We start from the raw sequence: 55,985 nt of genomic DNA, 5'->3' as shown, positions 1-55,985 counted from the left end.
ATCTGTCAATTGACTCCTCTAGTGCTGCCGGTAAATATGCCTCAGAAATCATGGCCTTTCCAACAACTATACTTGTTGACAGAAATGGCAATATTGTAGGCGAACCAATGCTCGGCGGAATTGATAACAAGGACAACTATGATGCCCTTATGAAGCAGATTCAGTCTGTAATTGATGCAGACAGCACAAATAAATAGAGGTCTACATATAAAAAGCTCCTGTGCATTGCACAGAGAGCTTTTTTTGAACATTACTATAATGTCAAGGAATGGTGCAAGTGCGAAATATAGAGAGGTTAGTGTAAAGAATCGTAAGCGCATAGTTTCAGGGTGTCCTCAAAAATCCTTATCAGACTGACCTCATTTTTTCTAGCCAATCACTCGGTTATATAAACTATTGTACAAATAGATTAAGAGAGGTACGGCTTAAGCCAGGAAAAGCACCTCAGAGGAGATGCTTTTCTTGGACTTTTATTCTGAAATCAACCAGTCGATCAAGTTGACGGATTTAATGCCATCATAGGAAGTATCCATTCCTGTATTCAGGGAAAGAATTATTTTTTCATAGTTATCGTTGATTCCCTATCCTTTTTTATAAGCTGTTAATTACTTTTCTTTAATGTTTGGAGATATTTACCGTTAGCATAAACAAATGGTCCGGCTTCCTCCTCGTCTCCGAAATATTCCGGTCGCAATGATAAAATATGAAGCAATTCATCTATCGTACGAACTTTTGTTGCCTGATATGGCTGTTCAAAGGCAATTTTTTCTACAAATAAATAGTAGTCGCTATACTTTATCAGTATTCCTGTATGACCTACAAAAACGACATCAGAATCAGGATCGGATATTACAATGCTGAGAAGAGATATTCTGTCGCTGTCTATATGAAATCCGTGATCCTTCCAATTGTTAGAAAATGTAGTTTCAGGATGTTTGTTGTCTGTTACTTTTTTTTCGCCATAGAGGGTAGTAAACATATCCTTTTTCTTTTTTATGATTTCGTATCTGTCTACATTATCTATCGCATCTGTATCAAACATTAAATAAGTACCCTTATACTTTTTTTCTGTTGATTCAGCCGTCAGCATCCCGTCTAACAGAAGAAATGCGGTCATTCTGCAGTCGGTATCCGAATAGTCATGATTTTGTTCCCAACCATCCATACATTTACCTGTATCTGCTTTCAGTTTCCGGGGATCTGACCAATTGTCTTCCAATTTTGCATTTTTTCCGGCGGAATCTGCAAAATCAGTCACCCAGTCCTGAAATACATCTACATGCGAAGCTCCCGCATCCTTTAACGCTTTGCAGACCTCGGCAGAAGTATTATCCCCTCCCACATAAGTTGCAGCAGGTATCTTTTGCTCCTGCGCTGTCTGAGTATCCGCAGGTATTTTCTGTTCCTGCGTCATCTGAGTATCCGCACAGGCACTCAGCACCATAGATGAAAGCAAAATGACAGCACATATTTTAGCGGATAAAGTGGTATTATTTTGTCTTTTCAACAGATATCACCTCGCCATCGAACGGATCTACCTCTGAAATTGTACCTGTATATTTTACGGTTACAGTATCTCCGTTACTGATATTTTCCAATCCCTTCGGTTTTTTGTCGAAAGTAAAACTATATGGTGTGTCATCGTCGTCTGTAATGATAAACATAAAATCTTTTATCTCATCAATGGTTCCAACCAATTCTTTTTCTTCGGTTGTTTCCTTATTTTGATCCCCGCTGTTACTGGTTGCAGTATTATTTTGCTTTGTCTCTTTCTGTCCACAGCCTCCTAATATGCTCATACAAAGCATTACACCAAGTACAATTGTGATTAATTTCTTCTTCATAATCATTTACCTCTTTTCTTGTTTCTACTCTCCGATTATTGCTGAAACAGGTTACCATATTATTTTATATATGGCAATAGTATGGTTCGCAAATTTAAGAAATATTATGGGCACACATCAATTGAGGTATGGGAAGTCTTAGCAAAAAAGTAATAGGAAGATTCCTTCACTTCACGAAAAGTAAGAAAAGAATGCTAAGTAAAAAATGTATTTGATAAAATACATTGGCTAGCCGGTGTGAAAACTGATTGTATATAAGAAATGAGTAAGTTATAATATAAATGTGGTGAGGTGCTTTTGGGAGATAATGGGTCGGTGGTGTATTGCCTCTGGTTTTGTCACAGCAGGAAAATGATTATCCCGGTAACAGCAGGGGGATAGAACAAGAGGTACGAGCTTTTGAATCTGACAGAAAAGAGGAAGATATGAAAATATATTGTATGAGCGACATTCACGGATGTCTGCCGGAATTTGAAGAGGCTTTGTCGTTGGTCGAAGATTATCTGAAGGAACCGGACACAAAGCTGTGTCTGCTTGGCGATTATATTCATGGCGGAGCGGACAGCTATGGAGTTCTGGATAAGATCATGAGACTGCAGGATCAGTATGGAACGGAGAAGGTAATTGCTCTGATGGGAAATCATGAGGAGCATGTGCTGTCCGGAATCGCAACGATCAACCAGATGACAAGAACTCTGGAGGAAGAGGACGATGAGGGCGACGAGAAATACATTTATTGGATAGAGAATCTTCCGAGATATTATACAGAAGGAAATACAATCTTTGTTCACGCCGGCATTGATGAGGAAGCGGGAGATCTCTGGGAGTGGGGAACGAGTGACGACATACTTGTCTGGAAATATCCCGCGTCAACCGGCAGGATCGAGGGCATAGACATGAAGGTTGTGGCTGGTCATGTCGGGACGGCAGAAATCGCCGGAGATCCGGGCTTTCACGGTATCTATTATGACGGAGAAAGTCATTATTATATTGATGGAACTGTTTTTGAGAGCAGTTGCATTCCGATTTTGATGGTTGATACGGACGAAGATAAATATTATGAGATCACGGAGGGGGGCAAAAGGCTGGTTCTCCCTTACGATGAGGAAATGGAGGAATAGAATGAGAAAAATCAAAAAATTATTAAGCACATTATTGGTTCTCGCTGTGGTTGTGACTGGCTATCCGTCTGTCTGCACCGCTGCGGATACGACGACACAAACGGATGTGGATACGACGGTCGATTACGGAAGGAAGCCGGATGACTCGTATATCCATCGTTCGACAGGCGGAAAGAAATCCCAGACCATGTCGAGCAACGACTACAGCAAAGAGGCATGGGGACAGGGATGGCACGCACAGCCAAGTAATGACTTTCTTGAGGAAAATGAAGACGGAACGTTTCTTCGCATCTCTTTCTTTGATGATGAAGGCGTATTTCTGGAAATCTACGATGCTGATTTTAACTTCGTATCCTCCAGACAGCTCACCAAAGGTATTTGGACAGCCAGAGGATATTTTAAGGGAAAGGATGCCCGTTACATTGTATATAAGCAGGTGAACTCCAAACAGTCCGATGAAAAAGAAGTCGTGCGGGTTGTAAAGTATGATGACGATTGGAATATTCTCGGACGCTGCAGTATTTCCGCGATAAACACATATTCTGCTTTCACATCCGGCAGTGTAAGTATGCTGGAAAGTGACGGCATTCTGTATATTCATGCAGCTCATACCATGTATGATGAAGGTACACTTTTGGAGAGCCCACACCACCAGGCGAATATGACACTTGAGATTGATGAGGCAACCATGACAAAGGTAGCTGATATGTCTGCCGTGAGCAATGAAAAGACAGGATATGTCAGTCATTCCTGGAATCAGTTTATCCAGGCGGACGATAATTACATCTACCGGCTGGATCAGGGAGATTCCTACCCACGGGCGGTCACTCTTTCCAAACAGAAGAAATATTATGAAGGCATTGACATGTATCATATAGAGGATCGAAGGGAGATCTTTCCTATTTGTGGCACTGGGCAGGTTTATACAGGCGTTTCAATCGGCAGTTTTGATCTGGTCGGCAATACATTGATCACTGCCGGAAATTCGATCGATCCGGATACGACCGATCTGATGTTAAATATGGTTAAGTGGAGAAATGTTTTTGTTGACGTGACCGACAAAGATACCTTCGACACGAAAACAATATGGCTTACCAATTATACAGATGCTGATAAGATCATTGTCTACACTCCACATACCGTTGTTACAGGTGACGGCATGTATGTTCTGTGGGAAGAGGGATACCAGGATCAGGAGGACGGAGATTATAACATCCTTACGAGGATCGCCAAGATTAAAAATGATGGCACACTCGATGGAAAAATATACAGAATATGTGCCCGCCAGACCGACTGCAAACCGATCCTGACCTCAAAAGGACATATCGTCTGGTTCATGACCAATGACAGTTCTCCGGTATTCTACGATGTGGATCCTGCCAGACTCGATGATATCTGCTTTGAGGGACCGGGATATATCCAGTTATCTACGACAACGATGAAGCTGTCTCAGGATACATATACAGAGATAGAAGACAGCAGCCATACACATTCCTACAGACCGGATGTTGAAGTTTACTATAAGGGAGAGAAACTGACACAGGACAGGGATTATACGGTTTCCTATGAAGATAATTATACACAGGGTACCGCTTATGCTGTTGTCATGGGAAAAGGAGTGTTTACCGGATGGAATAAAGCGGCCTTTACTATTCTACCGGCAGAAGAAGACAATACATGGGATGTGCCGGACTGGTGGGGGACAGCAAAACCAAGTCAGACGCCGGCAGCAGATCCGAACGGCAACCGGAAGGATACGCCGTCTGCAACAGCTACGGCAAAACCAAGTCAGACGCCGAAACCAACCAAAGCACCGGCGAATAGCTCGAAAGCAACATCATCTGCGAGTCCATCACGGAAAACAGATGCAGCTGCCAAGCTGAAGTTAACGAAACCCAAAACAGGCAAGCTTTCCGGAAACAAGCTGTATGTATGCTGGACAGAGCTGACGGCAGCAAAAGGATATCAGCTTCAGTATGCACAAAGTAAAAATTTCAAAAAGAAATTAAAAACCGTAAATAAAAATGTTTCGACACAGTCTTATACAACATTAAAGAAACTGCAGAAAAAAAAGACTTACTATATCCGTGTCCGTGCGTATACACAGATTAGCGGAAAAAAGATATATGGCAAATGGAGTCCTGTGAAGAAGGTGAAGTATTGACAGAGGGAGTATCTCACAAATTACCGCAATAATTTCAACCTGAAGAGGGTAGAGAAAAGAATTTCATTATGATAAAATAGAAAAGCAGTGTATGACTGATAAATTATTTAGAAAAGGACAGAGGTATTATGTTATTAGAAGAAATCAGACAGAAAATCGTAGATTATGGTAATCAGCTTATTTCATCCGGTCTGACGATCGGAACAGCAGGCAATATCAGTATGTATGATCCGGAGACAGGATATATGGCAATCAGCCCATCCGGTATCCCGTATGCACAGACAACGGCAGAGGATGTGGTAGTTATGGATCTGCAGGGCAATATTGTAGACGGAAAGCGCAAGCCTTCCAGCGAGAACGGACTTCATGCAGCATTTTATCTGGAGAAGCCGGAGGCACGCGCCGTTGTACATGCGCATTCAATGTACTGCACGACACTTGCCTGTGCCGGTGTTGATCTGAAGGCAACACACTATGCGATCGCTGATACCGGTGTGGCAACGGTTCCGACCGTTCCATATTTCACCTATGGTACACCGGAGCTTGCCGACGCCGTGCGCGAATGCCTGCGTCATACAGACAGCAAGGCACTTCTCATGGCAAATCATGGTATGGTTGCCTATGGTGATTCACTGGAAAAGGCATTTGCGGTAGCCATGACATGTGAGTGGTGTGCGCAGGTTGAGTGGCGTGCAATGGCAATCTCTACACCGAATGTATTGTCTGATGAGCAGATGGCAGAGGTGATCGAGCATTACAAGACCTATGGTCAGGCGAAGGAAAGCGGCGAGAAGTCACAGGGTTATTTCGGATAATGCGTAAGCAATTTGCCACAGATAAAAGTTATTTATCTGTGGCAAATTGTACAAATATATAAAAAATAACGAGAAAAAGTTGACAAAATATAACATAAGCGATACAATGTTTATATAAATGAGGTGTGCAACTTTGATACATTTGTTGATGCATTTGAGCGAACACCGTGAAAAATCATAAATCATAGGAGGACGATACAATGAGAAAGTCAATTAAGAGAGTATTATCAGTAGCATTGGCTGCAACAGTAGCTGTTTCAGGCGTTGCTTACACAGGAACTAAGGCTAGTGCAGCTAGCAGCTATAAGGCAGTTATGGGTTATGCAGATACCAAATGGAACTGGGATGGTGGTAATGATTCTTCTAAGGATACCAACAAGACTGCAGTTTCTGTAAAGAATAAGAAAGGTACTGCTACATACACAGTAACTCTCAAGAACAAGAAATCCAAGAATCAGCCGGCACAGGTATTCTATGTTGATATCAAGAATATCTTAAAGGATCACAGTGCTAAGAAGATTAAAATTTCCGGCGTTTCCGTAAAGTGCGACGGTAAGACTGTTTCCGGTATGAAGGCAGTTGCAGCTGGTCAGCTTGAGAAGAAGGAAGATCCTAACAAGTATCGTATTTCTATCTACAACAGAGTAGGTAACAAGCAGAACGGAGATAAGACTGCAGGTTATGCTGCAAGCTACGGCAAGAAGTTCAAGTTCAAGAAGAGCATCTCTGTAACTTTCAAGATTACAATCAAATAATGGCAGATAGGAATAACATGTAACGCAGATTTGATTTTGCTTACTCTTTTCTCTATTATATATGGGGAGCCGTTGTATTATTACAGTGGCTCCTCTATTTTGTTGACCATCATATTTATTTTGTGATACAATAGCAAGAAGAATGTTTGGAAAGGAGAAGTCCATGGCAGAGGCAGAGAAGAAGACGGCGCGGGCAAAGAAAACTGCTTCGTCCGCCAAAGGCAGGAAAAGTGCCGCAACAGGTGTGAATATTGCAGCCATTGTTAAGAAGCTGACGGAACCACTTGTGTTCGGTCTTGACATTGGCACCAGAAGCATCGTGGGAACGGTCGGCTATCGCACACCGGACGGTGGTTTTGTTGTGGTTGCGCAGGAGTCTGTGGAACACGAGACGAGAGCGATGCTTGATGGACAGATCCATGATATACAGGCGGTTGCAGATACAATTCTTGTTGTGAAGCGCAGGCTTGAGAAGCTCACAGGAAGGAAGCTTTCCGATGTGTGTATTGCTGCGGCCGGTCGTGTTTTGAAGACAGTTGTTGCATCTGCAACGGTGGACTTTAATTATGAGACAGTCATTACGAATGAGCATATTTATTCTCTGGACATGCTTGGTGTGGAGAAGGCGTATGAACTGCTTCGCAAGGAACAGCAGACGGATGATATGAAGTTCTACTGTGTCGGCTATTCGGTGATCCGTTATTATCAGAATGATTATCCGATCACGAATCTGGAAGGTCATAAGGCCAATTCGATCCGGACGGAGCTGATCGCCACTTTCCTGCCGGATGAGGTTGTCGATGGACTTTATGCAGCGGTGGAAAAGGCAGGTCTTTATGTGGCAAATCTGACACTGGAGCCGATTGCCGCCATGAATGTGGCGATCCCGGAGAGATTTCGTTTATTAAATATTGCGTTGGTGGATGTGGGCGCCGGAACGTCTGATATCTCGATCACCAACGATGGAAGTATTATCGCTTACGGCATGATTCCGGCAGCCGGTGATGAGATCACAGAGACGTTAGCAAGACATTATCTGCTGGATTTTGCGGAGGCAGAGAAGATGAAATGCCAGAGTACCAGCCGTAAGCAGGTGACGGTACACGATATTATGGGACTTTCTCATAAGATACCCTCGGAGGAGATTACGGAGGTAACGGAGCCTGTGGTGAGGGAGATCACAGAGAAGGTTGCAGACCGGATCAAGGAGCTCAATGGCGGCAAGTCCGTCAGTGCGGTGTTTGTCGTCGGAGGAGGCGGCAAGATCCGTGGCTTTGAGGAGACGCTTGCACAGGCACTTGATCTGCCGGAGGAGCGTGTGGCACTGCGAGGCTCTGAAGTGATGGGACAGATCACCTTTTTACAGAAGAATATCAAGAAGGACTCGCTTCTGGTGACACCGGTTGGAATCTGTCTTAATTATTACGAACAGAAAAACAACTTCATATTCGTGACAATCAATGAGGAACGGATCAAGCTTTATGACAACAGCAAGCTGACCGTGGTGGATGCAGCAATACAGTGCGGTTATCCGAATGAGGATCTGTTCCCGAAGAGAGGAAAGACACTGAATTACACCGTGAACGGTGAGGCGCGCATGCGGCGCGGAGAACCGGGAGATTCTGCGGTGATTCGGTTAAATGGCAGGGAAAGCGCACTGAGCGAAGGTCTGTCGCAGAATGACCGGATCGAGATCGTTGCATCCACAGCAGGAAAGGATGCGGTGATGTCAGTTGGGGATATTCCGGAGTATCATTCGGACATCCGTTTCCGTTTCAATAATAAGACGATCACCTGTCCGCGTTTTGTGACGGTCAACGGACAGCTTGTGTCCCGGTATTATGAAATACAGGAGGGGGATCGGATCGAGATATTGGAATATTATACGCTGGAGCAGGTTCTGGAGTTTATGGATATTGTCTGTAGGGGCAGAGTTTATGTCAATAATGCCATTGCCGGAATGGATACAAAGGTATATGACAATTTTTCAATCGCCTGTGAGATACGGAAGGAAGAGCCGAACTATCAGAAGCTGATGGAGGAGTACGGCGAGGGGCAGGTTCCCGAGGCTGTTTTAAACGGAGAGACGAAGGAAGCTGTTGAGGGTGAGCAGAGTCTGCCGGCACAGCCGCAGGAGAGCAAAGCTGACATAGCACCGGAAGTCGGAAATGTGACCGCGGAAGCTGCAACACAGTCTGCGACCCCTGCAGGCGATGCCGGGGAGAATGCTTTTGACATGCCGGTTACGGTCAATGGCGAGACGGTGATCCTGCGCAATAAGAAATCATATATTCTGGTGGATATACTTGATTTTTATCCGTTTGATCTGTCCGTGGCGGGAGGAACCCGTCTGGAAACGCTGATCAATGGAGTTTCTTCGGATTTCACCGCACCGGTACATGAGGGCGATGAGATTCAGATATACTGGGTATAGAAAGGAAGTTACAGGAGCATGCAGATATGTAGTATTGCCAGTGGCAGCAGCGGCAATTGCATTTATATAGGAGATGGAGATTCCAGGATTCTGATCGACGCGGGAGTCAGCCGGAAGCGGATTGTAGACGGGCTGCGTTCAATCCATGTTGCACCGGAAAGTCTTGATGCGATCTTAGTGACACATGAGCATACAGACCACATTCAGGGAATCCCGATGATGACAAAGTATTTTCATGTGCCGGTTTACGGCACGGCAGGGACGCTGAATGGAATCCGCCAGAAGGACAGCAAGGGGCTTGTTACGATGGAGCATCTGTATCAGGTCTATGCGGACCGCCCGGTCAAGATCGGCAGTCTTGAGGTAATGCCGTTTCATATGTCGCACGATGCGGCAGATCCGGTCTGTTATACCGTGGAGGCATCCGGTCACAAAGTGGGAATGGCGACGGATCTTGGTGTTTATGATGATTATACAGTGTCCCATCTGGAGGGCTGTGAGGTGATCATGCTGGAAGCCAATCACGATATCAGTATGCTGGAGGCAGGACCGTATCCTTACTCGTTGAAATGTCGTATCCTTGGAGAACGCGGTCATTTATCCAATGAAGATTCCGGACGGCTGTTGTGTCGTCTTCTTCACGATAATTTGAAGCATATATTTCTGGCACATTTATCCAAGGAGAACAATTACCCGGAGCTTGCCTACGAGACAGTCAAATGCCGTTTATGGGAGGAGCTGGGGATGAACTCCCTGCCGTTTGATCTTTCGGTTGCACGAAGGGACAAGCCGTCTAAGCTTGTTTTGACCGGCAGCGGACAGGATATGGAGTCCGGACAGCTATCGCTTGATCTGTTGGAATCCGCCTTATAATAAGCAGCACAAAACGAATTATCATTCCGTGGAATATATGCGGAATATAAGAAAATAAATCAGCCGTTAGCAGCGTGAGCCGCAGGCAGAAATGAGGGAATCATGAGAAAGATAGTAATTACTGTAGTTGGAAAAGACAGCGTTGGAATTATTGCGAGAGTATGTACATATCTTGCAGACAATCAGGTAAATATCCTTGACATTTCACAGACGATCGTTGATGGTTTCTTTAACATGATGATGATTGTAGATACCGCAGCATGCAGCATCAATTTCGATACATTTGCGGAAGATCTTGAGAAGATCGGTACGGAGCTTGGCTGTATCATTCATGCACAGCGTGAGGATATATTTGATCAGATGCACAGAATTTAAGTTACGGAGGAATCATTCAAAATGATAAACATAAATGAAGTATTAGAGACCAATAATATGATTGAGAAGGAAAATCTCGATGTGCGTACCATTACGATCGGAATCAGCCTTCTGGAATGTATTGACAGCGATCTGGATGCCTTAAATGAGAAGATCTATAATCGTATCACAACAGTGGCAAAGGAGCTTGTTCCGACCGGACAGGCAATTGAGAGGGAGTATGGAATCCCGATCGTTAACAAGAGAATTTCCGTGACTCCGATCGCACTGGTCGGTGGTGCAGCCTGCAAGACGCCGGAGGACTTTGTGACGATTGCAAAGACGCTGGACCGCGCTGCCAAGACATTAGGTATTAATTTTATCGGTGGATACAGTGCACTTGTCTCCAAGGGAATGACAGAGGCGGATGAGCTTTTGATCCGTTCGATCCCACAGGCTCTGGCAGAGACAGATTTTGTCTGCAGTTCCGTAAATCTTGGATCAACAAAGACAGGACTTAACATGGATGCTGTTAAGCTGATGGGTGAGATCATCCTGCAGGCGGCAGAATATACGAAGGAGAACGACAGCATCGGTTGTGCCAAGCTGGTTGTATTTTGTAATGCACCGGACGATAATCCGTTCATGGCGGGGGCGTTCCATGGTGTGACAGAGGCAGATGCCATTATCAATGTCGGTGTCAGCGGACCGGGTGTTATGAGAAAGGCTCTGGAGGCCGAGCATGGCACAGACTTTGGTTCTCTTTGTGAGACCGTGAAAAAGACAGCATTTAAGATTACCCGTGTTGGTCAGCTTGTGGCAAGAGAAGCATCCCGAAGACTGGATATTCCATTTGGTATTATTGATCTTTCTCTGGCGCCGACGCCGGCGATCGGAGACAGTATCGCAGATATTTTCGAGGAGATGGGTCTTGAGAGAGCCGGTGCACCCGGCACAACAGCTGCACTTGCCCTGTTAAACGATCAGGTGAAGAAGGGCGGCGTTATGGCTTCCTCTTATGTCGGTGGCTTGAGTGGCGCATTTATTCCGGTCAGTGAGGATCAGGGTATGATCAATGCCGTTGTAGACGGGGCACTCACGCTGGAGAAGTTAGAGGCTATGACCTGTGTATGCTCGGTAGGTCTTGATATGATCGCAATTCCGGGTGATACAAAGGCGACAACGATTTCCGGTATCATTGCAGATGAGATGGCGATCGGTATGGTTAACCAGAAGACGACAGCAGTCCGTCTGATCCCAGTGATCGGCAAAAAGGTAGGCGATACCGTAGAGTTTGGCGGATTGTTAGGTTATGCACCGGTTATGCCGGTCAATTCCTTTGACTGCAGTGCATTTATTAACCGTGGCGGGCGTATTCCGGCACCGATCCACAGTTTCAAGAACTAGAACCTTTTGCTGAAGCGTTGCAGATATATGATTTTGCGGGGACAGGGCGCAGGCTCTGTCCTGTTGTATATTGCCGGAAACATATAAAATGAACCGAAATGGAGATTCATATGAAAGAAAAGGACAATAAAGAGTTAGAAGAGCTTACAGCAGATATGCCAAAGAAAAAGCTGCCTGTCTGGAGCAAGATCGTGATAGGAGTTGTCATTGCACTGCTGGCGATTTTAGGTATTGCTTACGGTGTATTTAGCTACAATTATGGAAAGATTTATGTAAAGGACAATGATAACGAGAAAGCACAGGAAGAGTATTTTGATGAGGATACTGGAATTGAAAACCTGAAAGCGATCGATCCGGATAAGATTCATCTCGACAGTGCAGACAGTGTAATGCAGTCTAAGGATGTGATCAATATCCTTGTGTGCGGCGAGGAGGCGATCGGAGGCGGTCGGGGAAGAACCGACAGCATTATGATCGCAACCGTTAACAGGAAGGACGGAGCACTTCGTCTGACCTCGATCATGCGTGATACCTATGTGCAGATACCGGGCTTTTCGGACAATAAGATCAATGCGGCATATCATAATGGTGGCATGAAGACTTTGATCAAGACGATTCATAAGAATTTTGGCGTTGATGTGGATGGATATGTGCTGGTAAACTTTGATTCGTTCCAGCAGGTGATCGAGGCTCTTGGGGGCGTTGATATCAAGCTGGCAGAGGATGAGGTGGAATATCTTAATAAGACCAACTATATCTCTGAGAAATCGAACAGGACACTTCATGTCGGAGTCAATCACATGAATGGTAATCAGGCACTTGGTTATGCCAGGATCCGTTATGTACAGAAGGACGGACAATATGGTGATTTCGCAAGAACACTGCGTCATCGTACCGTGATGTCTGCCATTTACAAAAAGCTCATGGACAAATCGGCATTGGAGTTGATCGCGATGGTGCCAAAGCTGATGCCGCTCGTCAAGACAAATATTGACAAGGCAGATCTTGTCAATTATCTGTATCAGGGTGTGGAAGTCCGCAGCAGAAATTCAAAGCTGGAAACACTCAATGTTCCGGTGGAAGGGGCTTACAAGATTACCCGTGTCCGCAGCATGTCGGTGATCCTGCCGGATCCTCTGGACAAGAATGTGAAAGCGATGCAGAAGTTTATATTCGGCAGTGCTCTTGGAAAAGAAGATAATAAGGGAGCAAATATCAGTGTGGGTCAGTAAATTGTATACAATTATACATTGACGCAACCCAGAGTTTGTGGTATAAATTTGAGAGGAGATTTTCATATTTTACCAAGTTATACCAAGGAAAGGGGCAATTATTATGTCATTAGAATTATCCAGAAAAGCAGCAGCGGTGAAGCCATCTTCTACACTGGCGATCACTGCAAAGGCAAAGGAACTGCGTGCGCAGGGAAAGGATGTTGTCGGTTTTGGCGCAGGTGAACCGGACTTTAACACACCGGAGAATATCTGCGATGCTGCAATTCAGGCAATTCATGATGGATTTACAAAATATACACCGGCTTCCGGAACCAATGAGTTAAAGGAAGCTGTTTCTAAGAAGTTTAAGTCCTTCAATGGACTTGATTATGCACCGGATCAGATCGTGATCAGCAATGGAGGAAAGCATTCTCTGACCAATATTTTCACAGCACTGATCAATCCGGGTGATGAGGTGATCATCCCGGCACCATTCTGGCTCAGCTATCCGGAGATCGTTAAGCTTGCGGGCGGTGTACCGGTGATTGTTAAGACCACAAAGGAGCAGAGCTACAAGCTTCAGGCAGAGGATCTGAAGAAGGCAATTACAGACAAGACAAAGGCTGTTGTACTTAACACACCAAACAACCCGACCGGTATGCTTTACACTGAGCAGGAGCTTCGTGCGATCGCTGACGTGGTTGTAGAGAGTGACATTTATGTTGTCGCAGATGAGATGTATGAAAATCTTGTTTACGGAGATCAGAAGCATATCAGTATTGCTTCCTTTGGCAAGGAAATCTATGACAGAACCATCACCTGCAGCGGTCTTGCAAAGAGCTATGCAATGACTGGCTGGAGAATCGGTTACACAGGATCTTCCAAGGAGATTGCAAAGATGATGAGCAGCGTTCAGTCTCATCAGACCTCCAATCCAAACTCTATTGCACAGAAAGCCGCTGTTGAGGCACTCAACGGTCCTCAGGATTCTGTGGCAGCCATGCATGCAGAGTTTGATAAGCGCCGTCAGTATATGTACAAGAGAATCTGTGAGATGCCTCATGTAAGCACGATCGAGCCAATGGGTGCATTCTATGTATTTGTTGACGTGAGTGATGTACTCGGTAAGGATTATAAGGGGCAGAAGATTGAGGATACTTCCAAGATGGCAGAAATCCTTATTGAGGAATACAATGTAGCGGTAGTTCCATGTGCGGATTTCGGATTTGCAGATCATATCCGTCTGTCCTATGCAATCTCACTGGAGCAGATTGAAAAGGGATTGGATCGTATCGAGACATTCTTAAAGGAATTAAAATAACATATGAGAGAAATTAAGAAACCGGCTTTTATGAAGGAAGCCGAGAAGACAAAATCCCACAGTATATTGGGAGAGATGATCATTTTTATTGTTCTCTATGTAATATCGATATTCGTAGAAGCCATGGCACTGGTGCCAGGGCTTCTCGTATATGGACTCATACATCCTATCAGTGCAGGTATTGAACAATATAACAGTCTTCTTCAGAACAGGTCGCAATGGGTGACGGTTTATATGCTGTTTGCGGAGATATTTTTGATCGTATTATATACAGGGTACTGTAAGTTCATTGAGAAAAGACCATTGTCGTCGATGGGATTTACGAAGCGGAACATGTCTTCGTTCTATGCGAAGGGGATTGGCTGGAGTGCGGTTTTGATCGGCGGAGCCTATCTGATCTGTGTATTGACGGGAGCCTGTCATTTTGAAGGTGTCTCCGTGCAGCTTGTACCGGGATACGTCGTTTTTTATCTGATCGGTTATATGATTCAGGGACTGGCGGAGGAAGTGATCTGCCGGGGATATTTGCTGGTATCTTTGTCGCGCCGTAATTCCGTGTGGTATTCCGTGATCCTAAGCAGTGGTGTATTTATGGCGATGCATATGAGCAATGAGCATGTCACGGTGCTGGCGTATATCAATCTCTTTTTGTGTGGACTGCTGTTTGGTCTTCTGTTTGTGGAAAGCGGCAGTATCTGGATGGTTGCTGCACTGCACAGCGGATGGAATTTCCTGCAGGGCAATATCTTCGGCATATCGGTCAGCGGTACAGCAAAGTCAAGCTCTGTGTTTGACAGCTCTTTTGCCGATGGCTGGTCGTTTATGAACGGCGGTGACTTTGGTCTGGAGGGTGGTCTTGCCGTAACGATTGTTCTGGCAGTGGGAATCTATGTGGTATACCGCCGCATGGAACGAAGCGGAATGCTTGTAAAGCGTATGCAGACAGAATCCATGAATGCGGTAAAGGAGAATGTATCCGCAGAGCAGACAGAACAGGCAGTGGGAAACAGACCCACTCAAAGCAGCGAAGAAGAGGGCGGATTCGCGCAGAAAACTGCTTTGAATCTGGATACCCTGCGGGATATCGAGAAGCAGAAGGAGGAAGCCGGGGTTATCGTCAAAGAGAAGCCGGAGACGGTTTCCTATCCGAGCAAGACGGTCTTTGATGCAGACTATTTTAAAAAATAAATATCAGACGTAACTACAAATGATAACAGCGCAGGCTTTGATTCCTGCGCTGTTTTTTTCTACATAAATTTTTGTATAAAAATACTGCCGAAACAGATCGTAGATTTGACGTATCTGCTTCGGCAGTATCTTATTGATCGTTATTTTATTTCATGTTCTTTACAGCAGTAGAGAGCATCAGCTTGATTCGGTTCAGCTGGTTTACCTCGCTGGCACCCGGATCGTAGTCGACAGCCACAACGTTGGACTCCGGATACTGACGGCGCAGCTCTTTGATAACACCTTTACCAACAACGTGGTTTGGAAGGCATCCAAACGGCTGGGTACATACGATGTTTGGCACGCCGGAATGGATCAGCTCAAGCATCTCACCGGTTAAGAACCAGCCCTCGCCGGTCTGGTTACCGCCGCTGACGATCGGATCGGCATATTCTGCCAGCTTGTTGATCCGTGTTGTAGGCTCGAAGCGATTGCTTGCTGCCAGTGCATCGTTGGCAACCTTCCGGTAATGCTCCAGATAGGAGATCAGAAAGTTGTTGATGTGTGCGGAGGATTTCTTTTTGCCAAGGTATTTTGCCTTGAAGTTTGCATTGTACAGGCTGTACATGAAGAAATCCAGAAGATCCGGACAGACTGCCTCGGCACCCTCGGCCTCCAGAAGCTCTACCAGATAGTTGTTGGCAAGCGGCAGGAACTTCACAAGGATCTCGCCGACAATACCAACGCGCGGTTTCTTGATATCTTTTAATGGCAGCTCGTCAAATTCTTTAATGATTTGACGGATATTTCGCTGGAATTCCTTTTTGTTGCCGTTTCTGACGGCGCGCTGTGCAATCGCTTTCCACTTCTCATGAAGGGCGTTCGCAGAGCCGGGAACAGCTTCGTACGGTCTCGTCTTGTACAGGACACGCATAAATACATCACCATAGATCAGTGCCTGAATGGCTTTGTGTGCCATCTGCAGATTGATCTTTAGACCAGGGTTTTTCTCGATGCCGGCACTCATGGAGATAACCGGAATCTGTCCCATGCCTGCCTTTTCGAGGGCGCGGCGGATGAAACCGATATAGTTGGTAGCACGACAGCCGCCACCGGTCTGGGTGATGATCAGGGCAACCTTATCAAGGTCATACTCGCCGGATAAAAGCGCCTCCATAAACTGACCGATAACGATCAGGGATGGATAGCAGGCGTCGTTATTAACGTATTTCAGACCGTAATCGACGGCAGCCGGTGTGCTTGGTAAGATCTTGAGCTTATAACCGCAGGAGGCGAGTGCCGGTTCCAGAATGTCAAAGTGAATCGGTGACATCTGTGGCACAAGGATCGTGTACTCCTTACGCATTTCCTCGGTGAAGATCACTCTGTGGTGTGCGGTATCAACGTTACACTGTGGCTGGATATTCTTGGCTGCACGCTCACGAACAGCGGCGAGCAGAGAACGGATACGGATTCGTGCGGCACCAAGGTTGTTGACCTCGTCGATCTTTAATACGGTATAGATCTTATTGCGCTTTGTCAGGATATCACTGACCTGATCGGTGGTAACGGCATCAAGACCGCAGCCGAAGGAGTTTAACTGGATCAGATCCAGATTAGACTGTGTGCTGACAAAGGATGCTGCCTGATACAGACGGGAATGATACATCCACTGATCCATAACGATCGTCGGACGGTCTACCCTGCCGAGATGTGAAATGCTGTCCTCGGTCAGTACGGCAACGCCGTAGGAGGTGATCAGATCGGGAATACCGTGGTTGATCTCAGGATCGGTATGGTATGGTCTTCCGGCAAGCACGATACCGCGGCGGCCGGTCTCCTTAAGGTACTGTAATACCTCCTCACCTTTCTGCTCCATCTCGGTGCGGACGGCCTGCATTTCCTTCCATGCAGCAGCGGCAGCGTGGCGGATCTCATCAGCAGCAATGCCGTTTTCCTCTGTGAAAAATTCTACCAGACGCTTTGTTGCGATCGCTTCGCTTTCCAGAGAGAGGAATGGATTCTGGTATGTGATCTTATCATCACGCAGCTCCTCGATATTGTTCTTGATATTCTCTCCGTAGGAGGTAACGATCGGACAGTTGTAATGATTATTGGCATCCTCCACCTCGACACGCTCATAAGGGATGCAAGGATAGAAAATGTAATCAATACCCTGGCGGATCAGCCATGTGACATGACCGTGTGCCAGTTTTGCCGGGTAACACTCAGACTCGCTTGGAATGGATTCGATACCAAGCTCGTAGATCTTGCGGTTGGACTCCGGAGAGAGGATAACGCGGTAACCAAGCTCCGTGAAGAAGGTAAACCAGAACGGATAGTTCTCGTACATATTCAGGACACGCGGAATACCAACGGTTCCTCTGACGGCATGCTCTTCATCCAGAGATGTGTAATGCTGGAAGAGTCGCTTGTTTTTATATTCAAACAGGTTTGGAATGTGATCCTTGTTCTTTTCCTTGCCGAGACCGCGCTCGCAACGGTTTCCGGAGATAAACTGGCGTCCGCCGGTAAAGCGGTTGATCGTCAGGAGACAGTGGTTTGTACAGCCCTTACATCTTGCCATCGAGGTCTCAAACTTCAGATCATTGATCTGGTCGATGGTCAGCATGGTTGATTCCTGTCCTTCGTAATGCTTGCGGGCGATCAGTGCGGCACCGAAGGCACCCATGATACCGGCAATGTCCGGACGTACGGCTTTACAGCCGGAGATGCGTTCGAAGCTGCGCAGTACGGCATCATTGTAGAAGGTTCCACCCTGTACAACGACCTTTTCGCCGAGATCCCTAGGGTCAGTCAGCTTGATTACCTTTAATAAGGCATTCTTAATTACTGAATAAGCAAGACCGGCAGAGATATCAGCGACGGATGCGCCCTCCTTCTGTGCCTGCTTTACTTTGGAATTCATGAATACGGTACAGCGGGAGCCGAGGTCGATCGGATTCTCTGCAAATAAAGCGATCTTTGCGAAATCAGCCACCTCGTAATTCAGCGACTTGGCAAAGGTCTCAATGAAGGAACCGCATCCGGAGGAGCATGCTTCATTGAGCTGAACCTTGTCGACCGACTGGTTCTTGATCTTGATACACTTCATGTCCTGTCCGCCGATATCGAGGATACAGTCGACATCCGGTTCAAAGAAGGCGGCTGCATTGTAGTGGGCAACCGTCTCTACCTCACCCTCATCGAGAAGGAGGGCGGATTTAAGAAGAGCCTCTCCGTAACCGGTCGAGCAGGAGCGGACGATACGTGCACCTTCCGGCATCATATCGTAGATCTCCTTGATGGACTTGATTGCAGTCTTGAGCGGGCTGCCGTTGTTGTTGCTGTAGAAGGAATACAAAAGACTTCCGTCCTCGCCGATCACGGCAACCTTTGTTGTGGTAGAACCGGCATCAATACCGAGAAACAGATCTCCTTTATAAGAGGAAAAATCACCCTTCTTCACATCATTCTCAGAGTGTTTCTTCAAGAAATCATCATACTCTGTTTCGTCCTTAAACAGAGGCTCCAGACGGGCAACCTCAAATTCCATGTCGATCTTTTTGGCTAAAATATCATCCAGTTTGCTGAGGGACGACATGCATTCATCTGTCTTTGCGTTCATGGCAGCACCGGATGCGGCAAAAAGATGAGAATGCTCCGGTGCAATGATCTCGTCTCCCTTCAGGTTCAGAGTGCGGATAAATGCCTGCTTCAGTTCGGTCAGGAAATGAAGCGGACCGCCGAGAAATGCGACATTGCCGCGGATCGGCTTTCCACAGGCAAGACCGCTGATCGTCTGGTTGACAACCGCCTGGAAAATGGAAGCGGACAGATCCTCCTTCGTAGCACCCTCATTGATCAGAGGCTGGATATCAGTCTTTGCAAATACACCGCATCTGGCTGCAATCGGGTAGATGGATTTGTAGTTCTTGGCATATTCATTAAGACCGGCTGCATCCGTCTTGAGCAGTGTCGCCATCTGGTCGATGAAGGAACCGGTACCGCCGGCACAGATTCCGTTCATTCGCTGGTCAATACCACCGGTAAAATATATAATCTTGGCATCCTCGCCACCGAGCTCGATCGCTACATCGGTGCGTGGAGCATAGTCTTTCAAGGATGTTGCAACTGCGACAACCTCCTGAACAAAGGGAACATTCATATGCTTGGAAAGAGTGAGTCCGCCGGAACCGGTGATCACAGGGGAAACAGGAAGGTCTCCCAGCTCTTTCAGCGCCTGCTTGATAATAGCCGCCAGAGTCTCCTGAATATTGGCATAATGACGCTGATAATCAGAAAATATGATCTCTCCCTCTGGGTTTAATATTGCAATCTTTACTGTAGTGGAACCGATATCGATTCCCAGAGTATGGCATGGTAATTTCATAAGATATTTCCTTTCTTCCTTAGCTGTCCTTTCTTATTAAAGGATATGCGATGATAAATATCGCCATATTTTCCTATTATATGACAAAAAAAAATTGATTGCAACAGCTGAGTCACCAATAACACAAATTGGGAATATAAATAAAAAGGAAAGGATAGAAAGAAGGGCATATTCAAGCTATGAAACATTGTAATGGAATTATGCATACGGTTCGTTCCGGAGACACGCTTTATTCGATCAGTATGGAGCATCAGGTGCCGTTAGCACTTCTGCTGCGGGCAAATCCTTATGTGGATGTCTATAATCTTCAGGTCGGGGAAACAATCTGCGTGCCGGTGCGTGCAAATGACCGGCCGGTAATGCCTCCCTACGGCAGAAACTGCAGCAAATGGGAGGTCAGGGATGCCGTGCCAATAACGGAGACGGAGAACAAATTGGCAGAGGAGATGACGCAAGAAAAGGATGAGTCCGAGATGATGCAGGAAAAGGATGAGTCTGAGATGATGCAGGAAAAGGATGAGTCTGAGATGCCGCAGGAAAAGGATCAGTCCGTCTATATTGTCAGGGATGGTGATACACTCGAAAGCATTCTTGGAGTTGACCGTATCGTACTGCAGCCGGGGACTGCTCTTTATCGACAAAAGTAGTGGCATCTTCGGCTTGACAAAGAAAACGCGTATCAATAGAATAGATGGTATTGGAATGTTATTTCCAATACCATTTTTTTGTTATCCGTGAATAAAGAGAAACGATGCCTGCGCATGCATAGATACGCAGGGATGGGGGATTTATGAACCAATTATTAAACAAGCTTGAAAAGAAATTTGGCCGTTATGCCGTACCGGATCTCATCAAGTATGTGATCGTGTTGTACTGTGCGGGAGCGGCACTCGGACTGATCAATGAGAATATTTATTACAGTTATCTGTCGCTTAATGTGGAGGCTGTCTTACATGGTCAGATATGGAGACTGTTCACATACCTGATCGAGCCATATGGCTTTAATCGGGGGATGGGCTTTATTGTGAGTATCCTGTTCTTTGCGATTCAGGTCAATCTGTTCTTCCTGTTTGGAAGATCGCTGGAGCAGGCATGGGGAACCTTCCGGTTTAACATGTACTTTATCAGCGGCTGGTTTTTAAACATTGTTGCGGCATTTATTTTGTATGGGACACTTCATTCCGTACAGTATCTGTCCGGCTTCCAGTATATTTACTGGTCTATGTTCTTTGCCTTTGCAACCATCAATCCAAACATGGAGTTTTTGTTCTGGTTTGTGATACCGATCAAGGTGAAGTGGCTGGCAATTCTGGATGCGGTATATCTCTTGTATAATGTATTCCAATATGTGACAACAGGTATTGCGTGCATAAACCGTGGAATGACGTCAGTTGGAGGACAGTATTTCAGCGTCGCCTTTGCAATCCTTGTCGCGATGGCGAACTTCTTAATATACTTTTTTGCCAGCAGGGATTATCACAGAATCTCACCGTCGGATATCAGGCGGCGCCAGCATTTCAAGAAGCAGGTCAGGGATGCGGGACGTCAGAACGGCGGGGCAAGACACCGCTGTGCAGTATGCGGCAGAACCGAGCTTGATGACGAGAATCTGGATTTCAGATTCTGTTCGAAGTGCGACGGCAATTATGAGTATTGTTCGGATCATTTGTTTACCCATCAGCATGTGAGAAAGCATGACTGATCACAATAGAAAATAAAGGAGAAAAACTATGGGGATGATTAACACAGTGGCAATCATTGGATTTCTGATCATGCTTGCCATGTACTTTCCGATCAGCGGTTATCTGAGAAACCGGATGACCGTTGTGGAACAGAGCGGGGCGGCAGTCCGCGCCAGAAACAATCAGAAAAGAAAGAATGTAGCAAGAAGCAAGGGCAGCAGGAATCAGACACAGGTGAATCTTGACAATCCGCAGGACCGCATGATCGGTCTGACGGTCTTTGTGGCTGTCATGGTCGTTGCATTTCTGCTTCGTGTGATTATTGGCGGTGTTTACCACGGTCATGAGCAGGACATGAGCTGCTTTATTGCATGGGCGGATATGGTATACAACGATGGTTTTCACAAGTTCTATACCACGATGACAGAGGGTTATCCACCCGGATATATCTATATTCTGTATGTGATCGGATGGCTGCGTCATATCTTCAGCATTCCGTGGAATTCGGCAATGAGTGATATCCTCACAAAGATGCCGAATATTCTTACCGATCTTGGTATGGGGTATCTGATCTATAAGGTTGCGTCCGAGAAGTTCCGTGAGACAGGTGCAGCATTGCTTTCAGCTGTTTATCTGTTCTGCCCGGCAATCATTCTGGACAGCGTTGTCTGGGGGCAGACGGACAGTATCTATGTGGTATTTCTTGCATGGATGTTCTATCTGATCGCCAAGAAGAAACTGATCCCATCGTATTTCCTTTTCGCACTGGCAATTCTTTTAAAGCCACAGGCGATGATGTTTGCACCGGTGCTGTTATACGGTATTATCGATCATGTATTTCTGGAGGATTTCAACTGGAAGAAGTTCGGGATCAACCTTGGAATGGGACTTGTGGCAATTCTTTGTATGGTGATCGCCGTGTTGCCGTATGGTTTGCAAAAGGTTATTTCCCTTTATACGAATACGGTAGGTTCTTTTGAGTATGCTTCCGTAAATGCATACAATTTCTGGACACTGGTTGGTAAGAACTGGATCAGTCAGGGAGACAGGGGCTTTGGTTTAAGCTATCAGACCTGGGGTACGATCTTTATCCTTCTGATCGTGATCGCAACAGCATTTGTAAATTTCCGCTGCAAAAAGACAGAGGCGAAATATACATATATCGGCGGTATGCTGATCATCGGTATTTTCATGTTCTCTGTCCGCATGCATGAGCGTTATATGTATCCGGCAATGGCGTTTATGCTTCTCGCATATGTGATGAAGCCGAGAAGAGATGTGTTTATCCTGTATTGTCTGTCGGCAATGCACTTCTTCTATAACGTAGCGCATGTATTGTTTAAATATGATGCTGCAAACTATGACTGGCACAGTCCGATCCTGTTTGCAATCTCCCTGCTTGGCATGGTTGTGTTTGCCTTCATGGTATACACAACGATCCGCCATTACACCAGATTTGAGACAGAGCAGGAGGAGAAGCAGATCATTAGCCGCGAGACAACCGTGAAGAAGGTGTCTGCGGAGGAGAAGAACAAGTCTGTGATCCGTCCATCTTCCAAGCTTGTGAAGATGACGAAGCAGGATTATATTGCCATGGGAATTATCACCCTGATATATGCAGTAATCGCATTTGTGCATCTCGGTAGCCTGAAAGCACCGGAGACGGAGTATTCTGTCGTGACGCAGGGGGCGGTTGTTGCCGATATGGGACAGGATGTCAGTCTCGGAAAGATGGCGGAATATCTTGGCTACCAGAACAATCCGAAGTATCTGGTGGACTATTCCTCAGATGGAACAAACTGGAATACCTTATACGGAGCAGACAATCCGTGGGATGCCGGTTCGGTATTCTGTTGGAATTATACGGATCTGAATGTGACAGCACGTTATGTGAGGATCTCACCGGCAGCGGATACGACAAATGACAGTATTATGGAACTGGTATTTACAGATACGGAAGGCAATGTAGTGACACCGGTCAATGCCGGAGACTACTCCACATTGTTTGATGAGCAGGATCTGTATGCGGCAAGAGCAACCAACTTAAACGGTACTTACTTCGATGAGATCTATCACGGCAGAACTGCTTATGAGATGATCCACAAGCTGTATTGCTATGAGAACACCCATCCGCCACTCGGCAAGGAGCTGATCGCGCTCGGCGTTCTGATCTTTGGTATGTGTCCGTTTGGCTGGAGATTTATGGGAACGCTGTTCGGTGTTCTGATGGTGCCGATCATCTATAATTTCTCCAAGAAGTTCTTTAAGGAGACGTGGATCAGTATAGTGACGACGATCCTGTTTACGTTTGATTTCATGCACTTTGTTCAGACGCGTATTTCCACGATCGATGTGTATGTTACGCTGTTTATCATGCTCTCGTATTTCTTTATGTACTGCTATACGAGACTCAGCTTTTTCGATACAAAGCTGTCCAAAACGCTGATTCCGCTTGGACTCTGTGGATTTGCCATGGGTCTTAGCTGGGCGTCCAAATGGACCGGTATCTATTCGGCAATCGGACTTGCGATCATCTTCTTTGCACAGATGATCCAGAGATTCCGTGAGTACATTTATGCAACGAAGAATCCAAATGGAAAGACAGGAGAGATTTCCCATCAGTTTATTATCAAGAACTTCCATAAGAAGCTGATCGTCACTCTGCTGTCATGCTGTATCTTCTTCATTGTTGTGCCGGCGGTGATCTATGTACTGTCCTATATTCCGTTTAACGACGGTACGGACCGTACGCTGATCCAGAAGGTGATCGAGGCACAGAAGACGATGTTCAATTATCACAGCACACTGAATGCAACACATCCGTATGGATCGAAATGGTATCAGTGGCCAATCATGTACCGTCCGATCTGGTATTATTCCGGCGTTGTGTCAGACACCGTCAGAGAGGGTATCAGTGCCTTTGGTAATCCGCTTGTATGGTGGGCCGGTATTCCTGCCTTTGTATATATGCTTTATCTGGTATTTGCCAAGAAGGACCGCAAGGCTGCATTTTTAAGTGTCGGTTATCTGTCACAGTATGCACCGTGGTTTAAGGTGACACGAGTTGTATTTATTTATCATTATTTCCCAAGTGTACCGTTCGTTACGGTTATGGTGGGCTACAGCATGTACCGGCTTGTAAAGAAATATCCGAAAGCGAAGAAATACGCCTATATTTATGCGGCGCTGGCAGTAGGACTGTTTGCAATGTTCTATCCGGTCTTAAGTGGTACGCCGACGACTGTGCATTATGTAAAAACTTACCTGAAATGGTTTGAGAGCTGGGTATTATTACAGACCTGGTAATAAGGAGACGACATGAGTACAAAGATACGCGAAAGTGTAAAGAAATTATCCCATGGCAAGGAGCTTGAACAGGCTCTTCCGGAGTATCTGGAGCTTGCCCTGGACATTCATGACAGTCATGCAAGACTGAAATTCATGATGGAATATTATGTGTTTTATGAGATGATCACAGAGGGGATCAATCCTTATATTAATACGGCAGAAGATATTGCACAGGCTCTTCATCAGGCGGTTCGTGTCCTGATGGATCCTGCCTCCTTCGGAGAGGAGGAACGCAGCCGGCAGAGAGAGAATCTGCTTAAGCTTCGTACGGAAGTGACAGACCGCATGCAGGTGCTTACCGCATATGTAGACCGTTTTGTTGTATACGAGTATATTCTGAACCGCATGCAGTATCGCTTTGAGGATCAGGAGGTTATCGCCGAGGACAGTGTCTTTGCGCAGGAGGTATTAAACTTTATCTTTGCAACTAAGGACAATATGGCGATCAACGATAATATTCGCATGGTGATCGGACAGCTTCCGATGCGTATGACGAGAAGCCATTATTTCGATCTGATCCGCGAGAGTATCTCTGTCTACAAGGGTTCTGACAAGAGTGCACTGGAGGGACATCTGTACATGTTCCGCACCAATGCAATGCTTTACCGGACCGATGACATGGAGAAGTATTTCACAGAGTTTGTGCCGGTCATCAAGGAGTTTGATGAACTGGATTATGAGAATATGACAGCCGAGATGTATCAGATTTATGCTGAGAAGCTTCGCACGAATGCATCAAAGCTCAATGATATTTCGGATCTGTACATGCTGATCCAGAAGCTGATCAACGGAGCATATTCCATGTATCTGGCAGATGGCGGTCAGAAGGCAGCCGATAAGATTCCGGCGGCACAGTTAGTGATCCGCGGTATCAACGAGCTGTTCCTACATGAGGAAAGTGCTATCTGGGAGAAGAATGAGGAGCATCCTCTTGAATCAGAGGAGGACAAGCTGTACTGGCTTGGCGAGCATTTTCCGGAGATCGAGGGAATGCAGGAGCGGATCTACGAATCCATGACAACGGCAGATGCCGTGCTGGAGGAGACGATCAAATCCGAGAAGGAGCAGATCACAAAGCTCGGACTGATGGAGGGCTTTACACATCTGCAACAGCTAATGCAGTTAGCTTCCGGCAGCGACTTTGTGGAACTTGAGTGGAAGGATGAGGAAGAAAAGGTAACCGCACAGGATGCAGAGAAAGCGGCAGAGCAGATCGTAACCGAGTTGAAGCAGGAGTTCAAGGGACAGTCCCGTCTGGTGAGACGTGCGATCATGGCGAATACGCTGGAAAAGATCCCTGTATTTTTCTCAACACCGCAGGAGGTGGCAGATTATATCAGCCAGTCTCTGATGCTCTGTGATGATGAAGCAGAGAAGTATGCATCCAAACAGTTGATTCAGGAAATGATGGGATAATTTGGCAGGGATTTCCGGAAAAGGAGGAGTATGCTGTACTGGAGTTCAAAAATGTATCTGGACGCGGATATTTCCGTCAAAAAGAAACGGTATCAGAAGCTTCTCGAAAAAAATAAGCCGACAAGACCGTTATATTGTATTACATTACCCGTAAATGGAGAAAATATCATGGAGATATATTCCTCCGTGGAGCTGTGGTTTCGCTGGTACCGGAAACGAAGGGTGACGGTGATAGGTCTGGCGGGAAGCCGGGAGAAAGCCGAAATGCTTGCAGCACAGATCTGTCTTGATACAGTTTGCAGAGAGGGTGACATCTCTCCCCGGATCGTGCGTGGATATTTTGAGGATATCATGTAAACAGCAACAGGATGCCGGGAGGAGGTGTGCCGATGGCAGTGATCATACTGGGTGTGTTTAAGTGGATCGGAATCATTCTGCTTTGCATTTTGGGACTGATGCTTCTGCTATGTCTGGCAGTGCTTCTGATACCGATCCGGTATCAGCTGTCTGCCGTATGGCAGGAGGAGCACAGAGTGAAGGGAAGTGTAAGCTGGCTGCTGCATCTGATCCATCTGTCTTTTGACACGGACAGAAACCAGAGAGTGTGTATCCGTATTTTTGGCATCCCGGTGAACGGCAGATTTCATACAAAGAAAAAGAAATTCCAAAAGCGAAGAAAAGTAAAGCAGAAACGGAAAGCATCCGGCAGTACTAAGGTCCAAAGGAAAGAAGGTGTTTCACCAGCGAAAGTGCAGAAGGCTGTGGAATCTTCGACAACAGCCGGTGAACCGAAAGAAGCAGGAGGGGCGAAGACGGCGGATTCATCCGATTGCACACTGCGGCGGATAACGGACAGAGTGAAAAAGTTTTTCTTGTCAATCGCCGGCTTATTCGCTAAAATAAAGGCAATTGATGAGGAAAGCATTGAGCTGCTTCAGGCAGTTTTAAAGAGCAGTGGAGGGCTGTTAAAGCATATGGCACCACGCAGCCTCAGGGGGCGACTTCATTTTGGAACCGGAGATCCGGCGCTCACCGGACAGCTTCTGGGAGTACTTAGTGTCCTTTTTGCCATGTGGGGCAAAGGGATTGCGGTTATACCGGATTTTGAACAGGAAGTGTTTGAGGGAGAGGCAGCAGTGAAGGGATATGCAAGAGGGATCATAGTGTTGATCCTGATAATCAGAGCGCATCCGTTGCGGTTAATGGAACGGTTAGACAGATCATAGGATGCTGTTGCAGCATATGGAAAGGTATGGTGATATCATGGCAGACAATAATTTCAACACGGCAGTTGGTTCTCTTCTGAAAGGTATGGAGGGTTTTCTGACAACCAAAACAGTGGTTGGCGATGCAGTACGGTTTGATGATGGAACGATCATCCTTCCGCTGGTAGATGTCAGCTTTGGTGTGGCCGCGGGCTCGTTTGCGGAGAATGGCAAGAAGAACAATGCTGGCGGCGGAATGGGAGGAAAGATTCAGCCAAGTTCCATTTTGATCATCAAGGACGGAACAACGAAGTTAGTCAATGTTAAGAATCAGGATGCAGTTACAAAGGTGCTTGACATGGTGCCGGATCTTGTCGATAAATTCAAGTCTGGCAAGGGTTCTGACGAAGAAAAAGAAAAAAATTAAATTTGTTCTTGCATTTTACATTATGATTTGGTAGAATAAGCATGTTGTGGCAAAATTAGACAGTCATAATAGTTATTGATAAATCATGACCGTTAGGGTTAAATATGCTAAGGAGGTGCTTACGATGGCAAAATGTGCAGTTTGTGGAAAGAGCGTTCACTTCGGTAACGCAGTAAGTCATTCCCACAGAAGAAGCAACAAGATGTGGAAGCCAAATATCAAGTCCGTTAAGGTTAAGGTTAATGGCGGCACAAAGAAGATGCCGGTATGTACAGGATGTTTACGTTCTGGAGCAGTAGAGCGTGCGTAGGCGCTTTTCGGTATTATATGAATACAAAGAAACCGTAATATACGGTTTCTTTTTTTGCAAAAATCACACAAAATGTCTTTGAACAGGAACTTGTCTATTGATGAGAACTGTAGTACAATGAGGCAAAATAGGCTGTTTTGGAGAAAGGAGGGGATGTGATGGCAAACGCGATGTATACCGGTGATGAAATCTGTGCTATGGGGCAGAAATATTACCATTCGCTGGCAAAGATCTGTAAGAGACTGGAGAAACAGGGCTACTGGCGGGAGGCAGAGAACATGATGAAGCAGTCTGCAGCGGAGGTGTTAGATCTGTATGTCCAGTCGGTACTGGTGGAACTGGCGGTGCGTCTGGACAATATTTCTGACGGGCAGAAAGAATACATCCGGTGCCTGACACAGACCAATCCGCTTGAGATCAGCCCGGATGCGGAGATATTGGAGCAGAGTGTAGTTCATTACGCGGAGAAGTATGCAGCGATGCCTCCGATCCTGATCCAGATCTGCGGTGTGTATGACAGGCATTTGAAAGAGGAACAGGCGGTGCTGTTTCTTGACAATGTGATCAATGTTCTTTTGTGTATGATGGAATTATCCGACCGCTTTGACCGGGCAGGTCAGGAGTATATCCGTGAATATTATGAAAGAACCGTGTTATTTGTCTGCTCCGGAGGTGTCAGCCCGGAATGGGAGGAAAGCTATATCCGTCATAAGCTTGCTGCCCGAAATATCTGCTCCGGTGTGAAATGGCTGACCGGGGAAGAAAGCAAAAAGGCTGAATGGCAGGTGAATATGCCGGCAGATAAGACGGATCAGAGAATGCTTCCTGAAACGGTTACTTCGGACGAAGTGGAGTCGGAAGGAAATATACAGGAAAGTCCGGAGGATGAGCAGAGAGAAGCCAGGAAAGAGTTTGAAAAGGTAAAGAAACGGCTGCAGGAGCGGCAGAAGGCAGAAAAGGAAGCAAAAGAGCAGCGAGTGGCTAAACTTTTGGACGAACTGAATCAGCTGGTAGGACTGGACAACGTCAAGGAGGAGGTCCGTTCTCTTGTGAATCTGATCAAGGTGCGCCGGATGCGCGAGGAATATAAGCTTCCCGCTATGGACATGTCTTATCATATGGTATTTACCGGTAATCCGGGAACCGGAAAGACCACGGTTGCCCGTCTTGTGGCAAGGATTTACAGAGAGCTCGGTATCCTGTCGGAGGGGCAGCTTATCGAGACAGACCGTTCCCGTCTGGTTGCCGGTTATGTGGGGCAGACGGCGATTAATGTCCGCGAGGTGGTGGAGCAGGCGATCGGCGGCGTATTATTTATTGATGAGGCATATGCGCTGGTCAGCCCGGATACAACGAATGATTATGGCTCTGAGGCGGTAGATACGCTGGTCAAGATGATGGAGGATCACAGGGATGATCTTGTGGTGATCGTTGCCGGTTACAGGGAGGAGATGGAGCAGTTCTTGCGAAGCAATACGGGACTCATCTCCCGCTTCAATAAATTTATTACATTTGAAGACTATTCCGAACAACAGTTGTTAGAGATTTTAACGGTTATGGCGGAACAGGCAGGGATGGTCGTTGAGGATACGGCAGTGAAGAAGCTTGGATTATATCTTGCCTCCATGAATGAACAGGAGCGCCGGGACTTTGGAAATGCCCGTGGTGTCCGCAATGTATTCGAGAGGATGATCGTGAATCAGGCGAACCGGATCGTGCTTCTTGAGGAGCCGACAAAGGAGCAGCTCATCACGCTGACGGCGCAAGATGTGTGATTGACCGCCCCGATGGAATGTGATACAATAATTAGTATCTTATATTGTGTTATAATACGAAATTTAAAGGAAATGAGGGAATGCAATGAGAGTGATTGCAGGAACGGCGAGACGTCTGAAACTGGAGACTCCGGCGGGACGCCATACCAGACCGACCTCGGATAAGATCAAAGAGACGTTATTTAATATTATACAGCAGGATCTGTATGAGGCAAGATTTCTGGATCTGTTCAGCGGCAGTGGCGGGATCGCGATCGAGGCATTGAGCAGAGGTGCGGCAGAGGCTGTGCTGGTAGACAACGACCGGGAAGCACTGCGGTGCATCCGCACGAACCTTCACCATACGCATTTTGAGGAACAGGCAAGGGTGATGGCGATGGATGTTATCCAGGCACTTCGCAGACTGGATCAGCAGAAGAAAGCATTTGATGTTATTTTTATGGATCCACCGTACAGCATGGGGCTGGAGAGAAGGATAATTCCTTATCTGATTGAGTCATCGCTGGTTCATGATGATACAAGGATCATTGTTGAGGCATCCATGGAGGACGATCCGATCGTGCTTCCTCCAACCTGTGGATGGTATGTGGAGAGAGTCAAGGAATACAAGAACAATTGTCATATATTTATCTGCCGGGATAAAACAGCCGTGGCGGGAGAGGACGAATAACGATGAGTACAGCAGTATTTCCGGGAAGCTTTGATCCGGTGACAACGGGTCATGTTGATCTGATCCGGCGTGCTTCACGGATGTTTGACCGGCTTGTGGTCGGTGTTTTAGTCAACAGTGCAAAGCAGCCATTATTTTCCAAAGAGGAGAGGGTGGCGATGCTGCGGGAGATTACAGCGGATCAGGATAATATTGAGGTGTCTTCTTTTGAGGGGCTTCTGGTAGATTTTGTGAAGGAGCAGCATGCAGATGCGATCGTGCGGGGACTGAGAACGCCGGGAGATTTTGAGTATGAGCTTCCGCTTGCACAGGCGAACCATAAACTGTCTGTTCAGGCAGATACCATATTTCTGGCATCTGCACCGGAGTATTCCTATATCAGCTCCAGTGCAGTCAGAGAGCTTTTAAGATATCAGGCAGATATTTCCGGTTATGTACCGGAGACGGTTCTTCGCTATATGAGGGAGCATGGAGTAGTATCTAATTAACATTATCATAATCATAGATTTGCAGATAGGAGAGAACGATATGCAGTCAAGCAGAATTGAGCAGGAGATTGATGATATTTTTGAATTTGTGGAAAGTTGCCGTATGCAGAGACTTTCTTCAACGAAGGTGGTAGTTCCTAAGGACGAGCTTTACGATCTACTGGATGATCTGCGCCGGGATGTGCCGGAGGAGATTAAGCGCTATCAGAAGATTCTCCGACAGAGAGAGGAGATCCTTGATAATGCAGAGCAGAAGGCGGCAGCGATTCTCTCAGATGCGCAGGAGCAGTACAAGGCTCTTGTGGAGGAGCATGCGATCATGCAGGAGGCTTACCAGCAGGCAGAGATCACGGTACGGGAAGCCAATGAGCAGGCAGAGCAGATCGTTGCCAATGCAAGAGCACAGGCAGCGGAGATCGGCAATGGTGCGATCTACTACACAAGAGATCTGTTAGAGATGTCTGAGAAGACACTGGCTGCGGCATTGGAGACCACAAGCAGCAATGCGCGGGCGTTGGAGTCAGCGCTGCAGGGATATCTGGATGTGATCAGCCAGAATAAGGCGGAGCTTGTCACAGACGAGGATGCCCAGGTGCAGGCGCAGCAGGAAGCAGCCGCACAGCAGGAAGAACTGCAATTGCCGGAGGTACAGGAAGAGCCTGTTTCATAGGCAAAGGCAGGGGAGATTCCAATACAAAGGATGCCGTCACAGAGATGGCAGAGGAAGGTGCGGGTGAGAATGAACGAGAAAACAGATGTACAGGTGATCATCAACGGGAAGCAGTATACGATATGCGGTTACGAGAGCAGTGATTATCTGCAGCATATCGCGAATCATATCAATGAGAAGTTTGATGAGTTTAAGCGGCAGGAGGCATATAACCGCCTGGATATGGATATGAAGAATATTCTTCTCGCGATCAATCTGTCCGATGATTATTTTAAGGCACAGAAGCAGGCGGACGAGAACAGACAGCAGCAGGGCGAGGTCGAGCAGGAAATGTTTCGCATGAAGCATGAGATTGTCTCACGCAATGAGGAATTAAAGTCTGTGCAGGAGCAGTTAAAGCAGGCGCAGGCGAAGACGTCAGAGCTTGAAAAGAAAACGATCCGTCTCGAAGCGGAGCTGGATCAGAAGACGCAGGAGCTTTTGAACAAAGAGAAAGAGTTGGAGAAGAAATCTCAGGATATCGCTCAGAAAGAAAAGGAATTAGAGCAGAAATCCCAGGATATCGTCCGCAAGGATAAGGAATTAGAAAGCAAGACCAAAGAGGTCGAAGAGAAGAATAAAGAGCTTCTGCGGAGAGCGGCAGCACAGGTGGCAAGACCGGAAGTGCCACAGCAGCGGCAGGCATATCCGGCAGCAGCCAATGTCGTCAGACCACAGCAGCAGGTGCAGACAGGAGCCACATCAATATCGCAGAGCAGCCAGCCGGTGAAAACGGTGGTGCCGGCAGCACACCCCACGGCTTCCGGGACACAGTCGGTCAGTCAGGCTGCAGCAGTAACGCCCAAGGATGACAGCATCATGTCAGGAATACAGCCTGTAGCAGTGGACAAGACGGACAATGCAAAGCCTGCGATCGCGTCCTTTGAGATGGAGGCGGATCCGAAGGAAGACGGCACACAGGACAGTCAGAATGGTGCGAGGGGACGAAAGAATTCCGGTTCCAGACGTTCCCAGAGTAAGAGAAAATAAAAGAACAGGATAAAGGGCAAAACACCGGTTTTGCCCTTTATTATTCGTGCGAAGGTAAAGTGAGGATGGAACAATAAATTTGTTCCATTCCGGCGCCCGCAGAGGATTTGACTTCGTGAACAAAGATCAGGAGAGCAGATAGAATGACAGACAAGATTCAGAAAAGAAAGCCCGAGATTTTAGCTCCGGCAGGCTCGATCGAGAGCGTGAGAGCCGCAGTGAATGCCGGATGTGATGCGATATATATTGGCGGGAGCCGGTTTGGGGCGAGAGCCTATGCAGATAACCCACAGGGAGACGATATGCGGGAGGTGATCCGCTACTGCCATCGGTACGGAGTAAAGGTCTATATGACCGTGAACACGCTTCTAAAACCGGAGGAGCTTGCAGACTCCTTATACGATTATATTGCGCCGTATTATCTGGAAGGACTGGATGCGGCGATAGTGCAGGACGTCGGCGTGATGCGCTTTCTTCACAGACATTTTCCGGGGCTTGATCTTCATGCCAGCACGCAGATGACGTTGACAATGGGCGAGAGTGCAAGTGTATTAAAACCGTACGGCGTGACAAGGATCGTGCCGGCAAGAGAGCTGTCCCTTCCGGAGCTTGCCGATATGCGCCGGGAGACGGGGCTGGAGCTTGAGATCTTTGTGCATGGAGCATTGTGCTACTGTTATTCCGGACAATGCCTGTTTAGCAGTATGCTGGGAGGAAGAAGCGGCAACAGAGGACGATGTGCACAGCCGTGCCGGCAGCTCTATCAGTGCGAAGACGGCAGGGGAGCGGGGTATTTATTAAGTCCGAGAGAGCACTGCAGTCTTGAACATATTGGCGACCTGATGGAGATTGGTGTGGATTCGCTGAAACTGGAGGGGCGTATGAAGCGCCCGGAGTATGTGGCGCTGACCACAGCGATGTACCGCAAATATGTTGATTTGTATGATAAGCTTGGAAGAACGGATTATGAACAATATCTGGCATGTCATCAATCGGAGTGGCAGGAGGATGTACGGAAGCTGGCGGAATTATACAACCGTCAGGGTTTCACCTCCGGTTATATGGAGGGAAGAAGCGGTGTGCCGTATGCGGTTCCGAAGGGCAAGGGAGATATGATCGCGGATCTGCGCCCAAATCATGGCGGTGTGCAGGTAGGTACGGTTACGGCGGTTGATCCGCACACTGCAACATACCGGCTGGAACGCGATGTTCATGCACAGGATGTTGTGGAATTTCGTGACGGGAAGCAACGCACATCCTATGAGTATACGATCGGAGAAGGACGCCGTAAGGGAGAGCTTGTAAAGACGAGATATCTGAAGGGCAGCCGTATCCGCAAAGGAGACAGCGTATACCGTACAAAGGATGCCGGACTTTTGGAAGAGATCAGGGAGCACTATCTTTCGGAGGATGCAAAGCTTACTGTTTCCATGCACTTTGAGGCGGCAGAGGGAGAGACGATGAAGCTTTGTGCGGCTTTTCAGGGAGAGGACAGAGAAGCTTCCTTTCTGCTTGAGGGCGATATATGCCAGAAGGCACAGAAAAGTGCGGCAGAGGAGGAGTCGATCCGGCGTATTTTATGCCAGACCGGCGGTACTGTTTTTCGCTGCAGCAATTGCCGGGTGAAGCTTACCGGCGAGCTTTTTATCCCGGTCGGGGCGGTGAAACGCCTGCGGCGGGAGGTGCTTGCAGGACTGTTAGAGAAGTTAGAGGCTTCGGAATATGACCGTCATATCGGAAAGCCTCTGACAGAGATAAATAATGGGCAGCCGGAAAGTGAGATGTACGCTGAACCGATGCATCCGGAGCATGTGGCAGGACAGTCAGGCAGTAAGGATCCGGAGCGAATCGTCGTGTCGGTATTATATGACTGGCAGGCACAGAAGGCAATCGACGATCCGGGTGTGGACGATATTTATCTGCGGACGGAGCAGATGGATGACAGTGAACTTCGCAGGCTGATCAGAAAGGGCGCAGCATCGGGAAAGAATATGTACCTGATGATGCCGTTTATTTTCAGGGAGGCAGTGTACCGGTCGGAACAGCAGAAGCTAAGCCGAGGAGACAGTATTTACCGGATGTCGGAGCTTACCGGTTATGTGATCCGTAATATGGAATCATTTGTGTTTCTTACGAAGGAAGCCGGGATCGCTGCGGAAAGGATCATTACAGATGCCAATCTTTATACCGCCAATAACGAGGCGTTGAGCTGGTGGCAGGATCAGGGTGTCAAACACTGCACCGTGCCTCTGGAACTGACCGGACAGGAATGTCAGGAGCTTTCTACATCTGTAGATATTGAGGCGGTTATTTACGGATATATTCCGCTGATGGTATCGGCGCAGTGCGTGCATCGTCATCAGAAGGAATGTCAGAAGAAAAACGGCGGCGGGCAGCTTTTGTGGATGCAGGACGCCAAAAAGCGTACCTTTGTGGTTTTAAATTGCTGTAAATATTGTTATAATATCATTTATCACGGAGAACCTCTCTGTCTTGACGAGGAGCGGCAGCAGTACAGAAAGTGCGGCATAAAGCGTTTCCGGTATGATTTTACGATCGAGACGCCGCAGGAGATGACAGACGTTTTGAAGGGAAGATTTCCGGAGGGACAGAAGGGACATTTTTATGATCCGGTCCAGTAGTGATGGATAACAAACCGGGCGGCGGAGTCATTCCGGCAGGCAGCCGGTTGACAGAAAGGTATCGATTAATATGGATAAACAGGAGGCGGCAAGAAAGCTGCAGGAGCTTCTTGGAAATAGCAATACCATCGGAGTCATGCATTCCGTGGTTGTAGAATTATCAAAATATATTATTATTTTCCTTTTTGCCGTATATACCTGGCATTGTTTTACGGTATTTATAGGCAGGGACAAGGAGCGTAAGGAGAGAGTATACAGACATCAGTTAAAGCTGATGTTCACCATCCATTTTATCTGCTCACTTGTGCTTTTCTTAAACAGTCTGCATGTGCAGATCATTATTCTGTATCTGCTGCAGGTTGTTCTGTTTGTGTTTGCGGGAAAAGCGTATCCGTATGTATATGAAGGAATGTCAAAGATCGTTCTGAATAATATGTTGATGCTGCTGATGATCGGCATGGTCATGATCGAGCGGCTGGACACGGGAAGCGCCATCCGGCAGATGATCTTTGCGGCGGCAACCTGTGTGGCAGGGCTGTTCATTCCGTATATCATAGAAAAGTTTTCCTACTTTGATATATTTGGCTGGTTTTATGCGATCGCAGGGTTGGGGCTTCTTGCACTTGTCTTTGTGATCGGAGAAGAGAGGTACGGTGCAAAAAACTGGGTGTCGATCGGCAGCTTTGCACTGCAGCCGTCTGAGTTTGTAAAGATTATTTATGTTTTTTTTGCAGCCGCATTTCTGGCAAAGGCAGAGAGATTTAAGGATCTTGTGCTTGTGACGGCAGTTGCGGCAGCGCATGTGCTGATCCTTGTATTGGAGAAGGATCTGGGTGCGGCACTGATTTTTTACATCACGTATCTGGTGATCCTGTATGTTTCCACGGAGCGGCTGAGTTATCTTCTGGCGGGATTGGCGTGTGGCTCCGGGGCGGCAGTGGTGGCATATCATCTCTTTACGCATGTACAGAATCGTGTGATCGCATGGCGTGATCCATGGAGCACGATCGCTAATCAGGGGTATCAGGTGGCACAGTCGTTATTTGCCTTTGGTACAGGAGGCTGGTTTGGCATGGGGCTTGGAGAGGGAATGCCGGACAAGATCCCGGTCGCGTCCAGTGATTTCATTATTTCAGCGATCGGCGAGGAGCTGGGTGTGTTTTTCGCAATCTGCGTTGTGCTTGTCGAGATCAGCTGCTTTGTCATGTTTGTCAATATTGCCCTGAAAATGTCACGCCGGTTTTATAAGCTGACGGCGCTGGGACTGGCAGTGGAGTTTATTTTTCAGGTGTTTCTGACTGTGGGCGGTGCGGTGAAGTTTATTCCGTCCACGGGTGTAACGCTTCCGTTAGTAAGCTACGGAGGAAGCTCGGTTATCAGCACGATCGTGCTGTTCAGTATTATTCAGGGCATGTATGTATTAAACAGAGAGGAGGCGGGAGAGATTGAGGAGAAAAGAAAACGAAAGCGCAGAGCGGAGCAGGAATGGGAAACGGAAGAGTACGAAGCGGAAGGAGCCACGCGCCGCAGAGCGAAAAGAACGCAGAGACAGGAACGCAGATAAAGATAGAAAGCGCGGAAACCGTCAGGTGATCGCAGTAGCGTACTGCGTTGTCATTGTCTTTCTGGGGATGATCGGATATCTTGTGAAGTTTATGGTGCAGGATAGTCAGGAAATCATCAACAATCCCGCCAACAAGAGGCAGGAGCTTCTGGCAGAGCGGATTGTCCGCGGAGATATCGTGTCGTCGGATGGCAGGGTGCTTGCTACGACCGAGACGGATCAGAAGGGAAATGAGACGAGAGTTTATCCCTATAAGAACGTTTTCTGTCATGTTGTGGGACGTGTGTGGAACAGTAAGACCGGTATAGAACTGGAACAGAGCTTTCCGCTTCTGACCTCACATGTCAATCCGTTAAAGCAGCTCTCCAATCAGCTGCAGGGACAGAAAAATCAGGGCGATATAGTTGTAACAACGTTAAATGCGAAGCTGCAGCAGATCGCATATGATGCGCTTGGAAACCAGAGGGGCGCTGTTGTGGCAATCGAGCCGTCCACCGGAAAGATCCTGGCAATGGTATCCAAGCCGGATTATGATCCGAATACGGTGCGCTCCGAGTGGGACTCGCTGGTGGCAGATGAGGGTGGCAACTCAGCACTTTTAAACCGCGCGACGCAGGGGCTGTATCCGCCGGGATCGACGTTTAAGATCCTGACGGCGATGGAATATATGAGAGAGAATCCGTCATTTGACAAGTACCGGTATGAATGCAGCGGAAGCGATACGTTTGGAGGCAATGTGATCCGGTGCTACAACGGGGAGCACCATGGGACGGTCGATCTGAAAAGCTCACTGGCGCATTCCTGCAACGGTTCTTTTGCACATATCGGTGTGGGTTTAAACCGCAAATCCTACCGCAAGCTCTGTGAGGCATTTGGTTTTAACAGCTCGCTCGGTGTAAAGTTTGTCAGCAGCAGGAGCCGTTTTGTGCTCGACGAGAAATCGGATACGGCAGAGGCGGCACAGACGGCGATCGGTCAGGGAAAAACAACGATCACACCATTACAGAATGCCCTGATCAGCGCAACGATCGCCAATGACGGAGTAATGATGACTCCGTATCTTGTCGATCACACGGAGAGCGTGGACGGGCATGTGGTCAAGAAATATGAGCCGCAGGAAAAGCGGACGGTCATTTCAAGGAAAAGAGCCAATCAGGTGACAAGGATGATGCGTTCAGTCGTGTCTGACGGTACGGCAGCAGCTTTAAGGAATCTGTCCTATCCGGTGGCAGGTAAGACAGGCACGGCAGAGATCGATTCGGAGGGGACCTCACATGCATGGTTTGTGGGCTTTGCGCCGGCAGCAGACCCCAAGATCGCGGTCAGTGTAATCGTGGAAGGTGCCGGAACGGGGAGTCAGTATGCGGTGCCGATCGCAGCGAAGATGCTTGAGGAATATCTTGGAAATTGATTTCTAAATTTCATTGCAATAAATAACAAAAAAGGGTATACTTAAATTTAGTGAAACAAATGCACGTATGCCACCGGGAGGGATTGCAATGATTGAGGCAACAAGTTGTGGCGGTGTGGTGATCTTTCGGGGAAAGATCTTACTATTGTACAAGAATTACAAAAACAGGTATGAAGGATGGGTGCTTCCCAAGGGCACGGTTGAGGAAGGCGAAGAGTTCAAGGAAACTGCTTTGCGGGAAGTAAAAGAAGAGACGGACGCAGATGCCAGTATTATCAAGTATGTGGGGAAAAGCCAGTATACTTTTAATACGCAGGAGGACACGGTCGTAAAGGATGTACACTGGTATTTGATGATGGGCGAGAGCTATCACAGCAAACCACAACGCGAGGAATTTTTCGTGGATTCCGGATTTTATAAATATCACGAAGCAGTTCATTTGCTCAAGTTTGCAAATGAGAAACAGATCTTGGAGAAGGCTTACAGCGAGTTCCTTGATCTGAAGAAAAGCAACCTGTGGGGAAATCGTAAATATTTCTAAAGACAGGCTTTATGTGAATGACTTTATTGACAATTTACACGAAAAAAGATATAATTACAGAAGGTTGATCATATTAGAGATATCCAGAGAATTTAAATAAGGGAGAAAAAAGTATGGGCAATAATATTTTAATTGTAGATGATGCTGCATTCATGAGAATGATGGTAAAAGATATTTTGACAAAGGGCGGATATAACGTAGTCGGCGAGGCTGAGAACGGTGCAGTGGCAGTTCAGAAGTATGCAGAGTTCAAGCCGGATCTTGTGACACTTGATATTACCATGCCGGAGATGGATGGTATTCAGGCGCTGAAGAAGATCAAGGAAGTAGACGCCGGAGCCAATGTTATCATGTGTTCCGCAATGGGGCAGCAGGCGATGGTTATCGAGGCAATCCAGAATGGTGCCAAGGACTTCATCGTAAAGCCATTTCAGGCAGATCGTGTGCTGGAAGCAGTGAAGAAGGTTATTGGCTGATCAGACAGCAGATACATACAAGGAGATGTTTTTGGCATCTCCTTTTTGTTTTCCCGGAAAGGGAAAATTGTTGACATTTGAGCTGAAAAATGGTAACATATCTTTTGTTGCGACATGCAGCGCCGGTGTGGCGGAATTGGCAGACGCACATGACTCAAAATCATGCGGGTAACACCGTGCCGGTTCGAGTCCGGCCACCGGCATTAGAAGAGAAGCCATACAGATTGGTTTCTCTTTTTTAGTATATAAGAAAATGATCGTAACGTAGTGTGAATCAAGGCAAACACAGTTTTTTTGTTTTTGATTTCCAGATATTTTCGGCGAAAGGAGTGGATCATATGACCTGTAAGGATATTCAGAAGCTGTTTATTCCGTTTATTGATGACAAGCTCAGCGTGTCCGATCTGGATGCTTTTTTGAATCATATGAACACCTGTAAGGAATGCCGGGAAGAATATGATATATACTATACAGTAATCATGGGAATGCGCTATCTGGATGAGCGCCAGAATATTTCGGAATTTAAGCTGGATTCGGCGCAGAAGCTGCGCTCGGCGGCGGATTATCTGTTTAAGTACCGCATTCTCAGACTGGAGAAATACATACTGCTTGCCGTGTTGTGTATTGGCGTAGTGCTTTTATTTTAGGAGGGCTGACGGATGAATGGAAAGATCGTATTGATTGATGGACATAGTATTTTGAACCGTGCATTTTATGGTGTGCCGGATCTGACAAACTCAGAGGGACTTCACACCAATGCAGTGTACGGTTTTTTGAATATTATGCTCAAAATCCTGGATGAGGAGAAGCCGGATTATCTGACGGTAGCGTTTGATGTGAAGCATCCGACGTTTCGTCATGAGATGTATGCCGATTACAAGGGAACCAGAAAGGGCATGCCGGACGAGTTAAAGGAGCAGGTTCCGCTGATTCAGGAAATGCTCCGCGCGATGGGAGTGCGCCTTGTGATGAAGGAAGGCTACGAGGCGGATGATATTCTCGGTACGATCGCACGGACCGCGGAGAAGGAAGGTCTTGAGGTATCTCTGGTATCCGGTGACAGGGATCTTTTACAGCTTGCCACAGACCGGATCATGATCCGTATTCCGAAGACAAAGCGTGGCGGCACAGAGATCGAGAATTATCATACGCAGGATGTCATTGACAAATACGGCATTACACCGCCGCAGATCGTTGATCTGAAGGGTCTGATGGGAGATGCTTCAGATAATATTCCGGGTGTAGCAGGTGTCGGAGAAAAGACGGCGGTCAAGATCCTTACCGCGTATCCGACGGTTGAGGATGCTTACGCACATCTGGATGAGGTAACGCCGAAGCGGACGCATGACCTTTTGGAAAAGGGACGTGATCAGGCAATGCTGAGCAAAGCGCTTGCGACGATCAAGACGGACTGTGAGCTTGATTATTCGCTGGAGGAGGCAGGGCTTCCGGAGTTGTTTAATGAGAAATCCTTTGCCATGGTTAAGCGGCTTGAGTTTAAATCGCTGCTCAAACGTTTCGATAAAAAGCAGCAGGAGCAGGCGACAAAGCATCTGCAGGTGCAGACGATCACAAGCGAGGCACAGGGAAGTGACTTTTTGAAGAAGCTGTATCAGGCAAAGCCGGAGGTCGTTGGTATCGGTTTTCTTGCGGATCACTGGGCGAGTGCCGGAGCACAGAAAAAGAAAGCGAAGAAATCAGGCGGTCAGCTCGCACTCGTATTTGATGATGGCGATGCGGCGATCACAGAGGAGGGCAGTGAATCCGAAGGAAAGGAATATGCCTTCTACGGAATGTCTGTTTCCTATCAGGAAGGGGAGCAGGTACACACGGGTTGTATGATGGCAGGAGAGTTGTTAAAGACAGAGTGGATCGTGAACAGTCTGCGTGAGCTGGTTCGTAAGATTACTCATATTGCAGTGATCGGTTGGAAGGACATGCTTCATCACACGACACCGTTATCCGGTGATAGCGGATCTGTTCCGCAGCAGGAGGGGTTTCCGGCAGAATCTGTGGAGGAGCAGGAGACATTGTTTGGAAAGCTTGCCGATCTGGAGATTGCGGCATATCTGTTAAATCCGCTCAAGGACACCTATCAGGCAGACGACATTGCCAGAGATTATCTGGACATGACGATCGCCTCCTATGCGGAGCTGTTTGACAGGAAAACGGTATCGCAGATCCTTGAAGATGATGCGATATCCGAGGAGTCGGTTCTGCAGTATCTCGGACAGCTTTCCTTTGTACCTTGTCTTGCGTTTGAGGAACTTCGTCAGGAACTTAATGATCAGAAAATGTGGCAGCTTTATCAGGAGATTGAGATCCCGACGGCATATTATCTGTATCAGATGGAACGAAGAGGCGTCTGTGCAGACGGCACGGTGCTCTCGGAGATGTCGGCACAGCTTCAGACTACGGTTGAGACACTGGAGCAGGAGATTTATGATCTGGCAGGGGAGAAATTTAATATTAATTCGCCAAAGCAGCTTGGCGTGATCCTTTTTGAGAAGATGAAGCTTCCGTTTGCCAAGAAAACAAAGACCGGATATTCGACCTCAGCAGATATTCTGGATAAGTTGCGCACGGAGGATCCGATCATTCCGAAGATCTTAGAGTACCGTCAGGTAACAAAGCTTAAGTCTACCTACGCAGATGGACTGCCGGTATATATTGAGGAGGATGGCAGGATCCATGGCAAGTTTAATCAGACGATCACGGCAACCGGACGTATCAGCAGCACGGATCCTAATCTACAGAATATTCCGATCCGTATGGAGCTTGGAAGACAGCTCCGCAAGGTATTTACGCCGAGAGAAGGATGGGTATTTCTGGATGCAGATTATTCTCAGATCGAGCTGCGTGTGTTAGCGCATCTGTCCGGAGATCAGGAGCTTATCGAAGCGTATCGGGAGAATAAGGACATTCACCGCTCGACGGCGTCCAAGGTATTCCATATTCCGTTTGATGAGGTCACAGATCTGCAGCGGAGAAATGCAAAAGCGGTCAATTTCGGAATTGTTTACGGAATCAGCTCCTTTGGTTTGGGGCAGGATCTGAATGTATCCCGTAAGGAGGCAGAGCACTTCATCAATCAGTATTTTGAGACTTACCCGGCGATCAAGACATATCTGGACGGTCTGGTTGATTTTGCGAAGACTTCCGGATATGCGAAAACCATGTTTGGCAGAAGAAGACCGGTGCCGGAGCTTTCCTCCGGCAACTTTATGCAGAGATCCTTTGGGGAGCGTGTAGCAATGAATTCACCGATTCAGGGAACGGCAGCAGATATCATTAAGATTGCGATGATCCGCGTGTCCAAACGACTTCTCACAGAGGGGCTTGAGGCGAGAGTGGTGTTACAGGTTCACGATGAGCTTCTTGTAGAGGCGCCGCCGTCAGAAGTCGAAAAGGTGGGACAGATCCTCCATGAGGAGATGGCTGGTGCGGCAGATCTTCTTGTGCCGCTCGAGGTAGAGGTAGAGCAGGGAAGCAACTGGTATGAAGCACATTGATATTTAGGGGAAGATAAGACGGTTGTAATCCGTTAGCAATATAGTGCTTGTGGCTTTCGAACCGCAGGTAAAATCAGGAAGGAAAGCAGATTTGATATGAAGGTAATTGGTCTGACCGGAGGTGTGGGAAGCGGCAAAAGTCTGGCGGCGCAGATGCTGGCGCAGGAATATCAGGCGCAGCTTCTGATCACAGATGAACTCGGACATACGGTGATGGAGCAGGGGCAGCGTGCGTATGAGGAGATCCTCGGGCATTTCGGCAGAGAACTTATGCAGGAGGACGGCACGATCGACCGGACGCTGTTGGCACAGAAGGTATTTGCGGATGAGCAGGAGAGAGAATGGTTAAACAGTGTGATCCATCCGGCTGTGATTCGTTACATTGAGGAATATATTGCGGCAAGAAAGGAAGAGCCGGGGACGATCGTTTTGGAGTCGGCACTGTTATTTGAAAGCGGCTGTGACCGGTTCTGTGATGAGGTCTGGTATGTCTGTGTTCCGGAAGCAGTCCGCAGACAGCGCCTTGCAGAAAGCCGTGGATACTCGCAGGAGAAGATCACTTCTATTTTAAAACGTCAGCTTAGCGAAGAGGAATTTCGCAGACGCAGTGATGTAGTCATCGAGAACGATGGCACGATGGAGGAGCTGCGTCAGAAGATCTTATCGGAAATAAAGGCGTAAGAGTGCCGGATTTATGTTTGCTTCCATGAGGCATCCGAGAAGTACAAGAGTTGCAGACAGCAGGAAGTACGGCAGCTCGCACAGGATGAGCCGGTGGCGTGTCAGAGTGATGCTGTGGAGCCCGCAGTGGAGATGATCACAGTGACTGATGGCAATCAGAAATGCCGGAATGAACAGAAGTGCCTGCGGAAGCAGAAAGCAGACAAAACCGAAGATGCCGGTAAAGCCGTTTAAGGTAATGCAGAAGGTGAGGAGAAGTCCATTCTGGAAGCCGATATATGCGGAGAAGAGACGGTAATAATATTTCCAGATATTGGTAAAGGCAAAGAACCACAGAAGCACAAAATATTTGCCGGCACGGCGCACCGCGAGCAGGAAGAAGTCCTGCCGGTTAATCTCCAGTGTCTGAAGCTCGGAAAGAAGTGTCTGATACAAATGAAATACAGATGCATAAATATTGCTGCGCAGCAGATATGCGGTCAGACAGCCCACAGACAGTCCGGCGGCAGCGAAAAGAAAAACGCTGATGGTAATGACAGGCAGCTTTTTTTTTGTTTTATTTTTGACAGCTCCGGTATCATTCATAAAAAATATATCTGTCCTGTTTTTGGGACAAGTACAGGACAACTCCTTGTGGATTTGATTTATTATATGATGTTGCAAATGTGAAATAGAACGGAGAAATCTGTCGAAGACTTTTCCTTGTATTTGCAGGTGGGATCCGATATCGTGAAATAAGATCAGATCGGGAGGAGCTTTGAGGTTATGGGGACAGAACGAAAAAAACGGCGACTGATATTTCTGGCTGCATGTGTGGCGGTTGTCGTGTTATACGGACTCAGTGCGGGAATGTCACAGAGACGGCAGTCGGAAGGACAGAAGGAGACTATGCAGACATCCGGCGGACAAAATGCGGCGAGACCGGTGGACGATCATGGATCGCTGCGGCTGTATCTGGGAGAATTAAGCGGACATGAGAGTCCGTTTCACACGGAAAGCGCAGGGGATAAGCGGCTGATGGCACTGGTCTATCAGCGGGTGCAGGAACGTGCTGATATTACGGTGAAGAGACAGAACAAGGGCGCTGTTTATGAGATCTGTCTGCATCCGGACGTGACGGATTCACAGGGACGGCTCGTGACGGCAGATACTCTTTTGTATAATTATTATCTCCGCTGTCAGACGGGATATACCGGAGATGACCGTGTCTGTGAGGTGCCGGTGAAAGGGCTGGACGTATACCGTTATGGTGCATCCGGCAAAATGTTGCGGAAGCGGAAGAAAAAGACAGCGCAGGTTCTTAAGAAGCCGGATAAGACGCTTCGCCGTCAGATCGCGGGTCAGCTTGTGACACCGATACTGCGCCGGGAATATCAATGGGTACGCAGCCTGTATTATGATATGGCGGCGAGAAAGCTGTGTCAGAAATATCCGGATCCTGTGCAGCTTTTTGCATATTATTATGCTCCCTCCACAGCGTATACCGGCAAGGGAAAGGACGCCGAAAAGGCAGTGGAAGAGATCGCAGACCAGTACGGGGCAGAGCTTGACCGGTTATCGGAAATGACAGGAAACAGCTACCGGGAAAAGCTGCGGGGACTGGCTGCGGAAAGGCTGTGGAAGCAGACGGCAGCAGGTACCGGAGTGATCGAAGGGATATCAAAGGTGGATGACAGAACAATCCGGATCGAGACAACGAAATACCGCAGACAGGATCTGGAGCGGCTGGGAGAGATTTATCTGGTCACGGGAACGGGAGAACAGGACGGATATCTTGGCACAGGTCTTTATGTTTTGCAGCAGGAGGATAAGGATACGGTTACCCTTTGCTGCAATTCTTATTATCAGAGGGAGGCAGCCAATCCGACACAGCTTCTTGTCCCGAAGGGGGATCTGACAACTGTGGAATGTATTCGGAAGATCTGCGCCGGATCTCTTGATATGGCATGTGTCTGGGAGCGCGTGGCATATGAGAAGGATAAGATTGGGAAAATGCTTAAAAAAGGAGACGCCTTGTGGGAATGTGCACTTCTTGGCGGTGTGGCCTATCATCCGGGAAGAGTCAATGCGACAACGCTGCGCAGGGATGCCGTGGAACAGGAGGATATGTTCCGGATCATGAGCCGGCTTGAAATGAATCCGTCTCAGACAACGGAGTGAATTGGCAGGCGGTTCTTTACATTTTGGCGCATTTCCTTTATGATGGAGAGAGAGGCTGTGATATCGCAACGGATATGCAGTCAAAAAGAATAGAAAGGAAATTTGACATGGCACAGAATCCAATCGTAACATTTGAAACGACACAGGGAACAATCGAGGCAGAGCTGTATCCGGAGATTGCCCCTAATACAGTAAACAACTTTTTATCACTCGTCGGAAAGGGTTTTTATGACGGTCTGATCTTTCACCGCGTGATCAACGGCTTCATGATCCAGGGAGGAGATCCGGACGGTGTTGGAACCGGTGGACCGGGATATTCGATCAAGGGCGAGTTCGCACAGAATGGCTTTGCCAATGATCTGAAGCATTCCGCAGGCGTATTATCCATGGCACGTTCCATGATGCCGGATTCCGCAGGCTCACAGTTCTTTATTATGCATAAGGATGCACCACATCTTGACGGTGCATACGCTGCATTCGGTAAGGTGACAAAGGGACAGGATATTGTAGACAAGATCGCAGAGGTGGAGACGGATTTCAGAGATGCACCGTTAGAGCCACAGATGATGATCAAGGTTACAGCAGATACCTTCGGCGTAGATTATCCGGAGCCGGAGAAGTGCTAGGCTTCTTTTTTGCGTATGGCATAATGAATCAGAGAGATTTCCGTAAAGGGGTCTCTCTTTTTCTGTTTGTTCACAATTCTTTGACATTATTATGTTAAAGTAATTTTTGATGTTGCGTAAGATCGCAAAGAATGGAGGACGAAACATTGATTGAAGTTAAAAATCTAGTGAAGCTGTATGGAAATCATGCAGCAGTTGATTCCCTTTCCTTCACCGTGGAAACGGGCAAGGTTGTGGGATTTCTGGGACCGAACGGTGCCGGTAAATCAACAACAATGAATATGATCACAGGTTATATTGCACCGACATCGGGCACAGTACTGATCGATGGTGTGGATATGGAGGAGGAGCCGGAGAAGGTCCGTAAGAATATCGGTTATCTTCCGGAGAATCCGCCGTTATACCCGGATATGCGAGTGAGAGAATACTTATATTTCGTTGCGGAGCTCAAAAAGGTGGCTCGTAACAAGCGTGATGTCATGGTCAATGAGATCATGAACCGGACCAAGATCGTGGATGTGTCTGAGAGACTGATCCGCCATCTGTCCAAGGGTTACAAGCAGAGAGTCGGTGTGGCGGGAGCAATGATGGGATATCCGGAGATCCTGATCCTGGATGAGCCTACGGTAGGTCTTGACCCGAACCAGATCATACAGATGCGTGAGCTGATCCGTGACTTGAGTGAATCTCACACGATCCTGTTAAGCTCTCATATCATGCAGGAGATCAGTGCTGTCTGTGATGAGATCATCATTATCAATGAAGGAAAGATGATCGCGTGCGATACACCGGACAATCTGACAATGCATATGGCATCCAACGGACTTCATCTTGTGATCAAGGGTGATGTGGCAGTGATCAAGGGAGCCCTCCGGACGGTTTCCGGTATCAAGAATGTCGTTTATGATGAGCAGATGGAGGAGGGGACACTTGGGCTGACACTTTATTCCATCGATAAGAAGGATCTCAGAGAGGACGTATTCTTTGCTCTGGCAAAGGCAGAATGTCCGATCCTTGAAATGCACCGTCAGGAGACAACACTTGAGGAGGCATTTATTGCTCTGACAAAGGGCGGATCCCGTCAGTTCGGCGGCAGAAAGCCTGTGAAGAAGCAGGGGGAAGCTGCGGAGGACAATGCCGCGGAAGACAGTACTACAGCAGAGACGGAAGACAACACCGCTGTGGAGCCGGAGACACAGGAAGAAACAGGGACTGTGACCGGCAGTGAGCAGGCGGAGTCTCAGAACGATCCTGAAGAAAAGGAGGAAGCATAATGTTTGCGATTTATAAGAAAGAGTTAAAGCAATATTTTCATTCCATGATCGGATTTGTATTTCTTGCCTTTTTTATAGCGATCATCAGTATCTATACATGGGCAAATAACTTCTACGGAAAGGCTGGTAATTTTGAGACGACATTAAGTTCATCCACCTTTCTGTTTGTACTGCTGATCCCAATCCTTACCATGAGAGTTTTGGCGGAGGAGAAGCATCAGAAAACAGATCAGCTTCTGTACACGGCACCGATCTCTATCGGTCGAGTGATCATCGGAAAGTATCTGGCACTGATCTCCTTGTTTGGAATGGGTATCCTGTTTATCGGACTTTACCCATTGATCTTGAAGCATTATGGAAGCACCGGCGTTCAGCTTGCACCGGCATACAGTGCTCTGCTTGGATTTTTCCTTCTGGGGGCAGCCTATATTGCCGTTGGTACATTTATTTCCTCGCTGACAGAGAGCCAGCCAATTGCAGCGGTCGTATCTTTCCTGGTACTTCTGATGAGTGTACTGATCTCAAATATTGCGGGAGCACTTCCTTCTGACAAGTTATCACAGGCGGCGATCCTTGCAGTGCTGTGGATCATTGTGGCAGCAGTGGCATATTACATGATGCGCAACCTGACCGTCACGATCATTCTGGGTGTGCTTGGTGAAGCAGCAATCTGGATCATATATGCAGTAAAATCCTCTCTTTATGAGGGAATTGTTTCCAATATCTTAAACTGTGCTGCGTTATCGTCCAAATTTAGTGATTTTACGCTCGGCGTTCTGAAATATGACGTGATCGTATATTATGCGAGCGTTGCATTTTTATTTGTATTTCTGACAATTCAGAGTATTAAGAAAAAGAGATATAACTAGATCATGCGCAGAAAGCAGCGCGGAAATGAGGTAAATGATGAGCGAAAATAAAGAAAAAAAGACGCAGAATAAAAAGCCCGGAAGGATCAGAAAATCCTTTTCCAGCCGTCAGTTCAAATCAGGTGCGTACAGTTCGGTGATCACTGTGATCGTGATCGCTCTGGTTGTGATCGTGAACCTGGTATTTAATAAGCTGGATCTTTCGACCGATCTGACATCGGACAGCTTATTTACGCTGACCAAAGAGTCACAGAAGGTTTTGAAGGATGTCAAGGATGATATTACGATCTACTATATGGTGGCAAGTGGCAGTGAGCAGGATTATATCCAGCGTGTCATTAAGCAGTACAACAAAGTTTCTGACAATATTAAGGTCGTAAAGAAGGATCCGGTTGTATATCCGAACTTCTCCAAGAAGTATGTGGACGATGCGGTTTCCGACAATGATGTGATCGTTGTGGATAATACGACGGGAGCAGCCAAGTATGTCTCCAACAGTGATATGCTGTATTCTGACCAGTACAGCTATTATAGTACCGGAAGCTCCGAGGAGTATCTGGATGTCGAGGGACAGATCACATCAGCAATCCAGAATGTTCTTTCTACCGATAAGAAAAAGATCTATATGGTGACCGGTCACGATGAGAAGAGTATCAGCGATTCCCTTTCCAAGGCACTTGAGAAAATGAATGTAGAAGTGAAGGAGATTTCTCTTGTTACCCAGAAAAATGTGCCGGATGACTGTTCTCTTCTGATCGATTACGGTCCGCAGAGCGATCTTCGTGACAGTGAGAAAACGGTAATGCTTAATTACCTGAAAAAGGGCGGCACGGCAGTTCTGATGCCGGGCTATGTGGAAAAGGATACGCCGAACATTGACGAGATCCTGGACTATTATGGCATGAGCATCGACAAAGGAATTATTTATGAGGGTGCCGGTCATTATGAGAATTATTTGAACTGGCTTGTACCGACGATCAATACCGATGCCGATGTAATGTCTAAATTTGATGACAAGGATTATGTGGTGATCGGTTCTTCACAAAGTATTAAGGAAGCAAAGAAATCCTCTCTGCGAAGTGACCTGACATTGACGGATCTTCTGACAACTTCAAAGCAGTCTCTGTTAAAGAAGGATCCAAGCTCCCAGAATACCGATAAGGAAAAGGGAGATGTAGACGGTCCGTTTGCAACAGCCGTATATGCTGAGGAAACCTTAGATAAGGGAACGACAAAGCTGACCGTAATTGCAACCAATGAAGTGCAGGATGATCTGATGCAGAATGTGATCAGCGGTATGCTGGGAGATTCCGGGGATGGAACGGCTGCAACCTCGATCGAGGCAAAGAGTCTGTCTTCTTCAACGATCACAATGAGTGCGGGAAGTGCGATCATGTGGTCCATTGTACTGGTCATTCTTGTTCCGGCAGGTCTGCTTCTGGCCGGTTTCGGAATCTGGTTTACAAGGAGGAGAAAATAAAGCATGAGCAAAAAAAAGAGACAGACAGTGACGCTTGTGGTACTCTGTTTGGTTTTGATTGCCGCAGGTGTTGGATATTATGCGCTGACCCGCTATCAGGCAGCAAAGGAGAAAGCAGAGAAGGCGGAAGAGGAAAAGACCGAGGGACTGTTTCAGCTTTCCTCCGATGATATCTGTAAAGTGGATTTTAAGGGAGAGAAGGCATCCTTAACCTTTGATAAGGACGGTAAGACCTGGAAGCTATCCTCTGATAAGAATTATCCGTTGAATCAGGATCGTATTGTTGATATGGTAGATGAGACAACAGGGGTTGCTGCCACACAGACAGTTACTACAAGCTGCGGGGATCTGACGGAGTATAATCTGGACAAACCGGATCTGACGGTGACGGTGACGGATAACGATGGAAAGGATACTACGATCTATGTGGGAATGGAATCCGTGGCCGGTGGCGGAAGATATGCATACTGCGGCGGCGATGAGAAGAAGGTTTATCTGATCTCTACCTCTCTGTATGACAGCTTTAATTACAGTCTGGGAGAGCTGATGAAGGTACCTGAGCTTCCGAGTGTACAGGCAGACGAGATCCGCTATCTGAAGCTGGAATCCGCCACAGGCAAGAGCTTTGAAGCAGAGTATGACGAGAAGAACTCTCCGTATAAGGATATTTACGGATGGTCGATCAAACAGCCGTATACCCAGCCGGTAGCCGGTGACAAGGATCAGCTCCAGAATCTGTTTGGCAGCTATACCAATCTGGATCTGGGTTCCGGCGTGACCTACAAAAAGGACGCTGCACTTGAGAAGAAATACGGACTTGATGCGCCGGCATACACCTTAAGCTTTCAGACAGCCAAGAAGAAGCTGACCCTTTACTTTGGTAAAGAAACGAAGGATCAGAGCAGCTATTATGTGAAGGTCAAAGGGGAGGATGGTATTTATCTGATGGATGCTTCCACGGTCAGTACGCTGGTTAATATCAATGCACTTGATTATGTATATCAGCGTCTGTATGTGGGAGATAAAGAGAAGCTTGATCAGGTAGAGTTATCTTACAATGGAAAGAAATACACCTTTGATGTCTCCAAGAAGAAAAAGAAATCAGAGACAGAATACACCTATACGATCACAAGCGGTGGCAAGAAGGTTGACAGTGATACCTTCAACACGGCATACAGCGTGATCAGTTATCTTGCACCGGGCGGTAATATCGACAAGAAGGTTACCGTGAAGAGTAACAAGCCGGTGGCGGAATTTACATTCCGTGAGGAGAAGAAAACAACGAAGATGATCATTCTTCCTTACGATGGAAAGAATTCCTACCGTGTCAGTGTAAACGGCGTAATGCAGTTCACGGCAGACAAGAGTGCGGTTGATAAGGTGATAAAGCAGTTTACTTCATTGAAGTGATCTTAGAATAATAAGCCCGGAATGCAGAGGGAATGCTATATTCCTTCTGCATTTTTTGTGTGCTGATCCAGACGCCCTCATTGGCGGGCGGGACAGAAGGGAGACGGTTTAAGTGGATCAGGTAGCCGATCATATGCCATTCGATATGAGAAAAGATATGCTTTCCCCTGCCGAGAAGCTCGATACTGTCGGCACCGGTATCCCACTGCGCAAGAAGCTCCTGCAGCTTTTCCGGTGAGACAAAGCCCTCCTCAGACGGAAATTCCCACAGACCGGCGAGGAGTCCCTTCGGAGGTCTTTTCTGAATCAGATAGGTTCCCTGATATTCCAGAAGAATGATCGTTTTATCTTCGATCTTTCGTTTCTTTTTGGGCGGCTTCACCGGGTAGAGTGACCAGGAATCCTCCTTATAAGCAGTGCAGAATTCCCTCAGAGGACATTCGCTGCACAGGGGAGCACCGTTTGGCAGGCAGACAGTGGCACCAAGATCCATCCATGCCTGATTATAGCTGCCCGGTTCTGTGACCGGGATGGCATTGGAAAGGAGAGAGCGCAGTTTCTTCTTAAACGGTGTTTTGGTGATGTCGGAATCATCCCCGCAAAGTCTTGTGTAGATACGGTATACATTGCCGTCAATCGCAGGAACGGCTTCGCCGAATGCGATTGAGGCGATCGCACCGGCTGTATATTCTCCGATGCCCGGAAGCGTCAGAATCTCCTCGTAATGCTCCGGGAAGCTGCCGCCGTATTCCTCCATGATCTGTATCGCTGCACGCTGCAGATTGTTGGCGCGGCTGTAATAGCCGAGCCCCTGCCAGAGCTTCATCAGCTCATCATGAGAAACGCCTGCGAGAGAGGAAACATCCGGCAGGCGTTTTAAAAAGCGTGTATAATAGTCCTTTACTGCCTCCACTCGGGTCTGCTGCAGCATGATCTCGGAGATCCATATATGATAGGGATCCGGTCGGGACGAGCTGCCGGCAGGAGTCCGCCAGGGAAGTGAACGGGCATTTAACTGATACCAGGTCGTAAGCGGAGTGGTGATTTTATGCAGTATTGTCTCAGGAGAGAAAATGTTCTTATTCATAGGAATACCGTACCTTTCAGAATTTATTTTGTCTTGGAGATGTTCTTGGCATCCTCCGATAATCCCATGATATCATGAATCTCTGCCAGAGGGATCTTGGTATATTCTGCCAGCTCCCATGGGGTGGCAGTACGACCGTTTTCCTCGGCGAGGTATTTGGCTGCCTCATGCAATAAATTTGTCTTGGCAAGAACCGTGTGCTCCCAGTCCTTTGCAATCGTGACGGAATCAATCATGCTTTCGATGGCAAGACGAATCTCTTCCTCGATCACGGCATTGATCTGCTTCAGATCCGGTGCCTGATCCACACGGAAGTCAGAAGGAGTCTTTCCAATACGCTCCAGTCCCATCAGGATACCGATGTTGCCCTCGGCGATCATCTCATCCAGTGCAATGCCGCGCTTTTCATAAGTTTTGGCAATGCGGAATACCTTGTCGAGCTGTTCGTGGACAAGGGCGTCCTTTGCTGAGGTATCGCCGGAGAGAAAGCAGTCCCAGAGAGCAGAAAGCTCGGCACCGCTATGCGCAGTGAGTGCGGAAACCTCTCTGCGGTAAAGTTCGAGATTGCGCTCTGCCTTGGAGATGCGGCGCGGAGCATCTGCGTTTTCCTGCAGCTGGCTGCCGTCTGTCTCCGTGGAAACTTCCGGCTCGCCGGAGTACATTGTCTCGGTGGAAGAAAGCACGGGACCTTCTGTCCGGGAAGGGTGAAAGCCGGTGATCGTGATGCCGTTGGTGACCAGATACTGATAGACAGCATCAAACTGTTCTTCCTTTAATTCCATATCGGAAAGATAGCGGTGAACCTCCTCCTTTGTCATCCGGTTCTGTTGTGACTGTGCGATCGCCTTGATCTCTTCCATACATTCCAATATTTTATTCTGATCCATATTCATACAACCTTTCATGGCAGTTTTCTGCCTTATTCTGTAGAGTTTTATCCTTTCTCCGATTGTAGAGAAAAACGGGGATTATGTCAATAATGAATCCTTGAAATACAGGGGAGCCTAAACACAGGAAAGAGCAAATAATTTGTGTATTTTATGTGGAAAAATTATTATAAAAAATGAGAGGTTTGTTATAGCCAAATGACCATTGTTTTGCTATAATATAGCTTATAATACGCTGCGTATGGACAGGTTTCTTCTCATGACCGTCCGAAATTGCAGCAAAAGGAGGTATTACCATGAGAAAAGGTTTCAAGAAAGCCTTATCATTCGTGCTTTCAGCAGCAATGATGGTTTCGCTCGGTTCCGGGCTTGACATCGCTCCTGCAAGTGCAGCAGATGGGGCAGCAGGTACTGGAAACACTCCTGCAGCAACAGTAGTTACATATGGTGCTATGGTTGGTTTCCAGACAAACTCATATGACTATCGTGACGGCTACGAGCAGGTTGAGGCTGATGCGAAGTACAATGAGTGGTTACAGGCAAACGGCAAGGAGGTTCAGCCTTACAATGGTGTGAACATCTACAAGAACGGTAACGGTCCTTCCCTGTACACAAAGGGTGACAAGAAGGGTACTCTGGATGAGTCTACCGCTGAGAAGGCTGAGCTCGTTGAGGGTGCAACCGTATCTGATGCAGTAATGTCTGCAGATGGCGAGTACACTGTATCCATCAAGGATCTCGATCTTGGTAAGGACAAGGACGGCAATTTCTACATGCTTGACATTGCTACCAACATCGTAAAGGATGATGTCAACAGCGCAGTTACAGCGAAGGCATCTTCTATCAAGGTAAACGGCAAGGAGATCGCAACAAACGTTGATCTTCCTGCAAAGGGCGATCTTAAGAAGGGCGCTAACTACAAGTTCATGATCGCTAACGGATATGCTCCGGACGATAAGACATCTCCGGATCCTCTGTATCAGGCAATCAAGGACAACGCTCCGAACACTGAGCTTGCAGCTCCAACCGGTAAGTTCGATATCGAGGTTACCTTCAAGATTCAGGGTGTTGACTGGACATATGTTCCGGCTGCACCAACAGCTACCCCTGTTCCTACACAGGCTCCGGAAGTGACAGCACCTCCTGAGGTTCCACTGAGCACATCATTTGATATGGCACTCAGCGCAAACGTAGTTGAGGCACTGACACCTTCTGCAGGTCCTGATGTCAGAATTGATCCTACAGATACTACAGGCAAGAAGGTGATCCAGTCTGCTGTATTTGGTTCAGAGGCAATGAAGGCAAAGGTTACCGCAGCTAAGAGTGCTGACGGTAAGGCTCTTTTCGATGCTAATACAATGGACTACATTGTTTCTGACAGCTCTTGTGCAACCATCTCCAAGACTGGTGAGTATGCACTGTCTGTTACAGCAAGAAGTGATATGCCGGATATCACCAAGAGTGGTGCGATCTGGTTCCCTATCATCATCAACGGAAGCACAGGTGTTATGCCTAAGGACTTCAACCTCAAAGCAACAAAGGTTGTCGTTGGTGAGGGTGCTTCCGCTAAGGAATATTCTTGGACATCACAGCTTATGCAGGATGCAAAGGGCAATGTAAGACTTACCGTTAATAACGAGTGGGCAACAGATGTCGAGAAGGAAACAGCTAATACAATTAAGGATGAGATCCCTGTAAAGAAGGGTGACAAGATTACATTCAAGTTCTACGTTGTAGCAGAAGCTCCGGCTCCTGCAAAGACAGCTACTCCTGTAGCAGTTGTTCCTTCAAGCACTTACAAGGCATATCTTGGATTCCAGACAGATGACTGGCTTTTCCGTGATGTATGGCATGCAGATACAGGTCTGAAGTGTAAGGATTATGATTACACCAAGCAGGTAGCATGGAGCCATGAGGGCAAGACCAATCCAATCAATGTAACATCTATCACTGATGCTACAATGGAGAAGAACGGTGTGAAGTACAAAGTTGCAATCACCGGACTCGATGTGAAGAAGGTTTCTTCTGCATCAACGAAGTTTAACATGTTATATCTTTCTACCGATATTCCTCTTTCTATGAAGGGTGTATCCGTTAAGGACGCTGTTCTTAAGATCGATGGCAAGGTAATCAAGGAGTACAAGGTTGTTCCTAACAAAGGCGATGCTTCCAAGTACTATCAGTTCATGCTGGCAGATGCTTATGCTCCATCTGATGGAACAAAGGATGCTGCATATCCATCAGGAAGCGAGTTAAAGACATTCCCAACCAATTCTATCGAGATTGAGTACACTGTAAACGGTGTTGACTTCAACAGTAAGACGATCGGTGTTAAGAAGGGTAAGACCTTCACACAGGGTAACTTCAAGTATAAGGTTACAAAGGCAGTTGTTCTTTCCGGCGACAACAAGGTTTCCAAGGGAACTGTTCAGGTTGTTGGTCTTTCTAAGAAGGGTAAGAAGAAAGCAAGTCTTTCTCTTGGC

At 47.2% G+C, this 55,985-nt stretch carries 45 protein-coding genes, 1 tRNA gene and 1 pseudogene; 41 read left to right on the top strand and 6 right to left on the bottom strand.

From position 1 onward, the window contains the following. Positions 1-197, top strand: a pseudogene (locus ACZLMD_RS06225) (TlpA family protein disulfide reductase); the annotation flags it as partial. Between the two features lie 404 nt (positions 198-601). Here the strand turns inward: ACZLMD_RS06225 and ACZLMD_RS06220 are convergent. Both ACZLMD_RS06220 and ACZLMD_RS06215 read right to left on the bottom strand, forming a co-directional pair. Then, entirely contained in the window at positions 602-1,507 is a 906-nt protein-coding gene (locus tag ACZLMD_RS06220; RefSeq protein ID WP_022306386.1) for a DUF4300 family protein, read from the bottom strand. Further along, positions 1,491-1,844 carry a hypothetical protein gene (locus ACZLMD_RS06215; RefSeq protein ID WP_022306385.1) on the bottom strand — a complete coding sequence of 118 codons (354 nt, stop codon included), beginning with the start codon at positions 1,842-1,844 and terminating at the stop codon, positions 1,491-1,493. The genes ACZLMD_RS06220 and ACZLMD_RS06215 overlap by 17 nt, the downstream gene beginning before the upstream one ends. A 425-nt stretch (positions 1,845-2,269) precedes the next feature. Between ACZLMD_RS06215 and ACZLMD_RS06210 the strand changes: the two genes are divergently transcribed. The 11 genes from ACZLMD_RS06210 to ACZLMD_RS06160 all read left to right on the top strand — a co-directional run bounded on the left by ACZLMD_RS06210 (position 2,270) and on the right by ACZLMD_RS06160 (position 15,490). After that, entirely contained in the window at positions 2,270-2,965 is a 696-nt protein-coding gene (locus ACZLMD_RS06210) for a metallophosphoesterase (RefSeq protein ID WP_484106808.1), read from the top strand. A gap of 1 nt (position 2,966) precedes the next feature. Further along, positions 2,967-5,129: a fibronectin type III domain-containing protein gene (locus ACZLMD_RS06205; protein WP_489495338.1), complete on the top strand. Its 2,163-nt coding sequence runs from the start codon at positions 2,967-2,969 to the stop codon at positions 5,127-5,129. Positions 5,130-5,257: 128 nt separating this feature from the next. After that, the gene (locus ACZLMD_RS06200; protein ID WP_118560273.1) at positions 5,258-5,944 is read left to right on the top strand and encodes a class II aldolase/adducin family protein; all 687 of its coding nucleotides are present in this window, start codon (positions 5,258-5,260) and stop codon (positions 5,942-5,944) included. A gap of 200 nt (positions 5,945-6,144) precedes the next feature. Then, entirely contained in the window at positions 6,145-6,699 is a 555-nt protein-coding gene (locus ACZLMD_RS06195) for a hypothetical protein (protein WP_482523515.1), read from the top strand. A 163-nt stretch (positions 6,700-6,862) separates the two neighbouring features. Next, on the top strand, positions 6,863-9,133 hold the full coding sequence (locus ACZLMD_RS06190; RefSeq protein WP_489495336.1) for a cell division FtsA domain-containing protein: 2,271 nt from the start codon (positions 6,863-6,865) through the stop codon (positions 9,131-9,133). A gap of 18 nt (positions 9,134-9,151) precedes the next feature. Beyond that, positions 9,152-10,006 (top strand): MBL fold metallo-hydrolase, encoded by an 855-nt coding sequence (locus ACZLMD_RS06185; RefSeq protein ID WP_022306377.1) that lies wholly within the window; start codon positions 9,152-9,154, stop codon positions 10,004-10,006. A 102-nt stretch (positions 10,007-10,108) separates the two neighbouring features. After that, on the top strand, positions 10,109-10,381 hold the full coding sequence (locus ACZLMD_RS06180; RefSeq protein ID WP_022306376.1) for an ACT domain-containing protein: 273 nt from the start codon (positions 10,109-10,111) through the stop codon (positions 10,379-10,381). 21 nt (positions 10,382-10,402) lie between these two features. Next, positions 10,403-11,767, top strand: a complete 1,365-nt coding sequence (locus ACZLMD_RS06175; protein WP_484106812.1) for a DUF711 family protein — start codon at positions 10,403-10,405, stop codon at positions 11,765-11,767. Between the two features lie 110 nt (positions 11,768-11,877). After that, on the top strand, positions 11,878-12,999 hold the full coding sequence (locus tag ACZLMD_RS06170) for an LCP family protein (RefSeq protein WP_484106813.1): 1,122 nt from the start codon (positions 11,878-11,880) through the stop codon (positions 12,997-12,999). Positions 13,000-13,102: 103 nt separating this feature from the next. Next, positions 13,103-14,302, top strand: coding sequence for a pyridoxal phosphate-dependent aminotransferase (locus ACZLMD_RS06165; RefSeq protein ID WP_489495333.1), 1,200 nt, complete (start codon positions 13,103-13,105; stop codon positions 14,300-14,302). Between the two features lie 3 nt (positions 14,303-14,305). Then, positions 14,306-15,490, top strand: coding sequence for a CPBP family intramembrane glutamic endopeptidase (locus ACZLMD_RS06160; RefSeq protein ID WP_489495331.1), 1,185 nt, complete (start codon positions 14,306-14,308; stop codon positions 15,488-15,490). 145 nt (positions 15,491-15,635) lie between these two features. Here ACZLMD_RS06160 and ACZLMD_RS06155 read toward each other — a convergent pair whose 3' ends face one another. Beyond that, on the bottom strand, positions 15,636-19,862 hold the full coding sequence (locus ACZLMD_RS06155; RefSeq protein ID WP_482522475.1) for an acyl-CoA dehydratase activase-related protein: 4,227 nt from the start codon (positions 19,860-19,862) through the stop codon (positions 15,636-15,638). A gap of 179 nt (positions 19,863-20,041) precedes the next feature. On the opposite strand from ACZLMD_RS06155, the gene ACZLMD_RS06150 reads away from it, so the two are divergent. From ACZLMD_RS06150 to coaE, 22 genes are all read left to right on the top strand, one after another. Further along, the gene (locus ACZLMD_RS06150) at positions 20,042-20,509 is read left to right on the top strand and encodes a LysM peptidoglycan-binding domain-containing protein (protein ID WP_489495328.1); all 468 of its coding nucleotides are present in this window, start codon (positions 20,042-20,044) and stop codon (positions 20,507-20,509) included. 143 nt (positions 20,510-20,652) lie between these two features. Continuing rightward, the gene (locus ACZLMD_RS06145) at positions 20,653-21,564 is read left to right on the top strand and encodes a hypothetical protein (RefSeq protein ID WP_482521351.1); all 912 of its coding nucleotides are present in this window, start codon (positions 20,653-20,655) and stop codon (positions 21,562-21,564) included. A gap of 28 nt (positions 21,565-21,592) precedes the next feature. Continuing rightward, the gene (locus tag ACZLMD_RS06140) at positions 21,593-24,850 is read left to right on the top strand and encodes a glycosyltransferase family 39 protein (RefSeq protein ID WP_489495326.1); all 3,258 of its coding nucleotides are present in this window, start codon (positions 21,593-21,595) and stop codon (positions 24,848-24,850) included. Positions 24,851-24,862: 12 nt separating this feature from the next. Continuing rightward, entirely contained in the window at positions 24,863-26,308 is a 1,446-nt protein-coding gene (locus ACZLMD_RS06135; protein ID WP_022305760.1) for a hypothetical protein, read from the top strand. Positions 26,309-26,338: 30 nt separating this feature from the next. After that, entirely contained in the window at positions 26,339-26,665 is a 327-nt protein-coding gene (locus ACZLMD_RS06130; protein WP_482521349.1) for a hypothetical protein, read from the top strand. Between the two features lie 32 nt (positions 26,666-26,697). After that, complete coding sequence (locus ACZLMD_RS06125) at positions 26,698-27,534, top strand: DUF2953 domain-containing protein (RefSeq protein WP_489495324.1); 837 nt, start codon at positions 26,698-26,700, stop codon at positions 27,532-27,534. 37 nt (positions 27,535-27,571) lie between these two features. Beyond that, entirely contained in the window at positions 27,572-27,940 is a 369-nt protein-coding gene (locus ACZLMD_RS06120; RefSeq protein ID WP_482521353.1) for a GerW family sporulation protein, read from the top strand. 124 nt (positions 27,941-28,064) lie between these two features. Next, entirely contained in the window at positions 28,065-28,250 is a 186-nt protein-coding gene (gene rpmB / locus ACZLMD_RS06115) for a 50S ribosomal protein L28 (protein ID WP_022305764.1), read from the top strand. Between the two features lie 158 nt (positions 28,251-28,408). Beyond that, positions 28,409-30,025, top strand: a complete 1,617-nt coding sequence (locus ACZLMD_RS06110; protein ID WP_489495321.1) for an AAA family ATPase — start codon at positions 28,409-28,411, stop codon at positions 30,023-30,025. A gap of 85 nt (positions 30,026-30,110) precedes the next feature. After that, positions 30,111-30,695: a 16S rRNA (guanine(966)-N(2))-methyltransferase RsmD gene (rsmD, locus tag ACZLMD_RS06105; RefSeq protein WP_022305766.1), complete on the top strand. Its 585-nt coding sequence runs from the start codon at positions 30,111-30,113 to the stop codon at positions 30,693-30,695. A gap of 2 nt (positions 30,696-30,697) precedes the next feature. Continuing rightward, entirely contained in the window at positions 30,698-31,183 is a 486-nt protein-coding gene (gene coaD / locus ACZLMD_RS06100) for a pantetheine-phosphate adenylyltransferase (protein ID WP_118560247.1), read from the top strand. 40 nt (positions 31,184-31,223) lie between these two features. Further along, positions 31,224-31,853: an ATP synthase subunit B family protein gene (locus tag ACZLMD_RS06095; protein WP_022305768.1), complete on the top strand. Its 630-nt coding sequence runs from the start codon at positions 31,224-31,226 to the stop codon at positions 31,851-31,853. 69 nt (positions 31,854-31,922) lie between these two features. Next, on the top strand, positions 31,923-32,882 hold the full coding sequence (locus ACZLMD_RS06090) for a cell division protein ZapA (RefSeq protein WP_482521345.1): 960 nt from the start codon (positions 31,923-31,925) through the stop codon (positions 32,880-32,882). A 143-nt stretch (positions 32,883-33,025) separates the two neighbouring features. Next, positions 33,026-35,524 carry a peptidase U32 family protein gene (locus tag ACZLMD_RS06085; RefSeq protein ID WP_489495318.1) on the top strand — a complete coding sequence of 833 codons (2,499 nt, stop codon included), beginning with the start codon at positions 33,026-33,028 and terminating at the stop codon, positions 35,522-35,524. Positions 35,525-35,594: 70 nt separating this feature from the next. Then, positions 35,595-37,088 carry an FtsW/RodA/SpoVE family cell cycle protein gene (locus tag ACZLMD_RS06080; RefSeq protein ID WP_489495316.1) on the top strand — a complete coding sequence of 498 codons (1,494 nt, stop codon included), beginning with the start codon at positions 35,595-35,597 and terminating at the stop codon, positions 37,086-37,088. Continuing rightward, positions 36,970-38,499, top strand: a complete 1,530-nt coding sequence (locus tag ACZLMD_RS06075) for a peptidoglycan D,D-transpeptidase FtsI family protein (RefSeq protein ID WP_484104670.1) — start codon at positions 36,970-36,972, stop codon at positions 38,497-38,499. Before ACZLMD_RS06080 ends, ACZLMD_RS06075 begins: the two co-directional genes overlap by 119 nt. An 88-nt stretch (positions 38,500-38,587) precedes the next feature. Further along, positions 38,588-39,040, top strand: a complete 453-nt coding sequence (locus tag ACZLMD_RS06070) for an NUDIX hydrolase (RefSeq protein WP_022305774.1) — start codon at positions 38,588-38,590, stop codon at positions 39,038-39,040. 113 nt (positions 39,041-39,153) lie between these two features. Further along, complete coding sequence (locus tag ACZLMD_RS06065) at positions 39,154-39,516, top strand: response regulator (RefSeq protein ID WP_489495315.1); 363 nt, start codon at positions 39,154-39,156, stop codon at positions 39,514-39,516. 121 nt (positions 39,517-39,637) lie between these two features. Then, positions 39,638-39,719: transfer RNA gene (locus ACZLMD_RS06060), tRNA-Leu, on the top strand. Positions 39,720-39,854: 135 nt separating this feature from the next. Then, complete coding sequence (locus ACZLMD_RS06055) at positions 39,855-40,163, top strand: anti-sigma factor family protein (RefSeq protein WP_022305776.1); 309 nt, start codon at positions 39,855-39,857, stop codon at positions 40,161-40,163. A gap of 12 nt (positions 40,164-40,175) precedes the next feature. Next, positions 40,176-43,028: a DNA polymerase I gene (gene polA, locus ACZLMD_RS06050; RefSeq protein ID WP_482521341.1), complete on the top strand. Its 2,853-nt coding sequence runs from the start codon at positions 40,176-40,178 to the stop codon at positions 43,026-43,028. 96 nt (positions 43,029-43,124) lie between these two features. Next, the gene (coaE, locus tag ACZLMD_RS06045; protein WP_022305778.1) at positions 43,125-43,709 is read left to right on the top strand and encodes a dephospho-CoA kinase; all 585 of its coding nucleotides are present in this window, start codon (positions 43,125-43,127) and stop codon (positions 43,707-43,709) included. Here the strand turns inward: coaE and ACZLMD_RS06040 are convergent. Beyond that, positions 43,689-44,294 (bottom strand): stage II sporulation protein M, encoded by a 606-nt coding sequence (locus ACZLMD_RS06040; RefSeq protein ID WP_482521340.1) that lies wholly within the window; start codon positions 44,292-44,294, stop codon positions 43,689-43,691. The genes coaE and ACZLMD_RS06040 overlap by 21 nt on opposite strands. Before the next feature lie 180 nt (positions 44,295-44,474). Between ACZLMD_RS06040 and ACZLMD_RS06035 the strand changes: the two genes are divergently transcribed. The 6 genes from ACZLMD_RS06035 (at position 44,475) to ACZLMD_RS06010 (ending at position 51,528) form a co-directional block, all read left to right on the top strand. After that, positions 44,475-45,869 (top strand): hypothetical protein, encoded by a 1,395-nt coding sequence (locus ACZLMD_RS06035; protein WP_482521339.1) that lies wholly within the window; start codon positions 44,475-44,477, stop codon positions 45,867-45,869. Positions 45,870-45,976: 107 nt separating this feature from the next. Then, positions 45,977-46,495, top strand: a complete 519-nt coding sequence (locus ACZLMD_RS06030; RefSeq protein ID WP_022305781.1) for a peptidylprolyl isomerase — start codon at positions 45,977-45,979, stop codon at positions 46,493-46,495. Between the two features lie 146 nt (positions 46,496-46,641). Further along, positions 46,642-47,769, top strand: coding sequence for an ABC transporter ATP-binding protein (locus tag ACZLMD_RS06025; protein WP_022305782.1), 1,128 nt, complete (start codon positions 46,642-46,644; stop codon positions 47,767-47,769). Beyond that, positions 47,769-48,638, top strand: coding sequence for an ABC transporter permease (locus ACZLMD_RS06020; RefSeq protein ID WP_118560233.1), 870 nt, complete (start codon positions 47,769-47,771; stop codon positions 48,636-48,638). Before ACZLMD_RS06025 ends, ACZLMD_RS06020 begins: the two co-directional genes overlap by 1 nt. A gap of 37 nt (positions 48,639-48,675) precedes the next feature. After that, the gene (locus tag ACZLMD_RS06015; protein ID WP_022305784.1) at positions 48,676-50,118 is read left to right on the top strand and encodes a GldG family protein; all 1,443 of its coding nucleotides are present in this window, start codon (positions 48,676-48,678) and stop codon (positions 50,116-50,118) included. Positions 50,119-50,121: 3 nt separating this feature from the next. Further along, the gene (locus tag ACZLMD_RS06010) at positions 50,122-51,528 is read left to right on the top strand and encodes a DUF4340 domain-containing protein (protein WP_482521338.1); all 1,407 of its coding nucleotides are present in this window, start codon (positions 50,122-50,124) and stop codon (positions 51,526-51,528) included. On the opposite strand, the gene mutY is transcribed toward ACZLMD_RS06010, so the two are convergent. Beyond that, complete coding sequence (gene mutY, locus ACZLMD_RS06005; RefSeq protein ID WP_489495314.1) at positions 51,512-52,615, bottom strand: A/G-specific adenine glycosylase; 1,104 nt, start codon at positions 52,613-52,615, stop codon at positions 51,512-51,514. The two genes, ACZLMD_RS06010 and mutY, sit on opposite strands and share 17 nt — an antisense overlap. A gap of 23 nt (positions 52,616-52,638) precedes the next feature. Beyond that, positions 52,639-53,502 (bottom strand): hypothetical protein, encoded by an 864-nt coding sequence (locus ACZLMD_RS06000; RefSeq protein WP_489495313.1) that lies wholly within the window; start codon positions 53,500-53,502, stop codon positions 52,639-52,641. Positions 53,503-53,798: 296 nt separating this feature from the next. Here ACZLMD_RS06000 and ACZLMD_RS05995 point away from each other — a divergent pair. Next, on the top strand, positions 53,799-55,985 hold a 2,187-nt coding region (locus ACZLMD_RS05995), incomplete at its 3' end, for a hypothetical protein (RefSeq protein ID WP_489495312.1).

The sequence above is a fragment of the Jutongia sp. genome (assembly GCF_057878315.1).
Note: the sequence above shows the minus strand (reverse complement) of the source record. Positions and strands in the feature narration are given on the sequence as shown.

Coding starts and splice junctions, on each gene's coding strand:
- ACZLMD_RS06215 (WP_022306385.1), bottom strand. CDS start 1,844: ATGAAGAAGAAATTAATCACAATTGTACTTGGTGTAATGCTTTGTATG.
- ACZLMD_RS06210 (WP_484106808.1), top strand. CDS start 2,270: ATGAAAATATATTGTATGAGCGACATTCACGGATGTCTGCCGGAATTT.
- ACZLMD_RS06205 (WP_489495338.1), top strand. CDS start 2,967: ATGAGAAAAATCAAAAAATTATTAAGCACATTATTGGTTCTCGCTGTG.
- ACZLMD_RS06200 (WP_118560273.1), top strand. CDS start 5,258: ATGTTATTAGAAGAAATCAGACAGAAAATCGTAGATTATGGTAATCAG.
- ACZLMD_RS06195 (WP_482523515.1), top strand. CDS start 6,145: ATGAGAAAGTCAATTAAGAGAGTATTATCAGTAGCATTGGCTGCAACA.
- ACZLMD_RS06190 (WP_489495336.1), top strand. CDS start 6,863: ATGGCAGAGGCAGAGAAGAAGACGGCGCGGGCAAAGAAAACTGCTTCG.
- ACZLMD_RS06185 (WP_022306377.1), top strand. CDS start 9,152: ATGCAGATATGTAGTATTGCCAGTGGCAGCAGCGGCAATTGCATTTAT.
- ACZLMD_RS06180 (WP_022306376.1), top strand. CDS start 10,109: ATGAGAAAGATAGTAATTACTGTAGTTGGAAAAGACAGCGTTGGAATT.
- ACZLMD_RS06175 (WP_484106812.1), top strand. CDS start 10,403: ATGATAAACATAAATGAAGTATTAGAGACCAATAATATGATTGAGAAG.
- ACZLMD_RS06170 (WP_484106813.1), top strand. CDS start 11,878: ATGAAAGAAAAGGACAATAAAGAGTTAGAAGAGCTTACAGCAGATATG.
- ACZLMD_RS06165 (WP_489495333.1), top strand. CDS start 13,103: ATGTCATTAGAATTATCCAGAAAAGCAGCAGCGGTGAAGCCATCTTCT.
- ACZLMD_RS06160 (WP_489495331.1), top strand. CDS start 14,306: ATGAGAGAAATTAAGAAACCGGCTTTTATGAAGGAAGCCGAGAAGACA.
- ACZLMD_RS06155 (WP_482522475.1), bottom strand. CDS start 19,862: ATGAAATTACCATGCCATACTCTGGGAATCGATATCGGTTCCACTACA.
- ACZLMD_RS06150 (WP_489495328.1), top strand. CDS start 20,042: ATGAAACATTGTAATGGAATTATGCATACGGTTCGTTCCGGAGACACG.
- ACZLMD_RS06145 (WP_482521351.1), top strand. CDS start 20,653: ATGAACCAATTATTAAACAAGCTTGAAAAGAAATTTGGCCGTTATGCC.
- ACZLMD_RS06140 (WP_489495326.1), top strand. CDS start 21,593: ATGGGGATGATTAACACAGTGGCAATCATTGGATTTCTGATCATGCTT.
- ACZLMD_RS06135 (WP_022305760.1), top strand. CDS start 24,863: ATGAGTACAAAGATACGCGAAAGTGTAAAGAAATTATCCCATGGCAAG.
- ACZLMD_RS06130 (WP_482521349.1), top strand. CDS start 26,339: ATGCTGTACTGGAGTTCAAAAATGTATCTGGACGCGGATATTTCCGTC.
- ACZLMD_RS06125 (WP_489495324.1), top strand. CDS start 26,698: ATGGCAGTGATCATACTGGGTGTGTTTAAGTGGATCGGAATCATTCTG.
- ACZLMD_RS06120 (WP_482521353.1), top strand. CDS start 27,572: ATGGCAGACAATAATTTCAACACGGCAGTTGGTTCTCTTCTGAAAGGT.
- rpmB (WP_022305764.1), top strand. CDS start 28,065: ATGGCAAAATGTGCAGTTTGTGGAAAGAGCGTTCACTTCGGTAACGCA.
- ACZLMD_RS06110 (WP_489495321.1), top strand. CDS start 28,409: ATGGCAAACGCGATGTATACCGGTGATGAAATCTGTGCTATGGGGCAG.
- rsmD (WP_022305766.1), top strand. CDS start 30,111: ATGAGAGTGATTGCAGGAACGGCGAGACGTCTGAAACTGGAGACTCCG.
- coaD (WP_118560247.1), top strand. CDS start 30,698: ATGAGTACAGCAGTATTTCCGGGAAGCTTTGATCCGGTGACAACGGGT.
- ACZLMD_RS06095 (WP_022305768.1), top strand. CDS start 31,224: ATGCAGTCAAGCAGAATTGAGCAGGAGATTGATGATATTTTTGAATTT.
- ACZLMD_RS06090 (WP_482521345.1), top strand. CDS start 31,923: ATGAACGAGAAAACAGATGTACAGGTGATCATCAACGGGAAGCAGTAT.
- ACZLMD_RS06085 (WP_489495318.1), top strand. CDS start 33,026: ATGACAGACAAGATTCAGAAAAGAAAGCCCGAGATTTTAGCTCCGGCA.
- ACZLMD_RS06080 (WP_489495316.1), top strand. CDS start 35,595: ATGGATAAACAGGAGGCGGCAAGAAAGCTGCAGGAGCTTCTTGGAAAT.
- ACZLMD_RS06070 (WP_022305774.1), top strand. CDS start 38,588: ATGATTGAGGCAACAAGTTGTGGCGGTGTGGTGATCTTTCGGGGAAAG.
- ACZLMD_RS06065 (WP_489495315.1), top strand. CDS start 39,154: ATGGGCAATAATATTTTAATTGTAGATGATGCTGCATTCATGAGAATG.
- ACZLMD_RS06055 (WP_022305776.1), top strand. CDS start 39,855: ATGACCTGTAAGGATATTCAGAAGCTGTTTATTCCGTTTATTGATGAC.
- polA (WP_482521341.1), top strand. CDS start 40,176: ATGAATGGAAAGATCGTATTGATTGATGGACATAGTATTTTGAACCGT.
- coaE (WP_022305778.1), top strand. CDS start 43,125: ATGAAGGTAATTGGTCTGACCGGAGGTGTGGGAAGCGGCAAAAGTCTG.
- ACZLMD_RS06040 (WP_482521340.1), bottom strand. CDS start 44,294: ATGAATGATACCGGAGCTGTCAAAAATAAAACAAAAAAAAAGCTGCCT.
- ACZLMD_RS06035 (WP_482521339.1), top strand. CDS start 44,475: ATGGGGACAGAACGAAAAAAACGGCGACTGATATTTCTGGCTGCATGT.
- ACZLMD_RS06030 (WP_022305781.1), top strand. CDS start 45,977: ATGGCACAGAATCCAATCGTAACATTTGAAACGACACAGGGAACAATC.
- ACZLMD_RS06020 (WP_118560233.1), top strand. CDS start 47,769: ATGTTTGCGATTTATAAGAAAGAGTTAAAGCAATATTTTCATTCCATG.
- ACZLMD_RS06015 (WP_022305784.1), top strand. CDS start 48,676: ATGAGCGAAAATAAAGAAAAAAAGACGCAGAATAAAAAGCCCGGAAGG.
- ACZLMD_RS06010 (WP_482521338.1), top strand. CDS start 50,122: ATGAGCAAAAAAAAGAGACAGACAGTGACGCTTGTGGTACTCTGTTTG.
- mutY (WP_489495314.1), bottom strand. CDS start 52,615: ATGAATAAGAACATTTTCTCTCCTGAGACAATACTGCATAAAATCACC.
- ACZLMD_RS06000 (WP_489495313.1), bottom strand. CDS start 53,502: ATGGATCAGAATAAAATATTGGAATGTATGGAAGAGATCAAGGCGATC.